The sequence below is a fragment of the Pseudomonas sp. PDM14 genome, assembly GCF_014851905.1.
In the GTDB taxonomy this organism is placed as follows: Bacteria; Pseudomonadota; Gammaproteobacteria; order Pseudomonadales; family Pseudomonadaceae; genus Aquipseudomonas.
Genome location: NZ_JACVAQ010000001.1, coordinates 2,525,187 through 2,582,150, shown reverse-complemented (window position 1 = coordinate 2,582,150; position 56,964 = coordinate 2,525,187). Strand labels below are relative to the sequence as shown.

Annotated in this window: 54 protein-coding genes (2 of these 54 running past the window's edge); 34 read left to right on the top strand and 20 right to left on the bottom strand. The window is 63.3% G+C overall.

What is annotated here, in order from left to right:
• The 7 genes from arsH to IB229_RS12125 all read right to left on the bottom strand — a co-directional run.
• On the bottom strand, positions 1–89 hold the 5' end (the start) of the coding sequence (gene arsH, locus IB229_RS12155) for an arsenical resistance protein ArsH (protein ID WP_061337727.1). Its footprint begins 628 nt before the window's first position; 89 of the gene's 717 nt are visible here — the first part of the coding sequence; its start codon is at positions 87–89; its stop codon lies beyond the left edge, outside the window.
• A 2-nt stretch (positions 90–91) separates the two neighbouring features.
• Positions 92–1,150, bottom strand: a complete 1,059-nt coding sequence (arsB, locus tag IB229_RS12150) for an ACR3 family arsenite efflux transporter (RefSeq protein WP_192328967.1) — start codon at positions 1,148–1,150, stop codon at positions 92–94.
• Between the two features lie 2 nt (positions 1,151–1,152).
• Complete coding sequence (locus tag IB229_RS12145; RefSeq protein ID WP_192328965.1) at positions 1,153–1,629, bottom strand: arsenate reductase ArsC; 477 nt, start codon at positions 1,627–1,629, stop codon at positions 1,153–1,155.
• A 21-nt stretch (positions 1,630–1,650) separates the two neighbouring features.
• Entirely contained in the window at positions 1,651–2,007 is a 357-nt protein-coding gene (locus IB229_RS12140; protein WP_192328963.1) for a metalloregulator ArsR/SmtB family transcription factor, read from the bottom strand.
• Positions 2,008–2,014: 7 nt separating this feature from the next.
• On the bottom strand, positions 2,015–2,428 hold the full coding sequence (locus tag IB229_RS12135) for an arsenate reductase ArsC (RefSeq protein WP_192328962.1): 414 nt from the start codon (positions 2,426–2,428) through the stop codon (positions 2,015–2,017).
• Positions 2,429–2,589: 161 nt separating this feature from the next.
• Entirely contained in the window at positions 2,590–3,051 is a 462-nt protein-coding gene (locus IB229_RS12130) for a methyltransferase family protein (protein WP_192328960.1), read from the bottom strand.
• A gap of 67 nt (positions 3,052–3,118) precedes the next feature.
• Positions 3,119–4,012 (bottom strand): cation diffusion facilitator family transporter, encoded by an 894-nt coding sequence (locus IB229_RS12125; RefSeq protein WP_192328958.1) that lies wholly within the window; start codon positions 4,010–4,012, stop codon positions 3,119–3,121.
• 154 nt (positions 4,013–4,166) lie between these two features.
• On the opposite strand from IB229_RS12125, the gene IB229_RS12120 reads away from it, so the two are divergent.
• From IB229_RS12120 to IB229_RS12085, 8 genes are all read left to right on the top strand, one after another.
• Complete coding sequence (locus tag IB229_RS12120; protein ID WP_192328956.1) at positions 4,167–4,508, top strand: hypothetical protein; 342 nt, start codon at positions 4,167–4,169, stop codon at positions 4,506–4,508.
• A 97-nt stretch (positions 4,509–4,605) separates the two neighbouring features.
• Positions 4,606–5,862 (top strand): TolC family protein, encoded by a 1,257-nt coding sequence (locus tag IB229_RS12115; protein ID WP_192328954.1) that lies wholly within the window; start codon positions 4,606–4,608, stop codon positions 5,860–5,862.
• Positions 5,859–7,343 carry an efflux RND transporter periplasmic adaptor subunit gene (locus IB229_RS12110; protein WP_192328952.1) on the top strand — a complete coding sequence of 495 codons (1,485 nt, stop codon included), beginning with the start codon at positions 5,859–5,861 and terminating at the stop codon, positions 7,341–7,343. The genes IB229_RS12115 and IB229_RS12110 overlap by 4 nt, the downstream gene beginning before the upstream one ends.
• On the top strand, positions 7,340–10,498 hold the full coding sequence (locus IB229_RS12105; protein WP_192328950.1) for an efflux RND transporter permease subunit: 3,159 nt from the start codon (positions 7,340–7,342) through the stop codon (positions 10,496–10,498). The genes IB229_RS12110 and IB229_RS12105 overlap by 4 nt, the downstream gene beginning before the upstream one ends.
• Complete coding sequence (locus IB229_RS12100; protein WP_192328947.1) at positions 10,495–10,857, top strand: copper-binding protein; 363 nt, start codon at positions 10,495–10,497, stop codon at positions 10,855–10,857. The genes IB229_RS12105 and IB229_RS12100 overlap by 4 nt, the downstream gene beginning before the upstream one ends.
• 141 nt (positions 10,858–10,998) lie before the next feature.
• Entirely contained in the window at positions 10,999–11,349 is a 351-nt protein-coding gene (locus IB229_RS12095; RefSeq protein ID WP_192329396.1) for an ArsR/SmtB family transcription factor, read from the top strand.
• Positions 11,350–11,387: 38 nt separating this feature from the next.
• Positions 11,388–12,476, top strand: a complete 1,089-nt coding sequence (locus IB229_RS12090; RefSeq protein ID WP_192328945.1) for a flavin-containing monooxygenase — start codon at positions 11,388–11,390, stop codon at positions 12,474–12,476.
• 17 nt (positions 12,477–12,493) lie between these two features.
• The gene (locus IB229_RS12085; protein ID WP_192328944.1) at positions 12,494–13,699 is read left to right on the top strand and encodes an MFS transporter; all 1,206 of its coding nucleotides are present in this window, start codon (positions 12,494–12,496) and stop codon (positions 13,697–13,699) included.
• 138 nt (positions 13,700–13,837) lie between these two features.
• On the opposite strand, the gene IB229_RS12080 is transcribed toward IB229_RS12085, so the two are convergent.
• Positions 13,838–14,011, bottom strand: coding sequence for a helix-turn-helix transcriptional regulator (locus tag IB229_RS12080; protein ID WP_225579131.1), 174 nt, complete (start codon positions 14,009–14,011; stop codon positions 13,838–13,840).
• A 269-nt stretch (positions 14,012–14,280) separates the two neighbouring features.
• Positions 14,281–15,768 (bottom strand): site-specific integrase, encoded by a 1,488-nt coding sequence (locus tag IB229_RS12075; protein ID WP_192328940.1) that lies wholly within the window; start codon positions 15,766–15,768, stop codon positions 14,281–14,283.
• Positions 15,769–16,643: 875 nt separating this feature from the next.
• Between IB229_RS12075 and IB229_RS12070 the strand changes: the two genes are divergently transcribed.
• The 8 genes from IB229_RS12070 to IB229_RS12035 all read left to right on the top strand — a co-directional run bounded on the left by IB229_RS12070 (position 16,644) and on the right by IB229_RS12035 (position 25,779).
• Positions 16,644–16,904, top strand: a complete 261-nt coding sequence (locus IB229_RS12070; protein ID WP_192328938.1) for a helix-turn-helix domain-containing protein — start codon at positions 16,644–16,646, stop codon at positions 16,902–16,904.
• Positions 16,905–16,906: 2 nt separating this feature from the next.
• On the top strand, positions 16,907–18,241 hold the full coding sequence (locus IB229_RS12065; protein ID WP_192328937.1) for a type II toxin-antitoxin system HipA family toxin: 1,335 nt from the start codon (positions 16,907–16,909) through the stop codon (positions 18,239–18,241).
• A gap of 242 nt (positions 18,242–18,483) precedes the next feature.
• Entirely contained in the window at positions 18,484–19,254 is a 771-nt protein-coding gene (locus IB229_RS12060; protein ID WP_192328936.1) for a nuclease-related domain-containing protein, read from the top strand.
• A 68-nt stretch (positions 19,255–19,322) separates the two neighbouring features.
• The gene (locus IB229_RS12055; protein ID WP_192328935.1) at positions 19,323–20,156 is read left to right on the top strand and encodes a hypothetical protein; all 834 of its coding nucleotides are present in this window, start codon (positions 19,323–19,325) and stop codon (positions 20,154–20,156) included.
• Entirely contained in the window at positions 20,153–22,372 is a 2,220-nt protein-coding gene (locus tag IB229_RS12050; RefSeq protein WP_192328934.1) for a UvrD-helicase domain-containing protein, read from the top strand. The genes IB229_RS12055 and IB229_RS12050 overlap by 4 nt, the downstream gene beginning before the upstream one ends.
• A gap of 548 nt (positions 22,373–22,920) precedes the next feature.
• Complete coding sequence (locus IB229_RS12045) at positions 22,921–23,748, top strand: MaoC family dehydratase N-terminal domain-containing protein (RefSeq protein ID WP_192328932.1); 828 nt, start codon at positions 22,921–22,923, stop codon at positions 23,746–23,748.
• A 62-nt stretch (positions 23,749–23,810) separates the two neighbouring features.
• On the top strand, positions 23,811–24,971 hold the full coding sequence (locus tag IB229_RS12040; protein WP_192329394.1) for an acyl-CoA dehydrogenase family protein: 1,161 nt from the start codon (positions 23,811–23,813) through the stop codon (positions 24,969–24,971).
• Position 24,972: 1 nt separating this feature from the next.
• A complete protein-coding gene (locus IB229_RS12035; protein WP_192328930.1) occupies positions 24,973–25,779 on the top strand; it encodes an HpcH/HpaI aldolase/citrate lyase family protein in 807 nt (268 codons plus the stop codon).
• Between the two features lie 377 nt (positions 25,780–26,156).
• Here IB229_RS12035 and IB229_RS12030 read toward each other — a convergent pair whose 3' ends face one another.
• Positions 26,157–27,398 carry an OprD family porin gene (locus tag IB229_RS12030; protein ID WP_192328928.1) on the bottom strand — a complete coding sequence of 414 codons (1,242 nt, stop codon included), beginning with the start codon at positions 27,396–27,398 and terminating at the stop codon, positions 26,157–26,159.
• Positions 27,399–27,658: 260 nt separating this feature from the next.
• On the opposite strand from IB229_RS12030, the gene IB229_RS12025 reads away from it, so the two are divergent.
• The 12 genes from IB229_RS12025 to IB229_RS11970 all read left to right on the top strand — a co-directional run bounded on the left by IB229_RS12025 (position 27,659) and on the right by IB229_RS11970 (position 39,560).
• On the top strand, positions 27,659–28,855 hold the full coding sequence (locus IB229_RS12025) for an acetyl-CoA C-acetyltransferase (protein ID WP_192328927.1): 1,197 nt from the start codon (positions 27,659–27,661) through the stop codon (positions 28,853–28,855).
• 10 nt (positions 28,856–28,865) lie between these two features.
• A complete protein-coding gene (locus IB229_RS12020; RefSeq protein WP_192328926.1) occupies positions 28,866–29,732 on the top strand; it encodes an alpha/beta fold hydrolase in 867 nt (288 codons plus the stop codon).
• Positions 29,733–29,878: 146 nt separating this feature from the next.
• Entirely contained in the window at positions 29,879–30,769 is an 891-nt protein-coding gene (locus IB229_RS12015; RefSeq protein WP_192328924.1) for an MBL fold metallo-hydrolase, read from the top strand.
• Between the two features lie 120 nt (positions 30,770–30,889).
• Positions 30,890–31,813 (top strand): LysR substrate-binding domain-containing protein, encoded by a 924-nt coding sequence (locus IB229_RS12010; protein ID WP_192328921.1) that lies wholly within the window; start codon positions 30,890–30,892, stop codon positions 31,811–31,813.
• Between the two features lie 125 nt (positions 31,814–31,938).
• Entirely contained in the window at positions 31,939–32,991 is a 1,053-nt protein-coding gene (locus IB229_RS12005; RefSeq protein ID WP_192328919.1) for a cyclase family protein, read from the top strand.
• A gap of 16 nt (positions 32,992–33,007) precedes the next feature.
• Entirely contained in the window at positions 33,008–33,709 is a 702-nt protein-coding gene (locus IB229_RS12000; protein ID WP_192328918.1) for an SDR family oxidoreductase, read from the top strand.
• Between the two features lie 229 nt (positions 33,710–33,938).
• Positions 33,939–34,631, top strand: coding sequence for a 3-oxoacid CoA-transferase subunit A (locus IB229_RS11995; RefSeq protein ID WP_192328916.1), 693 nt, complete (start codon positions 33,939–33,941; stop codon positions 34,629–34,631).
• A 6-nt stretch (positions 34,632–34,637) separates the two neighbouring features.
• Positions 34,638–35,339 (top strand): 3-oxoacid CoA-transferase subunit B, encoded by a 702-nt coding sequence (locus tag IB229_RS11990; RefSeq protein WP_192328914.1) that lies wholly within the window; start codon positions 34,638–34,640, stop codon positions 35,337–35,339.
• 9 nt (positions 35,340–35,348) lie between these two features.
• Positions 35,349–36,239 carry an acyl-CoA thioesterase gene (locus IB229_RS11985; RefSeq protein ID WP_192328912.1) on the top strand — a complete coding sequence of 297 codons (891 nt, stop codon included), beginning with the start codon at positions 35,349–35,351 and terminating at the stop codon, positions 36,237–36,239.
• A 243-nt stretch (positions 36,240–36,482) separates the two neighbouring features.
• Positions 36,483–37,781, top strand: a complete 1,299-nt coding sequence (locus tag IB229_RS11980) for an MFS transporter (protein ID WP_192328909.1) — start codon at positions 36,483–36,485, stop codon at positions 37,779–37,781.
• A gap of 20 nt (positions 37,782–37,801) precedes the next feature.
• Positions 37,802–38,080, top strand: coding sequence for a muconolactone Delta-isomerase (catC, locus tag IB229_RS11975; protein WP_192328906.1), 279 nt, complete (start codon positions 37,802–37,804; stop codon positions 38,078–38,080).
• Positions 38,081–38,303: 223 nt separating this feature from the next.
• Positions 38,304–39,560, top strand: a complete 1,257-nt coding sequence (locus tag IB229_RS11970) for an acetyl-CoA hydrolase/transferase family protein (RefSeq protein ID WP_192328903.1) — start codon at positions 38,304–38,306, stop codon at positions 39,558–39,560.
• A 64-nt stretch (positions 39,561–39,624) separates the two neighbouring features.
• On the opposite strand, the gene IB229_RS11965 is transcribed toward IB229_RS11970, so the two are convergent.
• Complete coding sequence (locus IB229_RS11965) at positions 39,625–39,783, bottom strand: YqaE/Pmp3 family membrane protein (RefSeq protein ID WP_192314933.1); 159 nt, start codon at positions 39,781–39,783, stop codon at positions 39,625–39,627.
• 210 nt (positions 39,784–39,993) lie between these two features.
• The gene (locus tag IB229_RS11960) at positions 39,994–41,781 is read right to left on the bottom strand and encodes an alkyl/aryl-sulfatase (protein ID WP_192328900.1); all 1,788 of its coding nucleotides are present in this window, start codon (positions 41,779–41,781) and stop codon (positions 39,994–39,996) included.
• A gap of 101 nt (positions 41,782–41,882) precedes the next feature.
• On the opposite strand from IB229_RS11960, the gene IB229_RS11955 reads away from it, so the two are divergent.
• On the top strand, positions 41,883–42,797 hold the full coding sequence (locus tag IB229_RS11955) for a LysR family transcriptional regulator (RefSeq protein WP_192328897.1): 915 nt from the start codon (positions 41,883–41,885) through the stop codon (positions 42,795–42,797).
• A 51-nt stretch (positions 42,798–42,848) separates the two neighbouring features.
• Here the strand turns inward: IB229_RS11955 and speB are convergent, their stop codons facing one another.
• Together speB and IB229_RS11945 are read right to left on the bottom strand one after the other, a co-directional pair.
• Positions 42,849–43,802: an agmatinase gene (gene speB, locus IB229_RS11950; protein WP_192328894.1), complete on the bottom strand. Its 954-nt coding sequence runs from the start codon at positions 43,800–43,802 to the stop codon at positions 42,849–42,851.
• Positions 43,803–43,862: 60 nt separating this feature from the next.
• Complete coding sequence (locus IB229_RS11945) at positions 43,863–44,936, bottom strand: polyamine ABC transporter substrate-binding protein (RefSeq protein ID WP_192328891.1); 1,074 nt, start codon at positions 44,934–44,936, stop codon at positions 43,863–43,865.
• 140 nt (positions 44,937–45,076) lie between these two features.
• On the opposite strand from IB229_RS11945, the gene IB229_RS11940 reads away from it, so the two are divergent.
• The gene (locus IB229_RS11940; RefSeq protein WP_192329392.1) at positions 45,077–45,973 is read left to right on the top strand and encodes a LysR family transcriptional regulator; all 897 of its coding nucleotides are present in this window, start codon (positions 45,077–45,079) and stop codon (positions 45,971–45,973) included.
• 11 nt (positions 45,974–45,984) lie between these two features.
• Here IB229_RS11940 and IB229_RS11935 read toward each other — a convergent pair whose 3' ends face one another.
• Positions 45,985–46,170, bottom strand: coding sequence for a hypothetical protein (locus IB229_RS11935; RefSeq protein ID WP_192328888.1), 186 nt, complete (start codon positions 46,168–46,170; stop codon positions 45,985–45,987).
• Positions 46,171–46,474: 304 nt separating this feature from the next.
• Between IB229_RS11935 and IB229_RS11930 the strand changes: the two genes are divergently transcribed.
• Entirely contained in the window at positions 46,475–47,035 is a 561-nt protein-coding gene (locus IB229_RS11930; RefSeq protein WP_192328885.1) for an NADPH-dependent FMN reductase, read from the top strand.
• An 83-nt stretch (positions 47,036–47,118) separates the two neighbouring features.
• On the opposite strand, the gene IB229_RS11925 is transcribed toward IB229_RS11930, so the two are convergent.
• Complete coding sequence (locus tag IB229_RS11925) at positions 47,119–49,029, bottom strand: M48 family metallopeptidase (RefSeq protein WP_192328882.1); 1,911 nt, start codon at positions 49,027–49,029, stop codon at positions 47,119–47,121.
• Between the two features lie 15 nt (positions 49,030–49,044).
• Complete coding sequence (locus IB229_RS11920; protein WP_192328879.1) at positions 49,045–49,641, bottom strand: LemA family protein; 597 nt, start codon at positions 49,639–49,641, stop codon at positions 49,045–49,047.
• 329 nt (positions 49,642–49,970) lie between these two features.
• On the opposite strand from IB229_RS11920, the gene egtB reads away from it, so the two are divergent.
• From egtB to IB229_RS11905, 3 genes are all read left to right on the top strand, one after another.
• Complete coding sequence (gene egtB / locus IB229_RS11915; RefSeq protein ID WP_192328876.1) at positions 49,971–51,260, top strand: ergothioneine biosynthesis protein EgtB; 1,290 nt, start codon at positions 49,971–49,973, stop codon at positions 51,258–51,260.
• Positions 51,261–51,262: 2 nt separating this feature from the next.
• The gene (gene egtD / locus IB229_RS11910) at positions 51,263–52,225 is read left to right on the top strand and encodes an L-histidine N(alpha)-methyltransferase (protein ID WP_192328873.1); all 963 of its coding nucleotides are present in this window, start codon (positions 51,263–51,265) and stop codon (positions 52,223–52,225) included.
• Between the two features lie 132 nt (positions 52,226–52,357).
• Positions 52,358–54,127: a S8/S53 family peptidase gene (locus IB229_RS11905; protein WP_412547777.1), complete on the top strand. Its 1,770-nt coding sequence runs from the start codon at positions 52,358–52,360 to the stop codon at positions 54,125–54,127.
• A gap of 248 nt (positions 54,128–54,375) precedes the next feature.
• On the opposite strand, the gene IB229_RS11900 is transcribed toward IB229_RS11905, so the two are convergent.
• The 3 genes from IB229_RS11900 to IB229_RS11890 form a co-directional block, all read right to left on the bottom strand.
• On the bottom strand, positions 54,376–54,558 hold the full coding sequence (locus IB229_RS11900; RefSeq protein ID WP_192328870.1) for a hypothetical protein: 183 nt from the start codon (positions 54,556–54,558) through the stop codon (positions 54,376–54,378).
• Positions 54,559–54,857: 299 nt separating this feature from the next.
• Complete coding sequence (locus tag IB229_RS11895; RefSeq protein WP_192328867.1) at positions 54,858–56,813, bottom strand: PhoX family protein; 1,956 nt, start codon at positions 56,811–56,813, stop codon at positions 54,858–54,860.
• Between the two features lie 118 nt (positions 56,814–56,931).
• Positions 56,932–56,964 carry the 3' portion of an energy transducer TonB gene (locus IB229_RS11890; protein WP_192329388.1) on the bottom strand. It continues 741 nt past the right edge of the window, so only the last 33 of its 774 coding nucleotides appear in the window; its start codon lies off the right edge, out of view — the gene reads right to left on this strand; its stop codon occupies positions 56,932–56,934.

Sequence of the window (56,964 nt, the reverse complement as noted above, 5' to 3'; positions counted from 1 at the left end):
TGGGTTGAGGCCGACTCGATACCGAGCTTGTCTGGACTCGGCAGGTCAGCCAGTTCGACATCCAGGTTGGGTAGCAGATCGTCTTGCATGGTTACTCCTGGGGAACAGTGGCGGTGCCGTCGAACCAGCGGCGTTTGAGCCACCAGGCGACACCGACCAGCGAGATCAAGACAGGCACTTCCACCAGCGGGCCGATCACCGTAGCGAAGGCTACCGGCGAGGCCAGGCCGAAGGTGGCGATGGCCACTGCGATGGCCAGCTCGAAGTTGTTGCTGGCGGCGGTGAACGCCAGTGCCGTGGTGCGCGGGTAGTCGGCTTCCAGCAGCTTGCCCATCCAGAAGCTGATGAAGAACATCACCACGAAGTAGATGGCCAGCGGGATAGCGATACGCAGCACGTCCAACGGCAGCTGCAGCACCATGTCGCCCTTGAGGCTGAACATCGCGACGATGGTCAGCAGCAGCGCCACCAGGGTCAGCGGGCTAATGCGTGGGATGAAGTGCTCGCTGTACCAAGCTTCACCCTTGCGAGCGATCAGCAGCTTGCGAGTGAGGAAGCCTGCCAGGAAGGGAATGCCCAGGTAGATCAGCACCGACTCGGCGATATCGAGGAAGCTGGTCTCGATCACGCTGCCCTGCAGGCCGAACAGTGGCGGCAGAAGACCGAGGAAGATCCAGGCGTACACGCTGAAGAACAGGATCTGGAAGATGCTGTTGAAGGCCACCAGACCGGCGACATACTGGTTGTTGCCACCGGCGACCTGGTTCCACACCAGCACCATGGCGATGCAGCGGGCCAGGCCAATCAGGATCAGGCCGGTCATGTACTCGGGCTGGTCGCGCAGGAAGATCACCGCCAGGGCGAACATCAGCACCGGGCCGATCACCCAGTTCTGAATCAGCGACAGAGCCAAGATGCGCTTGTCGCTGAATACCTGAGGCAGCTCCTCGTATTTCACCTTGGCCAGCGGCGGATACATCATCACGATTAGGCCAATGGCGATAGGGATGTTAGTCGAGCCCACGGACAGGCTGTTCAGCCAGACCGGAAAGCTCTCGAACAGGCTGCCCAGGCCCACGCCCAGTGCCATGGCGAGGAAGATCCACAGGGTCAGGTAGCGATCCAGGAAGGACAAACGACTCTTGCTCATGCTCAAGCTCCCAGGGTGCCGATCAGTGCCAGCTCGGCCTTGAGCTGCTCAGGGCTCAGGCGCTCGAACGGCAATGCGAGAAAGGCCTGAATGCGTGTGCGGATGATTGCCAGGGTGTGATCGAAAGCAGCCTCAATTTGCTCTGCGTTACCGTCCATCTCGGACGGATCTACCAGCCCCCAGTGCGACTTGATCGCCGGGCCAAAGTACACCGGGCAGGCCTCTCCGGCTGCCTTGTCGCAGACCGTAATGACGAAGTCTGGGGACAGCTCCGCATGCACATCGCTGGATTTGCTGAAGAGCCCGTCGGTGGCGATGTCAGCCCGGTGCAGAGCCTGCAGGCTCAGTGGATTCACTTCACCCTTGGGCTGGCTGCCGGCACTGAATGCCTGCATGCCCGCCGGCGCGAGGTGGTTGAACAGCGCCTCCGACAAGATGCTGCGGCAGCTGTTGGCGGTGCAAAGAAACAGAACTTTCATCACTCATCCCATCATCAGGGCTTAGCAGCAGCTTGCTGCACGCTCTGGGCGATCACCCATTTGCTGCAAACGTTGAGCGTCGCCACCCAGCAGGTTGCGGTTCGCCGCGTGCGTGGTCTGGAGGATCTGCACGACCCACTCAGGCAGCTCAGGGTGTAGGCGGTAGTACACCCATTGGCCTTGGCGGCGATCCTCAAGCAGCCCGCAGGTACGCAGCTGGGCTAGATGGCGAGAAATTTTGGGCTGACTCTCATCGAGCGCGCAGGTCAGCTCGCACACGCAAAGCTCGCCCTCTTGCACGATCAGCATCATGGCGCGGACACGCGTCTCGTCAGCCAAGCATTTGAAAACAGTGGTGGGAGTTAGGGACTCAGCCATAGCGACCTCAGCGTTTGGTTTTCACTAGGACGAACATCTTGATGCGCTCATGGATCTCATGGAGCGTGTGGCGGAATGCTTCCGGCTTGGTGCTCGTAACCGGGTCTTCAAAGTTCCACGCGAGAACCTCACCAGCACCGGGAAGCGCTTGGCACTCCAGCGCCGACTTGTCGCACAGGGTGATGACGTAGTCGAAGCGCTTACCCTCGAACTCATCGATGGACTTGCTGCGCAGGCCCACAGTACTCACACCCAAGTGCTCCAATGCCTCGATGGTCCGCTGATCGACGCCACCTGGTTCGGTGCCCGCACTGAATGCCTCGAAATGCTCAGAATCGGTGTGCCGCAGGAGCGCCTCGGCCAGCTGAGACCGGGCGGCATTTGCCACACACACGAACAGCACGCTGCTTTTGTAGGCCATTGCTCAAACCTCACTATATTCGCTTAATCGAATATATGGATTTCCGTATTATCTGTAAAGCGTGAGGTGACGAATTGGTTCGCAGGGCTAAAGATGCGGTATCCGTGGGAGCGGCTGATCTAAAAACCAGATCTTGGGTCAGCCTCGCTCTAGGCGATGGCTCAGAGCCAGCGTCGCACCCGCATGCGGTAGCGGTAAAACTCTTCGCCAAACAGCGTCGCCAGGGCTCGCTCCTCGGGAGCGATCTGGAAGCGGTTCATATACAGCACGAAGGCAACCACACCGAACATTGCTAGCGGTGAAGCAAGTGCTAGAGACCAAGCCGCTAGAACGGTAGCGAAGCCGAGATACATGGGGTTGCGGGTGTATCGGTAGATACCGCCATCGACCAGGGCTGAGGCCTTCTCCGGGCGTAGCGGGTTGACCGTGGTGCGAGCACGATGGAACGACAATACGCCGGAGAGGCATAGACCAAGCCCGAGTAACAGCACCGGTAGAGCCGAGGCCAGACGCCATCCAAGGCTCAGCTCGAAGCCAGGTAGATAGCGAATGCTTACCCCCATCAATATTCCGATGAGGGTAGCGACCAAGGGCGGCGGAACTCGGTTTTCCAATGCACCCATACTGCCACTCTTCCTTATTTGTAATTTCCTTATGACGCCGCGGGCGCTACCGCGGCGAAGTTGCTGATCAGCCTTTCAAAGCCAGTATGCGGCGCGCACCGTTCAGTACGAAGAGCCCTACGACAGTACCAATGACCAAGTCGGGGTAGGGAGAACCTGTCCAGGCAACCAATGCCCCAGCAGCGATCACACCGATATTCGCGAGCACATCGTTGGCTGAGAAGATCCAGCTCGCTTTCATGTGGGCACCACCTTCGCGGTGGCCATAGATCAGCAAGAGGCAGCTGACGTTTGCCACTAGTGCGACTAGGCCCACCCCTAACATCAGCATCGACTCTGGTTCACTGCCGTAGAAGAAGCGCCGAACCACTTCCCCGAGTACGCCCAGAGCCAATACGATTTGAAGGAGGCCTGCCAGATGGGCTGCGCGTACTTGCAACTGCACGCTGCGGCCGACCGCGTAGAGAGCTAGTCCATACACGGCCGCATCGGCAAACATGTCGAGAGAGTCGGCAACCAAGCCAGCCGACTGAGCGATTAACCCGGCGGTCATTTCGGTGACAAACATCGCACCATTGATGCCGAGCAGGATTTTCAGCGTGCTGGCCTCTTTCGAAGCAGTTAGCTCTTCACTGGCACTATTGGCCGAAGCGGACTCCCGGCTGGCCGGTTGAGTACCTAGCAGCGTTGCGCCCAGGCCAAGCGACTCCAGCTTGCTGGCAATCTGCTCCACCGATCCTTCATGAAACGCGCGGACCTGCCTGTTAGCCAGGTCAAAGGACAACGAATTGAGTTCAGGCAAGCCATTTAGTGCGAGCCGAATCATTCGCTCTTCGGAAGGGCAATCCATCTTGGGCACAGAAAAATTACTGACCCAGCCTCCTTCAGTCGAAGACATGGCTGCTGTTTCAGTGGCTGCCGAAGCAGAACTACAGCCACAGGACTTCTCACAAGAGCTCATGACCTACATCTCCTTTTGAACTTAAACCTGCCGAATTAGAAACCCTGTAGCAGCTACAGGGTCAAGCATGGATATATCCAGCACGCTGAAGCTGCTCCAATTCACCCTACTCATTTCGTTGTTGGGCGCAGTATCCCCGGCTAGACTGGCGAACATGAAACGCTACCTGCGCTTTTGCCTCATTGTCCTGCTTAGCTTGGCGCTTCCCCTGAGTGGGATGGCGGGCCTCGCCGTAGCGGCAGAACCTTGCCCGATGAAAGCGGCGGGCATGGAAATGATGGGAGATATGGACCAGGACTGTTGCGAAGATATGGGCAATCCTTCCGATCACGGCAAACCCTGCAAGTCCGGCCAAGAGTGCAAGACCTCTAGCATTCTGCAAGTGTCGACCGTGAAGCCGCCTGCCACGATGGCCAGTCCTATTGTGGCTCCTTCCTTCAGCGAAACTCCGCTTGCCCAGGCCCCTTCCGGGGTATGGCGACCTCCCCGCGCCTGATTCCTGTACCTAACTGAGGTCCATCTCGCCACCTGCGGGATGGTTGGCCTGCGCGCTCGCTTGAGCGGCGCGCAGGGTCATTACAGGAATTACGAACATGCACTCCAAACGCTATTGCGCAGGTTGGCCCGTCGCGGCTGCCCTGGCGGCAACCGTGCTGGCATTGCCGAGCCTGGCCGCCCCCCTGACGCTCGGTGAGGCCTTGCGTCTGAGCGAGGACAATGCCCCTTCGCTCATCGCTCAGGCCGCCAAGCTGCAAGCCGCAAACAGTGCCGCCATTCCGGCTGGCGAATTACCCGATCCGAAATTACTGCTGGGCGTACAGAACTACCCCGTTGGTGGTCCCGACCGCTGGAGCATCGACCAGGACTTCATGACCATGCAGATGGTCGGGGTCATGCAGGAGGTGCCCAGCCGCGACAAGCGCCAGGCACGCATCGAAGTGGCCGAAGCCGCCATTGAGCGAGCCTCGGCCGAAAGCCAGGTCGAGCGCCTCAACGTCCGTCAGGCGACCGCTCTGGCCTGGATCAGCAGCTACTCGGTGGAACGTAAACAGGAACTGTTCCAGGATTTCTTTCGCGAGAATCGCCTGCTGGTAGATACCGTTCGCGCACAGATCGCCGGCGGTCGAGCGCAGGCTGCCGATGCGGTGACACCGAGACAGGAAGCAGCCCTGCTGGATGAACAGCAGGATGAGCTGATCCGCCTGCGAGCGCAGGCTCGTGCCGCGCTGCGGCGCTGGATCGGCCCAGCCGCCGATCAGCCGCTAGCCGGCGGCTTGCCGGAGTGGCCCATCGATGCCTCGGGTTATGCCCAAAAGCTGCAACATCACCCTGCACTGACGGCCTTCGAGCCGATGACCCGCGAGGCACAAGCCAAGGTGCGCGAGGCCGTAGCGGAGAAAACCTCAGACTGGAGCTGGGAAGTCGATTACCAACACCGTGGCCGAGAGTTCGGCGACATGGTCAGTGTGCAGTTCAGCGTCGATCTACCGCTATTCCCCGATTCCCGGCAGAACCCCCAGATAGCCGCCAAACACGCCGAACTGAACCAGCTGGAAGCCGAGCGCGAAGTCCTCTCCCGTGAGCATGCCCAGCAGTTGGAAGAGGATCTTGCCGAATACCAACGGCTGAACCGTGCAGTGCGCCGCAGTCAGGAGCAACTACTGCCCCTGGCTCAGGAAAAGGTGGAGCTGAGCATGGCCAGCTACCGCGCTGGCAAAGGCGACCTAGCCGCCGTCATCGGCGCCCGTCGCGAACTGATCGAGGCACGCCTCAAACATATCGACTTTGAGGAGCAGCGAGCCCTAACCAGTGCCCGCCTGTATTTCACCTACGGGGAGAAACACCCATGACCTCGCGAATCTGGAAAGGACCGGCGTTGGTCGGCTTGTCGCTGGCCCTCGGCGTTGCCGGCGGTTACTGGTTCGCTCAGCCGCGCATGAGTGGGATGTCCAGCGCTCCCACCGAGCCGGCAGCCGCCACGCAAGACGAACGCAAGGTGCTCTATTGGTACGACCCGATGGTTCCGCAGCAACGGTTCGACAAGCCGGGCAAGTCGCCCTTTATGGACATGCAACTGGTGCCCCAGTACGCCGATGCGGAGGCGGACAGTGCCGTTGTCAGCATCGATCCGAGCCTGACCCAGAACTTCGGCCTGCGCCTGGCCAAAGTCACCCGCGGCTCCCTCGCCAGCAGTCTGGAGGCGGTCGGTGTTCTGGCGCTCAACGAACGCGATATTGCCGTGGTGCAGGCGCGGGCCGCGGGCTTTGTCGAGCGGGTCTATGCCCGCGCGCCAGGAGATGTGCTCAAGGCCAATGCAGCACTGGCCGACCTGTTGATCCCGGAATGGGCCGCCGCCCAAGAGGAATTCCTGGCACTTAGGCGCAGTGGCGACAGCGAGCTGCTGGCGGCGGTACGCCAACGCTTGCGCCTCACCGGTATGCCGGCGGGATTGATTGCCCAGGTGGAGCGCAGTGGTAAGGCCCAGCCGATCCTGACCCTCACCAGCCCCATTGGCGGAGTGCTGCAGGAACTGAATGCACGTGCGGGCATGACCGTGGCAGTCGGCGACACCCTGGCCCGAGTTAACGGCCTGAGTAGCGTCTGGCTCGCAGTGGCCGTTCCGGAGGTCGAAGCTGGGGCGATTACCGTTGGCCAACCCGTCGAGGCTCGCCTGCCAGCCCTCCCGGGGGAATTGCTCAGTGGCACGATCAGCGCCATTCTGCCCGAGACGAATCCGGACAGTCGCACCGTGCGCGTGCGTGTCGAACTGCCCAACCCAGACGGCCGCCTCAGGCCGGGATTGACGGCGCAGGTGCGCTTGAACCGGTCGACTGAGCAAAGCCTGTTGTGGGTGCCGAGCGAGGCAGTCATCCGCACCGGCCGGCGTGTCCTGGTGATGCTGGCCGAAGACGCTGGGCGCTACCGTCCGGTTGAGGTGCAGCTGGGGCAAGAGCACGATGGCCAAACGGTGGTACTGAAGGGACTTGAAGAAGGCCAGCAGGTGGTCGCCTCCGGGCAGTTCCTGCTCGATTCCGAGGCCAGCCTCAAGGGCATAGTCGCGAGTACTGAGCCAATGCCGGAGCCGGCCGCCGTCACTCCTGCCTTGCATGAGGCCGAGGGGCAAATCGTCGAGATCAGTCACGAAGGAGTGACCCTCGCCCATGGTCCGTTCAAGACCCTGGGCATGCCCGGCATGACCATGAGCTTCCCACTGGCCGACCACGCCCTGGCGCAGGGCCTCAAAGTGGGTGACAAAGTCCGTGTGGCGGTGCGCCAAACCGAGGATGGGCTGCTAGTTGAGCGCCTGCAGAAGCTCGGGAGCCAGCCATGATCGCAGCCCTTATCCGCTGGTCGGTCGCCAACCGCTTTCTGGTGCTGCTGGCCACCCTGTTCGCCACGGCCTGGGGTGTCTGGTCGGTGCAAAGCACGCCCATCGATGCGCTACCGGATCTCTCCGACGTGCAGGTGATCATCCGCACCCCCTATCCGGGTCAGGCGCCACAGATCGTCGAGAATCAGGTTACCTATCCACTGGCCACCACCATGCTCTCGGTGCCGGGAGCGAAGACGGTACGCGGCTACTCCTTCTTCGGCGACAGCTTCGTCTATGTGATTTTCGAGGACGGTACCGACCTGTACTGGGCACGCTCGCGGGTACTGGAGTACCTCAGCCAGATCCAGAGTCGCCTACCAGCCAGCGCCAAGCCAGCTCTGGGGCCGGACGCCACCGGGGTCGGCTGGATCTACCAGTACGCCCTGGTGGATCGCAGCGGAGGGCACGACCTGGCGCAATTGCGCGCGCTGCAAGACTGGTTCCTCAAGTTCGAGCTGAAGACCCTGGCGAACGTCGCGGAAGTAGCAACCGTCGGCGGCATGGTCAAGCAGTACCAGGTGGTCCTCGATCCGCTCCGACTGGCCAGCCTGGGCATCACCCAGGCCGAAGTGATCGAGGCCATAGGCCGGGCCAACCAGGAAACCGGTGGAGCCGTGCTGGAGATGGCCGAAGCCGAGTTCATGGTGCGCGCTTCCGGCTACCTGAAAACACTGAATGACTTCCGCGCGATTCCACTTAGGCTCGGCGCCGGCGGCGTGCCGGTGACACTCGGCGATGTGGCGACTATCCAGCTGGGCCCGGAGATGCGTCGAGGCATCAGCGAGCTCGACGGTGAAGGTGAGACAGTCGGCGGCGTGGTGATCCTGCGTAGCGGCAAGAACGCCCGCGAGACCATTGCCGCGGTCAAGGCCAAGCTGGATGAGCTGAAGGGCAGCTTGCCGGCCGGGGTGGAAGTCGTCACCACCTACGACCGTAGCAAGCTGATCGACCGTGCCGTGGAAAACCTCAGCCACAAGCTGCTCGAGGAATTCATCGTCGTCGCCCTGGTCTGCGCGGTCTTCCTCTGGCACCTGCGTTCATCTTTGGTGGCGATAATCTCGCTGCCGATTGGCATCCTCATCGCGTTCATCGTCATGCGTTACCAAGGGCTCAACGCCAACATCATGTCCCTCGGTGGGATCGCCATCGCCATCGGCGCCATGGTCGATGCCGCCGTGGTGATGATCGAGAACGCCCACAAGAAGGTCGAGGCCTGGCACGCGGCGCATCCGGGGGAAGAGTTGCAAGGCGAGCATCACTGGCAGGTGATGACCGAAGCCGCGACTGAGGTCGGCCCAGCGCTATTCTTCTGCCTGCTAATCATCACCCTGTCGTTCATTCCGGTGTTCACCCTGGAGGCGCAAGAAGGCCGATTGTTCGGGCCGCTGGCCTTTACCAAGACCTATGCCATGGCGGCTGCCGCCGGGCTGTCGGTGACTCTGGTGCCGGTGCTGATGGGCTACTGGATTCGCGGACGAATTCCTACTGAGCAACAAAACCCGCTGAACCGCTGGTTGATCAGGCTCTATCAACCGGCCCTGGATGCGGTGCTGCGCCGCCCCAAAGTCACCCTGCTGGTGGCGTTGCTGGTGTTCCTCAGTGCGCTGTGGCCAATCTCGCGGCTGGGCGGCGAGTTCCTACCGCCGCTGGATGAGGGCGACCTGCTCTACATGCCTTCGGCCCTGCCAGGGCTGTCGGCGCAGAAGGCATCCCAGCTGCTGCAGCTGACCGATCGACTGATCAAGACGGTGCCGGAAGTCGAGCACGTGTTCGGTAAGGCTGGTCGTGCCGAAACTGCCACCGACCCTGCGCCACTGGAGATGTTCGAGACCACTATCCAGTTCAAGCCGCGCGAGCAGTGGCGGCCAGGGATGACTCAGGAGCAGCTGGTGGCGGAATTGGATCGGGTGGTACGGGTGCCGGGGTTGACCAATATCTGGATACCGCCGATCCGCAATCGCATCGACATGCTTGCCACTGGGATCAAAAGCCCAATCGGAGTGAAGGTCGCCGGCAGCAATCTGACGGAGATCGACCAGGTCACTCAAGCAATCGAGCGGGCGGCCAAGAGCGTTGAGGGCGTCAGTTCGGCCTTGGCCGAGCGCCTGACTGGCGGGCGCTATATCGATGTGGATATCGACCGTCAGGCTGCCGCGCGCTATGAGCTGAATATCTCCGATGTGCAGGCGATTGTGGCCAGCGCTATCGGTGGTGAAAACGTTGGGGAGACCATCGAGGGGCTAGCACGCTTCCCGATCAACGTGCGCTATCCGCGGGAGTGGCGCGACTCGCTCAGTGCGCTGGAGCAGCTACCGATCTACACCCCACTGGGGAACCAAATCACTCTGGGCACGGTGGCGAAGATCAAGGTCAACGACGGGCCGCCTATGCTCAAGAGTGAGAACGCCAGGCCTTCCGGCTGGGTGTATATCGACGTACGCGGCCGGGATATCGCCTCGGTGGTCGCCGACCTGCGCCAGGTCGTCGGCGAGCAGGTCAAGCTGCAGCCGGGGATGAGCCTGAGCTACTCGGGACAGTTTGAGTTCCTCGAACGAGCCAACGCACGGCTCAAGCTGGTGGTGCCAGCCACCCTGCTGATCATCTTCGTACTGCTCTATCTGACCTTCGCCCGCTTCGACGAGGCCTTGCTGATCATGGCCACGCTGCCGTTCGCCCTCACCGGCGGGGTGTGGTTCCTCTACCTGCTGGGTTTCAACCTATCGGTGGCCACCGGCGTCGGCTTTATTGCTCTGGCCGGAGTAGCAGCGGAGTTCGGCGTGATCATGCTGCTCTACCTGAAGAACGCCTGGGCCGAACGCGAAGACGCCGGTGACCGCACTGAGCACGGGCTGCTCGCCGCGATTCGCGAAGGTGCCGTGCAGCGCGTGCGCCCGAAGATCATGACCGTCGCGGTGATCGTCGCCGGCCTGCTGCCGATCCTTTGGGGCAGTGGCACCGGCAGCGAGGTGATGAGCCGCATCGCCGCGCCCATGGTCGGCGGCATGGTCACTGCCCCCCTGCTTTCCCTATTCGTCATTCCGGCGGCCTACCGCTTGCTGCGCCGCCGACACCTCCCCGCTGTATCCCTCGTTCACCAAGGAGAAGTTGTATGAAGAAAGCTCTGATCACCGTCGCCAGCACCATCGCCGTGCTGTCCCTTCCCGTCGCTGCCGAGGACATGCCGGGCATGAAAATGGACGACATGCCTATGGAAGGCACGCCGATGGCACAGGAAGCGCAGCAGACCCCAACGGCCAAAGCCAGTGGCACGGTCAAGGCGATCGACATGCAGAAAGGCACCGTCATCATTGCTCATGGCGCCGTTCCGACCTTGAAGTGGCCACCCATGACCATGGGCTTCAAGGCGACACCAGAGCAGCTTGGTCAGGTGAAAGCCGGGGATCAGGTGGAGTTCGAGTTCAAAGCAGAGGGTATGGCGGCCACCATCATCTCGATCAAGACGATGAAGTAACGGCTACCACAGAGGCAGCGCTGAGCTGCCTCTGACTTGCCACTGTCGTTTAAATGCATTTCCGTATCAGCTGTGAAGCTTGAGATGAAAGCAGGCCGCAAGGCTTTACATGTGCGCAAGCATGCACATATATTGCTCTGCATGCACAGCCCACTTACGCATCGAACCCAAGCCATTGAAGCCGCCATCGACTCGCTCGACAGCGCGTTCTTCAAGGCCCTCTGCGAGCCCCCGCGAGTGGCCGTGTTGAAGCGCGTGATGCAGCTAGGGCGTGCTGACGTAACCGAGATCGCAGCGGAGCTACCACAAGAGCGTTCCGTGGTTTCCCGTCACCTGCAGGTACTGCTTGAGGTCGGCATCGTCCGCTCGGCCAAGTCAGGCCGCCAAGTGTTCTACGAGGTCGATGGGCCGGCCATCATCAAGAAGCTGGAAGACATCCTGCAGCACACCAAGGCCATCGCTCCCTTCTGCTGCCCAGGCAGCCAACCCTGAGTTTTCATTTCCCCAGATACGTGCATAGGTGCGCATAAATGAACGCAAGTAGTCGGGTTATCGATGTCATCGTCATTGGCGCCGGCCAAGCCGGCTTGGCGGCAGGCTGGCATCTGCGCCAACAGGGACTGGATTTCGTCATCCTGGATGAGCAGCAGCGTCCGGGCGGTAACTGGCACAACTACTACGACAGCCTGAAGCTGTTCTCGCCGGCGGCGTACTCTTCTCTACCTGGCATGGCGTTCCCTGGAGAAGCGAAGCACTACCCGTTGCGGCACCAGGTGGTGAGCTATCTCGAAAAGTATGCCGAGCGCTTCCAGCTGCCGATTCGTCCTAACACGCGGGTGGCTGCAGTGAGTCGCGAAGAAACTGTGGTTCGCGTCGACTCGGCCGATGGCCAGCAATTTCTCGCCAAGGCGCTGATAGTGGCCTCGGGAGCCTTCAGTCGACCGTACACGCCAGAGATTCCGGGGCTCGACAGCTTCGGCGGCACGCGTCTGCATAGCGCGCAATATCGCAACTCTGCCGGGTTCGAAGGGCAACGCATCGTGGTTATTGGCGCGGCCAACTCAGCGGTGCAGATTGCTCACGAGCTGGCACAGGTCGCTGAGGTCACCCTGGCTACACGCGAGGCCATCCGCTTCATGCCCCAACGCATACTTGGTGCCGACGTCCATGATTGGCTGAAGTGGACTGGCTTGGGTAAAACCCGCTGGCTCAGCGACCAGAGCACGCCGGTACTGGACGATGGGACTTATCGGAGGGCATTGAAGGCCGGCCGCTACAGCCAGCGCCCTATGTTCCAGCAGGTCACGCCCACTGGGGTCGTATGGGCTGATGGGCAAGAAGAGCGAATTGATAGCCTGATATTCGCAACAGGCTTCCGCCCCAATCTGCCCTTTCTCGAAGGCCTGTCGGTGACAGATGATCGAGGCAACGTAGTACAACAGCATGGCGTCGCTACTCGTGTTCCCGGCCTGTATTTCGTTGGCCTGCCGAAGCAACGCAACTTTGCCTCGGCCACGCTGCGCGGGGTTGGTCCAGACATCGAGCACAATCTGAAGCACCTGCTGCGTTACTTGCAGACTGCCCCTGCCAGCCTGATCAGTACCGCATTGCAGCCATAACAACTAGAGCCCTTTACGTGACCCAACCCGAAAGCCACCAGCCAACGATCAATCGAGTCAAACTCGTCTGGGCCCTGGGTATCGCCCAGATCCTGGCCTGGAGCACGACGTACTACTTGCCGGCCGTGCTGGCGACACCAATCTCCAAGGCCATGGGATGGTCGCTGACCAGCGTCGTCGCCGGACTGTCCTGGGGGCTGCTGGTAGCCGGCATCTGCTCACCACTGGCAGGCCGCCAGATTGATCGCCACGGTGGGCGGCCCGTCCTGGCCAGCAGTTCGCTGCTGATGGCGGCGGGGCTGCTTCTGATGGGTGTAGCCAGCAACCTGCTTGTCTACTACCTGGCTTGGACATGCATCGGTGCAGCAATGGCCGCGGGCCTATACGACGCAGCATTTTCCACCTTGGGTCGTTTGCTCGGCGATAGTGCGCGCACCTCGATGACCGGCCTAACCCTACTTGGCGGCTTCGCCAGCACGCTGGGCTGGCCCCTGATTGCGGGCCTGGAACACGAGCTTGGCTGGCGATACAGCTGCTTCGTGCTAGCTGGGGCTCACCTGTTCATTGGGTTGCCGATCCATCTCCTGCTAGTGCCCAAAGAAGCTGAAACGCCCATCCAGAGCAGCCACGCTCATGCGACAAGCGCTCCCTCGCCGTCACCAGATTACCGCCAGCTTTTTCTTTTGCTGGCACTTCTCCTGACTCTCCAATCACTGGTGATTTCCGCCGTTTCCGTTCATCTGCTTGATGTGCTGAAACTGCTTGGAATCGCCTCCGTCACTGCACTCGCGATTGGCATGGTGATCGGGCCCGCACAGGTGGCGGGGCGTCTCGCGGAGTTCTCGATAGGGCGCAGCCTGCACCCGACTTGGTCAGCACGAGGCGCGATACTGCTGTGTGGGATCGGCATCGTCCTGCTGATACCTGGACTGCCATGGCTAGCCTTTGTGGCCATGGCGTTGTACGGAGCGGGTAACGGGATTCTGACCATCGCCCGCGGGACGCTGCCTTTGGTGCTCTTCGGCGCGGAAGGATATGGCGCGCGAATGGGGCTCTTGGCTCGGCCCATGCTGATCGCACAAGCCACTGGGCCAATAGCTGCCGCAATAGCTGTGGACAAGCTCGGGGCACAAGTCTTACTGGCGGTAATGACCGCGTTGGTTGCTACCAGCCTGCTGGCAAGCTTCGGGCTCCCATCTAAGTCACCACCAATCGAGAACTGAAGGCCTGCCCCTTTGGAACGGGAGGTCGGGAGTGGTTGCTATTGGCCGGAAGCTGCCTCTCGAAAGCGGGACTCTAGGACTGGAAATCCTATGTTCCTTGCAGGCAAAAAAATGCCGGTCATCTGACCGGCCTCTTTACTACCTCGCAGCAGCTGCGCTTGCTATCCAATCATCGATTTCGTGCTGCAACCAGCGACTTGCTCGTCCTATTTTCACTTGTTTCGGGAAGTCACCCTCCCGAATGCGACAGTAGATGGTCTTACGGCTCAACCCCACCTTGCGGCTGACGGCGCTGAAGTCTAAGAGGATCATCTCAGGCATGGGTCACCTCCCAGATCGAGAGGTCAGAAAATAGATACAGATGCAGCGGTACTGACAGTTTCCTCATAATTTTTGCTCGGCCGGATCAAGCCTTCCAGGCGTTAGTTCTACTTTTCCTATTCCAGCTGCGCATCAAGCAGACAACGTCGCAGTGGTGATCCTGGCGGCTCCGGCAACCGCACCACTGTATATTTACACACATCAAAAAAAGCATCAATAACCATCTTGACTTCTGTGAAATTAACCATTTTCGAACAAATCTAGGCTACCGCCTCGATCTTGGCCTCAGCGCGGGCGCCCTCGGAGCCATCAAGAAGTCGGTCTAGCGCAGCATCGAATGACTCCATAATGAGCCGCATCTCAGGTAGCTTGGCTTCAGGGTTGTTGCGGTAGTGTTTTCCTACAACGCCCGTCTGGCCGTGCGATTGCAATGCGTCACTGTCAAAGTCCTTGATGCCATTACGCTGCATGAACTGCGTGCATGTGCGGCGAATATCGCGCGGTGTAAATCTAGGGATGGGCTGACCTCCCAGCTTGGCATGCGCAGTCACGCGCCATTCTGAAACAGCATGCGGCAAGCTGGACGGATGAATTGGCCGATGCCCATCAATACTCCAAGGGTAAATCGCCCCCTGCGGCTGCATAGCACGTACCTCAGCCAAAATATTCAGAGCCCGCTCACTCAAGGGAACAATGTGGACACGCTTTTTTCCTCCGCGCCCTTTGCTGTCGATGATCTTCACGAACTTCTTGTCTAGCTTGTAGCTAGTCCATGGTTCACGAATGAACTGGAATGGGCGTTGCCCTGCTGTGGCAATAGCAAAGAGGAAGACGCGCGCCATGACAGGGCCTACCGCCTCAACCTGAGTGATGGTCGTCCAAAACTGCTTCATCTCCTCATCAGTTAGAGCACGTTCACCCGGTGTTGACGTATCCGGCACCGTCACAGGATCAGCGGGATTCATCATGAGTCCGTAGCTTTTATTGCTGCTCCTGTCGATATGGTGCTCAGCACGTAAACCAAAGTTGAAAGCCGCAACCAGAAAGGAACGTACCTTGCCTGCCTGCCGCTTCGAGTTTCGGTCCCATATGGGCTTCAGCAGCAACATCACATGCTCCGGCCTGACATCTTTTGCCTTCATCCCCATTACATCGATTTTCACTCCGTCAGTCCCCTCCTTCTCCCCCTCCAGATCACGGATCAAAACACGCTCGAACTCGCGAATCTGCTCGGCAGAGACTTGATTCCGCTTACGATCTTCGATGTAGTCACGAAACAGCTCTGAGAGCGACCCTTTCGAAGCCTCAATCGCGGCAAGACGCTGCTGTTCGTGTAGATGACGCTTTCTCTCTGCCTCTCGCGCCTCATCCTCTGCGGCACATCTGGCCTGATAAGCTTTGATATCGCCGTGCTCTGCAGCGACTTTAGATAAGCCAGCCGCCTGCTCACGGAGCTCAGTAAGAGTCAGCCCTGGACTCTTGGGCGTCTTCTTGAAAACACCAAGCTTGATCTTCTGCTCCCGTCCCTCATCGCGGCGGCGGTAGTAAGCCTCAACAGCCCCTGAGTCTCGGCAGGCGAACAAGATAGACCCACTGCCGCGCCCTGGTAGCGAGTCCGTCGCAGTCTGCCCAGGCCGCAAAGCCCTCAGCTCCACATCCGTCAGAAATTTACGCCCATTTGCCTTGCTCGAAGCCGCTGCCATCTGAGTACCGTTTTGCGTACCGTTTCTTTGGGCATGACAGGCCATCCCCAGAACCAAGAGGAAACAAGTAACCCCTTGGAAAAAGGGTAACGCGCAAAATTAGGCTTTTAAGGGAGACGGCGGGAAACGAGCAGAAACGTGGTTTTTACTGCCTCATAATCCTTTGGTCCACGGTTCGAGTCCGTGTGGGCCCACCACCTTCAAAGCCGTGCACTGCGCGGCTTTTTGCTTTTCCTGGCAGTAGCTTCTGGATCAGTCGCATGGTCCAACGGCACAAGTCGGTACAGTTCGATCTCTGGCCTTTGGGTGAACCGCTTTTGCACGCGGCTTAAGGGCGTAGCTGGCTGGATGTGAAGCCGTCATATCCGGAGACGTGGCCGCTAGTCGCGCTAATGCGACTTAAAACGACTCCACTGCCTGAGACCTCACCGGCCGCCAAAGTCGGAGCGCCGCACCACGTACATCTCAGCGCGGCCAATACTTCCTCACCTGTTCACGGAATCTATGTCAGTGACGGCCTCGCTTACCCGATGGATTGAGGATCGACCGCCAAGACCGCGAACCGAGTGGACTCGCCAGCGGCACTCCGATCAAGACTGGCACTCATGAGATGCACATAGGCGCCGGAATCCCAAAGCGCGTGGGCCGGCGCACGCCGCGTTTACACGTCGACGTTACGGAGGTAGCCCTGGCTTTTTCTGAGGCTGAATGACCTCTCGAAAGACGGAGCCTGACGTGGCGGCCCTAGGCATGAACCTAGCCATGCCTGCCAACTGCAGCCCCTGAGCCACAAAACATGAGTAATGCATTAATTTAGTAGCCCACAAGCTACAATTCAGTGCGGAGTGAGCTTGCGAGAATGTAGCCCACGAGCTACATTTTTCTGCATACCCGCATTTTTTGAGGCCCGAGGGCTACAAATGACCTCCCTATACGATGTATCCGAGATGCTGAAACAGGCGCGTGGTAACGCGAAGCTGAGCCAGGAAGCATTGGCCAGCAATGCCGGCGTATCACGCTCGACGGTGGCTAGAATGGAAACACTGGCCAAAGGCGATATGAGCGTCTCGGTACTGGTTCGGTTGCTGGAAGCGGCAGGCTATGACCTGAAGCTGGTTAAGGCCGGGCACGAACGCACGGTTGAAGACATCCTCAACGAGCAGCGCTCAGGGAGCGCTTGAGCATGATCCTCGACGTGCACGTCAGCTCAAGGCTGGTGGCCAAGCTCTATCGGGAACGCGATGAATACGTGCTGAAATACCTGCCAGGCACAGCACCTGAAGACTTTGTCAGCCTGACGATGCCGGTTCGCGAAGAAGCATGGCGCTGGCCCCGCGATCTGTTCCCGTTTTTCCGGCAGAACCTGCCCGAAGGCTATTTGCTGGGTGTGATCCGCGAAGAGTTTGGCCCACTGCTCGATGGCACCGACCTGTCGCTGCTGGGCGTGGTGGGCGGCACCGGCATCGGCAGAGTCTCCGTCACGCCTGAAGGCGTTCCGCCGGGCGTCGACATGGCGCCTCTTGAGATAAGCCATCTGCTCAAGGCGGAAAACACCACCGACCGATTCGCCGCACTGGTACGGCAATACGCTCGGGTAGCCGTGTCAGGGGTCGTGCCAAAGTTCATTGCCACCGACGCGGCCGAACCTCGGGCGCCGCTAGGCAAACCAACCCTGCGCACCGGCCTGCACATCATCAAAGGCTCCGACGACACGACCCCCTTTCTGGGCTTCAACGAGTTCTACACCATGCGCGTGCTGGAACGGCTCAATGTCGTGCCGGTCGCGGCCTGTCGCATGTCTAAGGACGGCAAAATCCTGGTAGTGGATCGCTTCGATGTCGACGAGCACGGTCTCCCCCACTGCGGCGTAGAAGACGCCTGTGGGCTACTGGGTTTGCCGCCCCATGAAAAGTACACCCCCACCACCGAGCGGGTATGGAATGCCACGCGGGCCTACATCCCCGCTGACCGTCTGCAAGCACAACGCGAGCACCTGGGCTGGCAACTGCTGAGCAACTACGTAGTGCGCAATGCCGACTGCCACGCGAAGAACATCGCGCTGTTTTACACCTCGCGCGCTGACGTGGCCTTTACCCCGGTCTATGACCTGGTGACCACCCAAGCCTACCCGCGCTTCGCCAGCAACCCGCCTGGCCTGTCCGTAGGCGGCAGGCAAACCTGGACACCGGGCCGTTCGCTGGAAACCTTTTTCAAAGCCGTCCTGGGCATTCCACCGCGCCAGTATGCCGCCATGGTCGAACAGCTTTGTGAGTCCGCCGTAGAGGTCGGCAAAGAGGTAATCGAAGCCGCGAAAAACGAGCCTGCCTGGCGTGATGTGGCCAAACACATGGTGCATGCCTGGAACGAAGGCATGGAAACAGTGCGTAGCCCCAAAGCCGCGCCGCATTTTCGCGGTCTGGATAGCGCCATCGAAGAAGCCGGCTTCTCAGGGCCGCGTAAAGCCGAGCGCAGCCGAGAGGTGATCGGTCGCTCCGAGTTGCTGGCAACGAAACGCTGAACCCATATCGCCTATCCCAACAACCCTGCACTGCGGCGCCCCAGTGAGCCGAATAGGCTCGCTCGGGCCAATCCACCAGCAGGCCGGCAACTGATCTGCATCAGTAATTAGTCGCGGGGCTATTGAGCTAACGCAGGCGATTGGCCACTATCCCTACCAGTGCCGGAGATCTGGAGTTCAGGCACGCCTGCTCGCGCGCTCACACCGCGCCACTCATAGCGGCTTTGTTCAAGGAAGAATGCATGGATTACCGCGTCATCCTCGCCCCGCTGTTCGACACCATCACCTGGCTGATCCCGGCCATGCTGTTGATCGGCCTGCTCAAGTCGCGCTGGGCCAAGGGGCATATCGGCGAACTTCTGGTGCGCCTGTTCGCCCACTGGCAGCTGGACAAACAGACCTACCGCCGCCTGCACAACGTCACCCTGAACACACCAGACGGCACCACGCAGATCGACCACGTCTTCCTCTCGCCCTACGGCATCTTCGTGCTGGAAACGAAGAACATGAGCGGCTGGATCTTCGGCAGCGAAAAGCAGGCGCAGTGGACGCAGAAGCTCTACAAACGCACGTTCAAATTCCAGAACCCGCTGCGGCAGAACTACAAGCACCTCAAAGCCCTGGAAGCCACCCTTGGCGTCAAACCAGAACACCTGCACTCGGTCATCACCTTTGTCGGTGGCAGCACGTTCAAAACCGATATGCCGGCCAATGTCACCGAAGGCATCGGTTTCATTCACTACATCAAGTCATTCCAGCAACCGGTGTTCAGCGCAGCTGAAGTCGACGCCATGTTCAAAGCCCTGCAAACCGGTCGCCGTGCACCGACGTTCGCCACCCACCGCGAGCACGTGCAAAACCTTAAACGCAGAAGCGATCCCACAGCCGAACGGCAATGCCCGAAATGTGGCAGTGCTTTGTTGATTCGTACTGTGAAATCAGGGGCGAAAGCAGGACAGCAGTTCTGGGGTTGCTCGACTTTCCCCAAGTGCAGAACCATGCAGCATGCTTAATAAATTAAGCACCCAAGAAAACAAGAACCCCCTGCATTAAAAACACCATAAAGCCTAAGAGAATCATAATGAATGGACTATACACCACTCCCTCGGAAAGCCAAGATATCAGGCAAGGGGATATTATCTTCAGAAAAACCAGAACAGAACAAACTTACGGACTAGTAATAACAGCAGATTGTGACATTGCTAGAGGAAAACATGGAAATCATTACACTTGGATAAAAGTGATACCGACAGCAGAGTACCTAGAGAAAAACTGGGCACCAACTGAAATTAAAAAAATACAAAGCAAACAATCTAAAACAGTACTAGATTACGTAAATAAAAAATTAAGGGAGCAGGATCTAAATACGCTCTCAGAAGAAACAATGATCAGTTGGCTAACTGAAACTGGCGTGAATCAATTCGCAGCCAAGCTCGGTATACAAGAGTGTCCGCCAGAAATATTAAATATAATTACTGGACTTTACAAAATATCAGAACCCTCTGAAACATCCTCCATAGATAAAATTCGTGCAGCGGCGGCCTTTTTTAAATTGAAAATTGAAAATATAGCGCTGAACGCCCAACAAAATTTAGAAAAAGGCGACGACGGATTCCCCGATTTTTTTTGCCTGCCTGGCCTTTGCGGTGAACTTGAGAACGGCTGCGTGGCACTATTAAGGCATATCTACTCAACTCAAGATGAAACTATATACACCTGCGAAGCCAATGCAAAAATAGACGGAAACCCAAACTCTTTTTATAGAATGTGCAGGCTGAACGACCGGGTAAAATATTCAATTGTTCAAAAAACAACTTTCCTCTTTTCTCGAATTGGCATGACTACCGAATTTGAAGAACATACTAAAAATATCGTCAAACAGAACTCCGACAAAATATTCGAGGAAGTAGCATGACTCCAGACTCCATTGTTATTGAACAATCTGCTTTGTCGATATTGGATTCCGCAGTAATTGAAGAGGACTGGTTTAGCGATTACGAAATACCAGCCAATAATACAGAATTAAAAAGAGTAATCCTCAACAACACTATATATATATTCACCCCGGACGCAGATGAGTCCCGCGGACTGCTTATAATAAACGCCAAAGAGAATGGGGTGTTTCGTTCCAACCTTAACCCAGTGCAAATATTTGAGAGGATCATTCGAGTAGCTTTACGGCAATTTGATCGAGGAATTTCTATACCCGTACAATGGTCACCCTTTAACGACGGAGCTTTGCTAAGTATCTACGCCACAAACTTATCAAGAAAAAGTAGCGTACGGATTTGCTTCAACAGATCGCCTGACGACTCAAGCAACGTATATGCATATGACATTACAGACACTCCCGGAACATTAAACTACACCGAAGAAAACTTATATGCCTACAAAAAAGCAGCCGATGGGTATATTGACGCCATTTTGGCGGAAGACACTCCTGCACAGCAACTCACGGCAGGAAACTACGGGCTGGTTCTAAGTAAACCTTTAGGTACCTTTCTCGCGCGCCCAGGAAATCTGTCAGATTGGATAAATCAAATCCTCACAGACGAGCAGCTAGCATTTATAAATAGTGATACACAATCGCCAATTCGACTACGTGGTGCTGCCGGCACTGGCAAAACCCAAGCCATGGTTATCAAATGCCTAAAAGAGCTTTATCACGACGCAGATAACGGTGGTGATAAATCCTTTTTATTCTTGACTCATAGCTCTGCACTTGCGCATCAAGTTGTGCGCGGAATGCTATATGCACTTGACCCAACCGCAAGATGGAGCGAACTAACCAACTCTAATGGAGACAAAAAGCTCTTGATCGGCACTCTATATGAAGTCGCCGAATCCAAGTTAGACTACCAAAAAAAAGGGCTTAGACCGATCTCCATAGACGGAGTCGAAGGTCGCGAGCTTCAAAAAGACATTATTAAGGAGATCATATCCCTTGCGAAACGTGACCCTTACATAAACCTAGAGCTACTAAATACCTGCCCAAATTTAAGAAATCGAATTCATGATGAAAAATTACACCCAGAATTAATCGATGAAATAATAAACGAATTTGCCTGCACACTTGACGCCGAGAATATCAGGAAGGGTACAAAAGAGGCCAGCCAATATATAAATTCACAACGAGACCGCTGGCAAATGCAATTAGACACGCCAGATGAGCGCCGGGTAATCCTTGAACTCTATGAGCTGTACCGAATAAAATTAAAAAAAGAACAATTTTTCAGCCTCGACCAAATGATCGCAGACTTTGGCAGATACCTGAACACTTACGAATGGGAACAACTTAGAGACCGAGATGGTTTCGATCAGATATACGTAGATGAGTATCATTTTTTTACAAAGATAGAGGCCATGGCTTTTCAGCCTCTATTTAAGACAAACGCATCAACTGAGGGGCGATGGCCCATAATAATGGCCTACGACCTAAAACAGAGCACAACAGACGCTCCCTTTTCTGGAGGAATTAGCCGGTTCGTCAACCCTGGGATTGGTGCATCCATTGCGATGGAGCTGAACCAGGTATTTAGATATACCCCGCAGATCACCAGCTTCCTAGCCGATATAGACGGGGCGTTCCCTGCAATGGACTTGGAAGGTGAGTTTATTAATTACACTGCCACATCAAGCAAGGATCAGGGCCCCATACCAACCCTGCAAAATTTTAGTACTGACATAGAGCTTATTGACACTATATTTGAGTCCGCCCAGCGTTTGGCGGCTAGCATCCCAGACGGCGGCCAACAAGTCGCTGTACTATGTTTAAACAGTGAACTTTATGAGCAATACCTTGAGGTCGGAAGAATAAAAAAATATCACATTCCGATTAAATCTCGTGAAGATTTAAAGGGCCTCCGCTACGCTAAGAAGAAATGCATTTTCAGTATGCCGGAGTACGTTTCAGGGCTGCAATTCGAACATGTTTTCTTAATTCATGCTGACGAGGCTGATTTGACAAGCGAATACTTGAGCGAAGGTGCTAAGAGAAGATATATATCAAGAATATATGTTGGAGCCAGCAGAGCCATAGAGCATCTTAAAATTGCCACATCCTCACAACGAGGCGGAGTAAGCTCCGTACTTTCTACTCCTTTAAAAAACGGAACACTACTTTGCATTTAATTTAGCAATTGGATGCTTAGACCATAAGGACATACAGCAGGTTCTATAAGTGCCAAGCTCCCGTACTTAGCACCTTCAGAAACTGCTGTCAGCCTGCGCTTTCTCGCTAGCTGTATAAATCAAGTAACACTCACTGTCTGATGGGACAAAAAGTACACTAGCAATACAGCACCCAGCTCCTACCCGTTTCGCCAAATTACGCTCAACACCAGTAACCACGCTACTTTCAGCTAACTGTACCTGCGCTAAGCTACGTCCGATTTCACTGGGCTTGCAGCGTTTCTAGGCAACTCATAATCCTTTGGTCCACGGTTCGAGTCCGTGTGGGCCCACCACCGAACCGAAAAATCCGCGCACATGTGCGGATTTTTTATGCTTGCAGGAAGGCCATTCGATTAAGCACCAATCCGAGCGGCCATACTCATCGCTACCAATAACCTCGCCCAGTGTTAGCCATTCCTTGACCCCCACTTCCACAAAAGCGAATTCCTCCCCTTTTCCGCCCCCCTGCATCATGTCCACCATCGCAATGAGAGTGGATGCACGGCATGGCAGATTTCGACCCGGCGCAGTGGCTGGCGCGTACCCAGGAGGTGCATGACCAGTTGAGCCGCAACCTGGTCCGGCGCATTGCCGCGACCTTCGATGTGCAGGCGCCGGCCCATGGCGAGGAGCTGCCGTGGTTGTGGCACTGGTGCTTTTTCAATGAGCCGGTGGATTGCAATGGCCTGGGCCCGGATGGGCACCCGGCGCTGGGCGGGTTCATGCCCCCGGCGCATGGGCGCAATCGCATGTGGGCCGGCGGGCGGCTGGAGTTCATCGAGCCGTTACGCGTGGGCAGCGAGGCCTGTCGTACCACCACCATCAAGCAGATCGAGGAGAAGCACGGGCGGACCGGCTCGCTGCTGTTCGTCACCCTGCAGCATGAGTACGTGCAGAACGGCGTGCTGTGCATCCGCGAGGAGCAGGACATCGTCTACCGCGAGCCGACACCGCCCAAGCTCGGCGCTGGCGAGCCGGTGGCCGAGGCGGACTGGCAGGCCTGCGTAACGCCCGATCCGGTGCTGCTGTTCCGCTACTCCGCTGTGACCTTCAACGCCCATCGCATCCATTTCGACTGGCCCTACGTGACCGAGGCCGAGGGCTATCCCGGCCTGGTGGTACATGGCCCGCTGACCGCCACCCTGAGCCTGAATGCCTTCGTGCAGGCCAACCCGCTGGCGCGCTTGCGCCGCTTCGCCTTCCGCGGCGTGCGCCCGTTGATCGCGCCCGACGCCTTCGAGGTGGGCGGCCGCCACACCCAGCCCGGCCATGCCGAGCTGTGGGCGAGCAACACCAGCGGCCTGTGCCAGCGCGCCGACGTGCAGTTCGACTGACTCCATCCCCATAAAAAACCGCTCGCCATCGGCGGGCGCCTGTTTCCGAGGAAAGCCCCATGATCGACCGCAACAGTGAAGAGTTGAATGCCATCCGCGACGGCGTGCGCGCCCTGTGTGCCGAGTTTCCCGCCGAGTACTGGCGCAAGATCGACGAGGAAAAGGGCTTCCCCGAGGCCTTCGTCAAGGCCCTGACCGACGCTGGCTGGCTGTCGGCGATGATCCCCGAAGAATACGGCGGCTCGGGCCTGGGCCTGGCCGAGGCGTCGGTGATTCTCGAGGAAGTGAACCGCTGCGGCGGCAACTCCGGCACCGTGCACGGGCAGATGTACAACATGTTCACCCTGCTGCGTAACGGCACGGCTGCGCAGAAGCAGTACTACCTGCCGAAGCTGGCCAGCGGCGAGCTGCGCCTGCAGTCCATGGCCGTGACCGAGCCGACCACCGGCACCGACACCACCAAGATCAAGACCACCGCCGTGCGCAAGGGCGACAAGTACGTGGTCAACGGGCAGAAGGTGTGGATATCGCGGGTGCAGCACTCCGACCTGATGATCCTGCTGGCGCGCACCACGCCGCTGGCCGAGGTGACGAAGAAGGTCGACGGCATGTCGATCTTCCTGGTCGACCTGCGCGAGGCCATCGGCAACGGCTTGACCGTGCAACCCATCGCCAACATGGTCAACCACGAGACCAACGAGCTGTTCTTCGACAACCTGGAAATCCCTGCCGACAGCCTGATCGGCGAAGAGGGCAAGGGCTTCCGCTACATCCTCGACGGCCTCAACGCCGAGCGCACGCTGATCGCCGCCGAGTGCATCGGCGACGGCCGCTGGTTCATCGAGAAGGCCAGCAGCTACGCCCGCGACCGCAGCGTGTTCGGCCGCCCGATCGGGCAGAACCAGGGCGTGCAGTTCCCCATCGCCAAGGCGCACATCGAAGTGGAGGCCGCCGACCTGATGCGCTGGCGCGCCTGCGCCGAATACGACGCCGGGCTCAATGCCGGCGCCGCGGCGAACATGGCCAAGTACCTGGCCGCCGAAGCCTCGTGGGCCGCGGCCAACGCCTGCATGCAGACCCACGGCGGTTTCGGCTTCGCCTGCGAGTACGACGTCGAACGCAAATTCCGCGAGACGCGCCTGTACCAGGTGGCACCGATCTCCACCAACCTGATCATGTCCTACGTGGCCGAGCACCTGCTCGACCTGCCACGGTCGTTCTGAGATGAGCGCCGTGCTGCGCAGCGCGCTGTTCGTTCCCGGCAGCCGCCCCGAGCGTTTCGCCAAGGCCCTGGCCACGGGCGCCGATGCGGTGATTGTCGACTTCGAGGATGCCGTCGAAGCGCCGCTCAAGGCCCAGGCGCGGGATAACCTGCGCGCCTTTCTCGACAGTAATGCCGAGGCGCGTGTGTGGGTGCGGGTGAACATGGCCGGCCACGCCGAACATGCCGCCGACCTGGAGCTGTGCCGACACGCCGGCGTGCTCGGCGTGCTGCTGCCCAAGGCGGAAAGCGCCGAGCAGGTGGCGCAGGTTGCCGCGCTCGGCAAGCCGGTGATGCCGATTGTCGAGAGCGCACGTGGGCTGGCCGAGGTGGCGCAGATCGCGCGTGTCGCCGGGGTCGAGCGTCTGACCTTTGGCGGCCTCGATCTGAGCCTGGACCTGGGCCTGGTGGCCGGGACCACGGCGGCCGAACGGCTGCTCGATCAGGCGCGCTTCGTGCTGCTGGTGCATTCGCGCCTGGCCGAATTGGCACCGCCGCTGGACACGGTATTCCCCAACATCGACGACCTGGCCGGCCTCGCCCGCTTCGCCCGTGATGCCGGCGACATGGGTTTTGCCGGGATGCTGTGCATCCATCCGAAGCAGGTCGCCGCCGTGCATGCGGCGCTGGCGCCCAGCGCTGCCGAGCTGGACTGGGCGCGCCGGGTCATCGCGGCGGCGGGGGGTAGCGGTGCCTATCAACTCGACGGACAGATGATCGATGCACCGGTGATCGCCCGTGCCCAGCGGCTGCTCGCCAGCGCCGGGTGACATAAAGCGTTCTTCCTCGGCCCGGCTCTGCCGGGTCTTTTTTTGCCTGCGATAAACATCGAGGAACCGAGGCGCCTGGACGGTGCGCGCGGCGCACCCTACGACGCAGCCCTAGCGTGGGATAACGATGCCTACAACGACATGACGCCGCCGTTGTAGGGTGCGCCGTGCGCACCACCAAGCCTGCACATCGCCAACGGCACACATGGCGAAAACACCACAAACAGAAACGCCCAACCCCTCGTGAGGGTCGGGCGTCTGTGTTCAGCGCGAGGAACGTGCCGCAGCAGGGCGGGCTGCGGGTCACCGAGGCGCGGGCCCATCCCGGTGCCTCGGGTGCGGGTGGCCGGCCTCTTGTGGAGGCCGGCGCCCGTGACTCATTTCAGCGGGATGGTGTACGACAGGATCAGGCGGTTTTCATCCAGCTCGCCGGCGCCGTCGGAGCGCACCATGGCGTTGCGCCAGCGGATGCCGAGGTTCTTCAGCGGGCCGTCCTGCACCACGTAGCTGAGGTCCAGGTTGCGTTCCCATTCCTTGCCGTTCTCACCGGCGATCTCGTAGCCGTCACCGCGCAGGTAGCGGGCGAAGAAGGTCAGGCCGGGCACGCCGAAGGTGGCGAAGTCGATGTCGTAGCGCACCTGCCAGGAGGTTTCCTCGGCACGGGTGAAGTCGAGGATCTGCACCACGTTGGCGACGTTGGCGTCGGCGTCCTGCAGGTAGGGGAAGGGGTTGTCGCCACTGTTGTCCTGGTAGCCGACGCGGAAGGTATGTGCACCGTGGTTGGCCGAGAGCAGTATCGAGGTCAGACCGTTGTCGATGTCGCCGCCGCGCGCCGCGCCGTTTTCGGACGAGTCGAAATAGCCCAGGTTGGCGCCGAGAATCCAGCCGGCCATTGGCTTGCTGGTGGCCTGCAGGCCGAAGTAATTCTGCTGATAGACGTCTTCCAGCTCGGCGCGCCAGTAGGAGGCGTTGAGCGTCGGGCTGAACGCGTAGACGGCGCCGAAGTAGTCGAAGTGATCGCCACCCACGCCGTAGTTGCCGGCGAGGATTTCGTCGTGGTTGCCGCTGGAGTTGCGGAAGTTGACCTTGTTGAACCGGCCCATGTCGAGCGCCAGGTTCTTGATGTCGGTGGAGGTCAGCGTCGCGCCATTGAAGATCGGCGGCAGCAGGCGCGCGTCACTCGACAGCAGCACCGGCGACTTGGGCATGAAGCCACCGACCTTGAGCTCGGACTTGGAGATTTTCATCTTGGCCACGCCGGAGAGGTCGCTGTAGGTGTCCGGGCCTTCATCACCAAAGGCGTTGGGTAGCAGGCCGGTGCCGGCACGCGCGTCGGAGGAATCCAGCTTCACACCGAGGGCGGCGTAGAGGTCGACACCGAAGCCGACCGTGCCTTCGGTGTAGCCGGACTTGGCGTTGAACATGAAGCCCTGCGCCCACTCCTCGCGCTTGGATTGCGCGGCGTTGTCCTGGCGGAAGTCGCGGTTGAAGTAGAAGTTGCGCATGGCCAGGTTGACCGTGCTGTCTTCGATGAAGTCTGCGCTGGCCTGCGTGGGCAGCGCCAGGATCGGGGGAAGTGCGAGCAGACCGCAGAGCTGCGCGAGCGAGCTTTTAGACATCGTGTTGGGTTCCGTCTTGATTGTTTTTGTAGGTCTTCCGGGCAAACACCGGTGCGAGCAAGCATGCGCAGGCGGCTCGCGCCTCAGGTATTGGGTTTTCCTTAAGTGGCCGTTCGGCGCAGGCAAACATGCGCGGCACACCCCGGCACGCTGCAGCGCTTAAGCAATGCGAAAGGCCGGCTTTCGCGATGCGAAATTGTCCGCCCCTGGCGAGTTGCCCATGCTGGCCCGAACTCGCCACTGCCCAAGGTTTCGCTGCTATGAAAGACGCGCTGATCGTTTCGCCCCTGCGCACGCCCATCGGCAAGTTCGGCGGCGCCCTCGCCCCGCTGACCGCCGACCAGCTCGCCGCCACGCTGATCCAGACCCTGATGGCGCGTCTCGACGTGCCGCCTGCTTCGCTCGACGAGGTGATCGTCGCGCAGTCCTATGCCTCCAGCGAGGCGCCGTGCATGGGCCGCTACGCCGCCCTCGCCGCCGGCCTGCCGATCGAAGTGCCGGGCTACACCCTCGACCGCCGCTGCGGCTCCGGCCTGCAGGCGCTGGCCGATGCCGCCATGCACGTGCAGACCGGCCACGCCCAGGCGGTGCTGGTGGTTGGTGTGGAGAGCATGAGCAACATCGAGTACTACAGCACCGATATGCGCTGGGGCGCGCGCGCCGGCAGCGTGAAATTCCACGACCGCCTGGAGCGCGGCCGCGAACGTTCGCAGCCGGTGGAGCGCTTCGGGCGCATTTCCGGCATGCCCGAGACCGCCGAGAACCTGGCCCGCGACTACGCCATTAGCCGCGAGGACGCCGACCGTTTCGCCGTGCGCAGCCACCTCAACGCCGCTGCCGCCTGGCGTGACGGGCGCTTCGCCGATGAAGTGGTGGCGCTGAACGTGCCGGGCAAGCGCGGCACCAGCACCACGGTGGCGATGGACGAAGGCATCCGCGCCGACGCCAGCCTGGAGAGCATGAGCGGCCTGCGCGTGCTGCTGCCCGATGGCGTGTGCACCGCCGGCAACTCCAGCCAGCAGAACGACGCCGCCGCCGCTTGCCTGGTGGTGTCACCGGAGTACGCCCAGCGCTACAACCTGCAACCGCTGGCGCGCCTGGTCGACTGGGCCGCGGCCGGTTGCGAGCCCTCGCGCATGGGCATCGGCCCGGTGCCGGCGGTGGCCAAGCTGCTCGAGCGCACCGGGCGTAGCCTGGCCGAGATGGACCTGATCGAGGTCAACGAGGCCTTCGCCGCCCAGGCCCTGGCCGTGCTGCGCGCCTGGCGCCTGGACGACATCGAGCGGGTCAACGTCAACGGCTCGGGCATTTCCCTCGGCCATCCGATTGGCGCCACCGGCATCCGCATCATGACCACCCTGCTCCACGAGATGCAGCGCCGCGACGCCCGTTACGGCCTGGAAACCATGTGCATCGGCGGTGGCCAGGGCATGGCCGCGCTGTTCGAACGGGTCTGAGGAGCGCGTGATGAACTGGATCGAAATCAACGGCAGCGCCCTGCGCTACCAACTGCGCCGTGTGGCCAAGCCGCGCGCGACCCTGGTGCTGATTCACGAGATGGGCGGCAGCCTGGAAAGCTGGGACCGGCACTTCGCCGAGCTGCCCGCCGATGTGCAGGTGCTGCGCTACGACACCCGCGGCGCCGGGCTCTCGGAAAAGGTGCTGGGCGCGCTGCACATCGACAGCCATGTTGCCGACCTCGCCGCGCTGCTCGATGCCCTGGAGATTCCCGGCCCGGTGGCGCTGGCCGGGGTTGCCGTGGGGGCCGCCATCGCCATCCGCTTCGCCGCCTGCCATCCGCAGCGCAGCAGCCACCTGATCGGCATGGCCCCGGCCTGCGGCGTGGCCGATGCCGCGCGCGAAGCGACCCGTTCACGCGCTGCGGCGCTGCGCCACGAAGGCCTGCGCGAGCTGGTCCCGGCGCTGCTGGAAAAGACCTGGCCGGCGCCGCTGCGCAGCGATGCCGCGGTGTTCGCCACCTTCCGCCTACGCTGGCTGGCCGCCGACCCCGAGGGCTTCGCCGCGACCTTCGCCATGCTCGCCGACCTGAACCTGGAGAATGACCTGCCGCGCCTACCGGCGCGCACGCTGCTGGTCGCCGGCGAATACGACGGCCTGCGCCCGCCGCAGGAGATCGACCGCCTGGCCGGTTTCGCCGCGCACATCGAGGCATTGCCGGTAGCCTCCGGGCATTTCATGCCGCTGCAGAGCCCGCGCCTGGTGCTGGCCCTGCTCAGCCAGTATGTGCTCGACGGGCGCAGCGGCGCCGAAATCTACCGCGCCTTCATGGCCGAGCCCGCACACCGCATCGGCGCCAGCCAGCATGCAGCCTGAGTGGCCGGTGAGAACCGGCATTAGCCGCGCCCTAAGACGCGCTTAAGCAGATCGCAACAGCCGCCGCGCCCGCGCCGCGACATAATCCGTACACGCCAGGCGGCCAGCAAGCCGCCGCTTACAAGAACAAGATGAGGACAACCGCCATGATGCAATCGCGCATGATCGGAGACATCAAGGTCACCCGCATTCTCGAATACGCCGGCCCCACCCACGACCCGGCCTTCCTGTTTCCCGAGATGGACAACAGCGTGCTCGATGAGCACCGCGACCTGATGGCGCCCAACCACTGGGTGCCGCACATGAACAAGCTGATCGTCACCATCCAGTTCTGGATCGTCCACGTAGGCAGCAACATCATCGTGGTCGACACCGGCGTGGGCAACTTCAAGCCGCGTGCCGCCATCCCGCGGATGAACATGCTCAACACCCTGGTGCGCGAGTGGATGATCGCCGCTGGCGCGCCGCCGGAGAAGGTCACCCACGTGGTCATCACCCACCTGCACTCGGACCATGTCGGCTGGAACACCACCTGGCAGGATGGCCGCTGGGTGCCGACCTTCCCCAACGCCACCTACTACCTGCCCAAGGACGACTTCGACTTCTGCGCCCAGGGCAAGAACAAGGAAGCCGGGGTGATCGACGTGTTCGGCGACTCGTTCTTCGACAGCGTGATGCCGATCATCAACGAAGGCCTGGCGCAGATGGCCGTGCCCGGCCAGGAGATCGCCGACTGCCTGGTGGTGGAACCGGCGCCAGGCCACAGCCCGGGCCAGGTGGTGTTCCGCGTGCGCTCCAACGGCGAGGAAGGCATCTTCTGCGGCGACATCCTGCACAGCCCGGTGCAGATCGTGCGGCCCGACATCAACTCCGGCTACTGCATCTGGGAAGACATCGCGCGCAAGACCCGCCTCGACTTCCTCAACCGCGCGGCCGACCGCGAAGCGCTGATCATGCCGGTGCATTTCGGCGAGCCGCACTGCGGTTTCATCCGCCGCCAGGGCGACGGTTTCCGCTTCGAGCCCTCGGGCTGGTAAGCCCGCCGACCAGCGGCCCTGCACCGCAGACAGCTGCAGCGCCCTGCCGACGAACGTCGCCTAGGCAGGGCCGCCAGCAGCCAGTACCGTGAATCATCACTTGGCAGGACGTACTCGACCATGGCGATGCATTTCGATATCACCGATTTCCGCTTGTTCATCAACATCGCGGAGACCAGCAGCCTCACCCGCGGCGCCGAGCGCTCATTCCTCTCGGTGCCGGCCACCAGCAACCGCATCAAGAACCTCGAAGACAACCTCGGCATGCGCCTGCTGGAACGTTCGCCCCAGGGCGTGACGCTGACCAACGCCGGCAAGACCTACCTGCAGCATGCGCGGGTGATCCTCTCGCAACTGGAGCTGCTCACCGGCGACCTGCAACAGTTCACCGAAGGCCTCAAGGGCCAGCTGCGCCTGCTGGCCAACACCACGGCCATCACCGAATACCTGCCGCCGGTGGTCGGCGACTACCTGCGCAGCCACCCGGACGTGCACATCGACATGCGCGAGCGCCTCAGCGACGACATCGTCCGCGCCATCCGCGAGGGCAGCGCCGACCTCGGCATCGTCTCCGGCAGCGTGGTCACCGACGGCCTGCAGAGCGTGCCGTTCGTCTACAGCCGGCTGATGATCATCGCCCCGCAGGATCACCCGATCCTTCAGCAGGAAGAGGTGTTCTTCAAGGACGCCCTGGCCTACGAGTTCGTTTCCCTGCTCGAAGGCAGCGCGCTGCACGTGTTCCTCAACCGCGCCGCCTCGGCGCTGCACATCCCGTGGAACATCCGCGTGCAGGTCGCCAGCTCCGACGCCATCTTCCGCATGGTCGAAGCCGGTGCCGGCATCGCCATCGTGCCCCAGGCCGGTTTCGAGCGGCTCAAGGGCCGGCAGAACCTCGGCTCGTGCAAGCTGCTCGACCCCTGGGCGGTGCGCACCTTCCAGCTCTGCGCCCAGGACTTCGACGGCCTGTCGACCTTCGCCCGCGATTTCGCCGACAGCCTGATCGACTGGTACCGCACCCCGGACACCCCCGCCATCCAGGCTTAAGCCGCGGTTAAGCGGGGCTTTCGCAGAGTGAAATTGTCTGCCCCGCACGGGTCTGGGAGCCTTGTCGACCAGACCCGCACGCGCGCCTGCCTGCATCACCGGCGCCTGCCAACAAGGAACCTGCCATGCCTGCACACCGCTGGAAGCACCGTCCCGACGGCTCCAACTGGGGCGACTTCGGCCCCGACGACCAGATCGGCCGGCTCAATCTGCTGACCCCGGAGAAAGTCCGCCAGGGCATCGCCGAGGCTCGCGAGGGCCTGGCCTTCTGCCTCAGCCTGCCGCTCGACTACCCCGGCGGCAACGCGATGAACGTCAACCGCCTGCCGCCGATCCTGCGCCCGCTGCTGCGCAAGGGTGGGGTCAACATGAACTACGCCTACGAGCGCATCGAAGCCGGCCGCCCGGACGTGCTCAGCGACGACCTGGCGATTCTCCACCTGCAGTACTCGACCCAGTGGGACGCGCTGTCCCACGTCGGCGCGCTGTTCGATGCCGACGGCGACGGCGTGGCCGAGCCGCTGTACTACAACGGCTTCAGCGCCGGCGGTGACGTCGAGGGGCCGGATGACCTGGCCGACTGCGGCATCGCCGGGGCGATCAAACCGCACAGCACCTCCTGCGCCCACGCCCTGGGCATCGAGCGCATGGCCGAGACCTGCGTGCAGGGCCGCGGCGTGATGATCGACCTGCACCACCACTACGGCCTGGGCCGTACCCACGTCGGCTACGACCAACTGATGCGCGTACTCGAGGCCGACAAGGTCGAGGTCGAGGCTGGCGACCTGGTCTGCCTGCACACTGGCTACGCCGAGGCGCTGCTGGGGATGAACAAGAACCCCGACCCCAAGGAACTGGAGCGCCTGGCTGCGGTGCTCGATGGCAACGACGGGCGTCTGCTCAACTGGATCACCGACAGCAACCTGGTGGCCATCGCCGCCGACAACTACTCGGTGGAAATCTTCCCCTCCGGCGAGCCGGGCAGCTGCTGCTCGGTGATGCCGCTGCACCACCACTGCCTGTTCAAGCTCGGCGTGCACCTGGGCGAGCTGTGGCACCTCACGCCACTGGCCACCTGGCTGCGCGCCAATGGTCGCAACCGCTTCCTGCTCACCGCCCCGCCGCTGCGCCTGCCGGGTGCCGTCGGTGCGCCGCTGAACCCTGTCGCCACTGTCTGAAGTCGAGGAAATTTCCGTGTCCCAACAACGCGTACTGATCACCGGCGGTGCCTCCGGCATCGGCGCCGCCATCGCCGAACGCTGCCGCCAGGACGGCTACGAGCCGGTCATCATCGACCGCATCGGCAACGGCCTGATCGCCGACCTGAGCGACACCGCCGCCACCGCTGCCGCCCTGCAGGAAGCCCTGGCCGGCGGGCCGATCACCCGCCTGGTCAACAACGTCGGCATGGTCTGCCCGGCCAGCGCCGAGGAGCAGAGTTTCGAGGAGCTGGAGCGGGTCTGGGCGCTCAACCTGCGCTGCTCGCTGCAGTGCATGCAGGCACTGTTGCCGGGCATGAAGGAGGCCGGTTTCGGGCGCATTCTCAACATGTCCTCGCGCGCCGCCCTGGGCAAGGAACTGCGTAGCGCCTACGCCGCGACCAAGGCCGGGCTGCTCGGCATGACCCGCGTCTGGTCGCTGGAGCTGGGCCGCCACGGCATCACCGCCAACGCCATCGGTCCGGGGCCGATCCGCACCGAACTGTTCGAGCGCGCCAACCCGCCGGACAGCCCGCGCACCCAGGCGATCATCGACTCGGTGCCGGTCAAGCGCCTCGGCGTGCCGGAGGATATCGCCCAGGCGTCGTCGTTCTTCCTCGATCAACGCAGCGGCTTCGTCACCGGCCAGGTGCTGTACGTCTGCGGCGGCATGACCGTCGGTGTCGCCGGCGTCTGAAGCCATCCGTTCGGCGGGCGCACGGAGCGCCCGCCACCTCTCTCGTCCACGCCCGCAGCACGCCTTAACCGCCGGTTAAGCAGCCCTTCCGCAGACTGAAATTGTGGACCCCGGAGCACGCTGGCAAGCTGATTTTCATGCGGGGAAACCCCGTTGCAGCCGCTCTGCAACGCCCACACACGCTCATCTGGGCGGTCCCCGACATCACAAGAAGAGAAAGGACAACCGCATGATCGACAAGCTATCCCCCAGCGCCGCCGCCGCGCTGGCCGACATCCCCGACGGCGCCACCATCGCCGTCGGCGGCTTCGGCGGCGCCGGCATGCCCGAAGACCTGATCGACGCGCTGATCGCCCAGGGCGCCCGCGACCTGACCCTGGTCAGCAACAACGCCGGCCAGGGCGATACCGGCCTCGCCGCGCTGCTCAAGGCCGGCCAGGTGCGGCGCATCCTCTGCTCCTACCCGCGCATGAGCGGCTCGCACGTGTTCGAGGAGCTGTACCGCGCCGGCAAGCTGGAACTGGAGATCATCCCCCAGGGCAACCTGGCCGAGCGCCTGCGCGCCGCCGGCTGCGGCATCGGCGGTTTCTTCACCCCGACCGGCTACGGCACCCTGCTCGCCGAGGGCAAGGAAACCCGCGAGATCGACGGCCGCCACTACGTGCTGGAATCGCCGATCCACGTCGACTACGCGCTGATCAACGCCGAGGCCGGCGACCGCTGGGGCAACCTGGTGTACCGCAAGACCGCGCGCAACTTCAGCCCGGTGATGGCCATGGCCGCGCGCCACACCATCGCCTCGGTCGGGCGCATCTGCGAACTCGGCGAGCTGGACCCGGAGCACGTGGTCACGCCCGGCATCTTCGTCAAACGGATCGTCCAGCGCAGCGTGCCGGCATCCCTTCAGCAACAGGCGGGGTAAGCCGAGATGGACAAAGACACACGCAATGCCATGGCCGCCCGCGTGGCCCGCGACATTCCCGAGGGCGCCTACGTCAACCTGGGCATCGGCCTGCCGACGATGGTGGCCAACCACCTGCCGGCGGACAAGGACATCTTCCTGCACAGCGAGAACGGCGTGCTCGGCCGCTGGACCGGCGCACCGGTGGGCGAGGAAGACTGGGACATGATCAACGCCGGCAAGGAGCCAATCAAACTGGAGCCCGGCGCGGCGTTTTTCCACCACGCCGACTCCTTCGGCATGATGCGCGGCGGCCACCTCGACATCTGCGTGCTCGGCGCCTTCCAGGTCTCCGCCAAGGGCGACCTGGCCAACTGGCACACCGGCGCACCGGACGCGATCCCGGCAGTCGGCGGGGCAATGGACCTGGCCATCGGCGCCAAGCGCATCTACGTGATGATGGAGCACCTCGACAAGCAGGGCCGCAGCAAGGTGCTGCCGCAGTGCAGCTACCCGCTGACCGGCCTCGGTTGCGTCAGCCGGGTGTACACCGACCTGGCCACCCTGGAGATCACCGCCGAGGGGGTGAAGGTCATCGAACTGGTCGGCGACATCGACACCGCCGCGCTGCAGGCCGCCACTTCGGTGCCGCTGGATTTTTCCGCCGTCGCCGCGCAACCGCGCGAACTCAGCCGCAGCGCCAGCGCCGCGCTGAGCCCGGTGCAGTGAGGCGCTGAGATGGCCACCACCGCCGCCAATGCGCGCGCCTGGGACCAGCGCGACCTCACCGAACTGCTCTGCCTCGAACACAACGGGCAGAACAGCTACCGCAGTGAGGTCTGCGACACCAACGCCAACGGCCGCGTGTACGGCGGCCAGCTGCTCGGCCAGGCCCTGTGGGCGGCGGCGCAGACCGCAGCGGGACGCAGCCCGAGCATGCTGCAGATGACCTTCCTGCAGGGCGCCCGCCCGCAGGATGGCATCGAGTACAGCATCGAACCGTTGCAGGAGGGCCGGCGCTTTTCCACCCGCCACCTGTACGGCGTGCAGGGCACCGGCCTGGTGTTCAGCGCCAACGCCTCGTTCCAGGTGGCCCAGGCCCACCCCGGCGATCCCCACCGCCTGCAACGCGCGGTGCCTGATCCGCAAAGCCTGCCGACCCTGCGCGAGCTGGCCACGCGCTACCCGCAGCACAGCGAGGCGGTGCAGCTGCGCTTCTCCGCGCGGCCGGTGCTGGACGTGCGGCCGATCCACCCGGAAGGCTACTTCGAGCACCCGGCCGAGCAGCGCGAGATCGCCTACTGGATTCGCCTCAACCAGCCGCTGGTCGGCGAGGGCTGCCTGCACCATGCGGCGCTGGCCTACATGTCCGACAGCTGGCTCAACGGCAGCCTGGCGCCGCCGCTGGGCATGCTCGACCTGTGGCAGCACTACTACATCAGCAACCTCAACCACACGCTGTGGTTCCACAGCCTCGAACTCAACGCCAACGACTGGCTGCTGTTCGTCAACGATGCGGTGCGCAGCCTCTCCGGCCGCGGTCTGGCGATGACGCACATCTACCAGCGCGACGGTCGGCTGGTCGCGAGCATGGCCCAGGACATCCTGGTTTCACCGCGCAACGCCTGATTCCACAGGCACTTAGGAGAGGCGGAAGACAGGCTTTCGTAAAGGCAAATGGGCGGCAGGAACAATCTGCCGCATGCTCCGAATCGTAGAAAAGACACCGCGTACGTGCGCCTCGATGTGCACCACGCCAGTGGCACCCTCGGCCAGGACGGCTACCGCGCTCGGCTCAGGCCGGGTTCGAAACAGACGTCATGGTTGCTGAGCGCCATGAGCCGACATCCAATAACAAGAAGGACGGTCAACATGTTCGAATGGTACAAAACCGGCTCCTCACGGGAGCGCAAGACTTTCTGGGCCTGCTTCTCCGGCTGGGCCCTGGATACCTACGACGCGCAGATGTTCAGCTTCCTGCTGCCGGCGCTGATGGCGGTCTGGCAGATCTCCAAGGGCGAGGCCGGCGTGCTCGGCACCGCGGCGTTGCTGTCCGCCTCCATCGGTGGCTGGGTCGCCGGCATCCTTGCCGACCGCTACGGCCGCGTGCGCATCCTGATCTTCACCATCTGCTGGTTCACCTTCTTCGGTGCGCTGGCCGGCTTCACCACCTCCTACGAGCAGATGCTGGTCGTGCGTACCCTGCAGGGCCTCGGCTTCGGCGGTGAATGGGCGGTTGGCGCGGCGCTGATGGCCGAGGTGATCCGTCCGCAGCACCGCGGCAAGGCCCTCGGTTTCGTGCAGAGCGGCTTCGCCCTGGGCTGGGCCCTGGCCGCCGTGATCATGACCGCCCTGCTGGCCTGGCTGCCGCAGGAACTGGCCTGGCGCGTGGCGTTCTGGGTCGGCGTGATTCCGGCCGGTTTCGTGCTGTTCATCCGCCGTCACGTCAAGGACCCGGAGATCTACAAGCAGGCCACCGCCAAGGTGCAGGAAAAAGCCTCGTTCCTCTCCGCCTTCCGTCCGGGCGTGGTACGCCTGACCCTGCTCGGCGCGATGCTGGTTACCGGCCTGCAAGCCGCTGCCTACACCATCATGGCCTGGCTGCCGACGCTGATGGTGTCCGAGCGCGGCCTCAAGCCGGGCCCGGTGATCTTCACCATGCTGATCATGTGCGCAGGGGCCTTCGCCGGCTTCGTCGTCACCTCCTGGCTGGCCGACCGCTACGGCCGCCGCCCGGCGCTGCTGCTGTTCAGCGTGGGGGCGTGGATCTTCACCGTGGTCTACATGATGGTGCCGATGAGCACCACCCTGCTGATGCTCATGGCCTTCCCGGTCGGCGCCTTCGCCACCGGCATCTTCGCGGTGCTTGGCCCGTTCCTCAGCGAGCTGTTCCCGACCCATGTGCGCACCACCTGCATGGGCTTCTCCTACAACCTCGGCAAGTCCCTCGGCGCGCTGTCCATCGCCGGCGTCGGTGTGCTCTCCGAGCGCATCGGCCTGGCCCAGTCGATCGGCACCTTCTGCCTGGTCGCCTACGCCCTGTCGGTCACCGCCGTCCTGCTGCTGCCGGAAACCCGCGGCGTGCGCCTGGAAGACGTCGACGCCAAGGTTCTCGGTGATGCCGACGAGGATGCCCCGCTCAACGGCCAACTCAGCCAGAGCAAGATCTGACCCCTGAACAGGAGAGCGTCATGCTGTATTGCGTAAAGATGGATGTGAACATTCCGCGGGACATTCCGGCGGACGAGATCGACGCCATCAAGGCCGCGGAAAAGGCCCTGGCCATCAAGCTGCAACAGGCCGGCAAGTGGCCGCACCTGTGGCGCGTGGTGGGCCAGTACTCGAACATCAGCATCTTCGATGTGGAGAGCAACGATGAGCTGCACACGCTGCTGTCGAGCCTGCCGCTGTTCCCGTTCATGACCATCCAGGTCACGCCGCTGGCCAAGCATCCGTCGTCCATCGTTTGAGCCCGAAGCGGCGGCCAAACGGCCGCCGCGTTTGCCGTTGTAGCGTTGCGGCGAAGCGCGTTTTGCCAGACGATTTTGGCCGTGCTTGCGGTGCGCACGACGCAGCCTACGCGCGGCACCTACCTGCCGAGTGCTCAGCTGAAGCACCAGCAGACACCGCGTTCTTTCCTCCGCATTTTTCGCGGCTGGCCGCTGCCGGCCGCGTCTTCGTCACGAGTTCGCCATGCCCACGTTGCTGCAACCCGATAGCGTCGACCTGTCCGCCCTGATCCGTCCCGGTGACACGGTGCTGTGGGGCCAGGCCAACGCCGAGCCGCTGCCGCTGACCGCCGCGCTGATGGTACAGCGGCAACGCATCGGCCGCTTCCGGGTGATGCTCGGCATCGCCAACAGCGCCACCTGCCGACCCGAGCACGCCGACTGCATCGACTTCCTCGCCTACTGCGGCGCCGGCGCCAACCGCGAACTGGCCAACGCCGGGGTGCTCGACATCCTGCCCTGCCACTACTCGCAACTGCCGGAGATGATTCGCAGCGGCGCCCTGCGCATCGACGTGCTACTGCTGCAACTGGCCCCGGCAGACGGCAATGGCCGCTACAGCCTGAGCCTGGCCCACGAGTACCTGCTGCCGGCGCTGGACAGCGCCCGTGTGGTGATCGCCGAGGTCAACCAGCAGGCGCCGCGCACCTACGGCGAACGTACCCTCGGTGCCGACGACATCGACTTCATCCTGCACAGCGACCGTGCGCCGCTGGAGAACCCGCCCAGCCGCATCCGCGAAGCCGACGCACAGATCGCCTGGCACATCGCCGGGCTGGTCGAGGACGGCGCCACCCTGCAGATGGGCATCGGCGCGATCCCCGATGCGGTGCTCGGCGCCCTCGCCGATCACCACGACCTCGGCGTGCACTCCGGCAGCCTCGGCGACGGTGTCGCCCGGCTGATGCAGAGCGGCGCCATCACCAACGCGCGCAAGTCGCTGGACCGCGGCGTCAGCGTCGGCGGCATCCTCCTCGGCAGTCGCCTGCTGCACGATTTCGCCCACGACAACCCGGCGATCCTGCTGCGTTCCACCGCCTACACCCACGACCCGGATGTGCTCGCCAGCCAGGAGCGGCTGGTGGCGATCAACTCGGCGGTAGAGGTCGACCTCAGCGGCCAGGTCAATTCGGAAGTGGCGGCCGGCGGCTACATCGGCGCAGTCGGTGGCGCCCTGGATTTCCTGCGTGGCGCGCGGCGCTCGCACGGCGGCCTGCCGATCATCGCCCTGCCCTCCACGGCCGGCAGCGCCAGCCGCATCGTCGCCCGCCTCAGCGGCCCGGTGACCATCCCGCGCAGCGAAGCCGGGCTGATCGTCACCGAGCACGGCGTCGCCGACCTGCGCGGCCTGAGCCTGCGCCAGCGCCTGCGCGCGATGCTCGACATCGCGCATCCAACGCACCGCGCCTCGCTCGAGGAGCAGTTCGCCCGGCATGGCTGAGTGATTGGCAGACACAAAAAAGCCGCGCATCCGCGCGGCTTTTTCATACCAGCCAGTGGGCCGGTTACTTCTTGGCGATGATGTACACCGCATGCACGATGCCCGGGATGTAGCCGAGCAGGGTGAGCAGGATGTTCAGCCAGAAGGCGCCACCGAAGCCGACCTGGAGAAACACGCCCAGCGGCGGCAGCAGGATGGCAATGAGAATGCGGATAAGGTCCATGCGGTACTCCTTGGGGTCCATGGGGCGAGGTCGCCGTACTAGCACAGACCCGTCGCAGCGAAGCGCGGTTCCGCCTGAATTTCAGCCGCGCCGGCCGCGCACGGGCTGCACGCCCATGCTCGCCGCGTGGATCACCAGCAGCGCCCCTCTTCAACCTCACGGGGCGCTACAGCAGTTACGACGCGCACGGCAGGCACGCCGTCCTACGACTCAGCGCACGGTCAGGGCAATCGGCGCATCGCTGAAGTCGAAGCAGCCAAGGAAGGTCTTGATGTCGAGCAGGCTGCCATCGACGTCCACATCGCCCAGTACTGCGCCTTTGAGCAGGCTGTTTTCGCCGCTGATGACGGTGTTCAGGTAGGTCTTGTCGAGGGTCAGCTTCAGCGTCGTGCCCGCGGGGATGCCCTCGTGCAGTTGCACCACGCCACGGCGTACTTCCAGGGCCCACTGCTGGTCGATATCGGGGAAGCTGAAGCCCAGGGTCAGGTTCACCTCGTTGGCTTTGTCCGGGTCGACGCGGGTGATCCAGTTCTGCAGGAACACCTTCACCGGCAGATTCTTCAACATGTCCGGCGAGAGGAAGATGCCGCGCAGCTGCTGGGCCATTTCCACCCGTTGTGCCTCACCCAGCGTGCCTTCCAGCTCCATGGCGCTCATCAGGTACCAGTTGCGCCAGTTGATGTTCATCTGTGCGTAGCCCAGCTTGCGGAAGCTGCGCGCCTTGATGTCGCGGGCCAGCTTGTCCTCGCGATCAATGCGGATCACCAGGCTGGCCAGCTCCGCCGCCCACTGGTAGTCGCCCTTGAGGTAGGCATCGCCGGCGGCCAGCAGCACCTTGTCGTGGCCGCCCATCAGCGCCACCGTGCGCGTGGCTTTTTCCACCGGCGGGATCGGGTCGAGGTCGACCGGGTCGCCCTTGAACCAGCCGAGGTAGCCCTGATAGATCTGCCGCACGCTGTGTTTGACGGTGCCGTAGTACTCGCGCAGATAGGGGGTGTAACCGGCCAGGTGCGGCGGCAGTTTGACCTTTTCCACCAGTTCGTCGGGGGTCAGGCCCTTGTTCATCCAGCGTACGGTCTGGTCGTGGACGTAAGCGATGCCGTCGCGGGTCATGCGCAGCACGTCTTCCACATTGTCGGCGCCGCTCACCGGACGGCCGTGGGACGGCACCAGGTACTCGGCGTTGTAGCTGCGCAGCAGGTCGAGGCTGTTGACCCAGGCCACCGGGTCGCGGAACTTGGCGCCGCGCAGGGTGTGGATGTTGGGCAGGGTCGGGCCCTGGTCGACCTCGGCGCTGAGCAGCACGCGGTTGTCGGGCAGGTACATGACGATCTCGTCCGGTGCTTCGCTGGGCGCCCAGCGCAACTGCACCGGCAAGCCGGCGATGGTGGTGTCGAGACGGTCCTTGAAGGTGATGGTCGGCGCGATGAAAGTGCTCTGCCCACCGACGGCAATCGGGCCGATGCCACCGTTCATGCCCTTGCGATCTGCTGCGTTGAGCGCGACGCCAAAGGTGTAGGCCGAGCGCATCGCCAGGATCGGCCCGACCAGCGCGCCCTGGGTGACGACGTTGTCGAGCAGGGTCTCGTGGGCATAGATCTGCACCTCGCCGCTCTGCACCTGCTCTTCGGACACGAACGCCTTCACGCCGTTGATGTGATCGGGGTGGAAGTGGCTGTAGACGATGGCCTTGACCGGTTTGTCGCTGATCTTGCGGAACTCGGCGAAGACCTTGGCCGACTCTTCCGGCGACTCACCGGCATCGAAGATGATCAGGCCTTCGGGGGCGATCACCATCACGCTGTTGGCGATGCTCCAGCCCACCGCCGAGTAGACGTTGTCGGTGACCTTGTAGACCTGCTTGTTAAACACCTTGGTGTGCTCGGCCAATTCGGCGTTGATCGACGGTTCGATCTTTTCCACGGGCAAGTCGGCACTGGCAGTGAACGGCAGGGCAGCGGCTAGCAGCAGGCCACTGAATCGGGACAGGGTGCGCATCAGGCGACCTCGTTTTTTATGGTTATCGAGGCTTGGCAGACTGCCGAGGTGCGCCTAATAATTCCAATGCATTTCAAATCAAAGAACGATGCATATTGCGCATGAACGACCTTCGCCAGCTTCGCCACTTCGTCGCCCTTGCCGACCACGGCCATTTCGCCCGCGCCGCCGAAGCCGTGCACCTCAGCCAGCCGGCACTGAGCCGCAGCATCCAGGCGCTGGAAGCCGGCCTCGGCTGCAACCTGGTCGACCGCCACAGCCGCGGCATCAGCCTCACCGCCCACGGCCGCCTGGTGCTGGAGCACGCCCGCCGCCTCCTCGCCGGCAGCCATGCGCTGAGCAACGCGGTGAGCCAGTTGGGTAACCTGGCCAGCGGCGAGCTGCGCCTGGGCAGCGGCCCCTACCCGGCGGCGCGCCTGGTGCCGCAAGCCATCGGCCAGTTCGCCCAGCGCTACCCGCAGGTGCGCGTGGAGCTACTGCTCGACAACTGGCAGCAGCTGCGCACACGGCTGCTGAATGACGAGCTGGAGCTGTTCATCGCCGATACCCGCGAGCTGCACGATGACCCGCAGCTGCGGGTGGAAGCCCTGCGCCGTCACCCCGGCGTGCTGTTCTGCCGACCGCAGCATCCCTTGCGCGAACGGCAGATGCCGCTGCACCCCAGCGACCTGCATGGCTATGCCCTGGCCGGCACGCAACTGCCGCAGACGGTGGCCGAACACCTCGAACACCTCGGTGGCAGCCAGGGCCTGAGCATCCAGTGCGACAGCTTCATGGTGCTCAAGCAACTGGTGTCGAGCAGCGACGTGCTGAGCATGGCGCCCTGGGACGTGATCGCCCACGACGTGCAGGCCGGGCGCCTGGCGCTGCTGCCCTTGCGCGGGCTGCGGCCGCTGGCCAGCTCGGCCTACGGCATCGTCAGCCGCAGCGGGCACAGCCTGTCACCAGCCGCGGAACAGCTGCTGCAGATCCTCCGCGAGCAGGACCGCGACAGCGAAATCCCCGAGCTGCCGTAGGGCGGATGGCGCACGCGGCGTCACCCGGCATAAGCGCCCCCTACGGCCCCCTCAGCGTTTATGCCGCGCGGCGTACAGGCAGATCATCTCCATCGCCAGGGTGGCGCCGGCCAGGGCGGTGATTTCCGAGTTGTCGTAGGGCGGCGCCACCTCGACCACGTCCATGCCGACCAGGTTGATGCCGCGCAGGCCACGCAGGATTTCCAGCGCCTGATGGCTGGACAGCCCGCCACACACCGGCGTGCCGGTACCCGGAGCGAAGGCCGGGTCGAGGCAGTCGATGTCGAAGGTCAGGTACACCGGGTGGTCACCAACGCGGGCGCAGATCAGCTCGGCGATCTGCTCCGGCGTGCTGCGATTGACCTGCCGCGCATCCAGTACCTGAAAGCCCATCACGTCGTCGTTGGTGGTGCGCAGGCCGACCTGCACCGAGCGCGCCGGGTCGACCAGGCCGTCCCTGGCGGCGTGGTAGAACATGGTGCCGTGGTCGATGCGCGCGCCCTCCTCGTCCGGCCAGGTGTCGCTGTGCGCGTCGAAGTGGATCAGCGACAGGGGGCCGTGCTTCTTCGCATGGGCCTTGAGCAACGGGTAGCTGATGAAGTGATCGCCGCCCAGGGTGAGCATGGCGCAGCCGGCGGCGAGGATCTTGTCGGCATGCGCCTCGATGGCCGCCGGGGTGTCCTGCGGCGTGCCGTGGTCGAAATAGCAATCGCCGTAGTCGATGCAGGCGAGCAGGTCGAAGGGGTCGAACTCCCACGGATAGTGCCGGGCCCAGGCCGACTGGATCGAGGCGGCACGAATGGCGCGCGGGCCGAAGCGGCTGCCCGGACGGTTGGTGGTGGCGGTGTCGAACGGCACGCCGCTGACCACCAGGTCGACGCCGCGCAGGTCGCGGGTATAGCGGCGGCGCATGAAGCTGGTGATGCCGGCATAGGTCGGCTCGGCCGCGGTGCCGTAGAGGCTGTCACGGGTCATCGCCTGGTCGTTATCGAAGGCTTGATCCATGGTCGAATGCTCACTGCTGTCAGAACGAGCCGCTCAATGCCGGAGCGGCCATACGGCGGGTCAGTACTGGCTGCGGAAGGCCGTCCACAGGCGGGTGCGCTGGCGCATCTCGCGCAGTGGCAGGGTCTGTTCGGCGAACAGTTTTTCGCGGGTGGCGGCAGCCGGGTAGATGTCCGGGTCACCGCTCACCGCCGCATCCAGCAGCGGCGTGGCGGCGCGGTTGGCATTGGCGAAGAACAGCGAGTTGGTCAGCTCGGCAATGGCCTCGGGCTGCAGCATGAAATCGATGAACGCCCGCGCGGCTTGCGGGTGCGGCGCGCCCACCGGGATGGCCAGGGTGTCGAACCAGATCAGTGTGCCTTCGCGGGGAATCCGGTAGACCACCGAGAACGGCTGCTCGGCCTCGACGGCGCGGGCGGCGGCCATGCCGGCGTCGCCGGTGTAGGTCAGCGCCAGGCAGATCTCGCCCTTGGCCAGGTCGTCGATCTGCCGACTCTGGCCGATGTAGCGCAGGTTCGGCTGCAGCTGCACCAGCAGCGCCTTGGCCGCTTCACGATCGGCTTCGGCGGTGCTGTAGGGGTTCTTGCCCAGGTAGTTGAGGGCAACGGCGATCACCTCCTGCGGCGAGTCGAGCACGCTGATCCCGCAGTCCTTGAGCTTGCTCGCGTACTCGGGTTTGAACAGCAGGTCGAGGCTGTCCAGCGCTACGCCGGGCAGGCGCTTTTCCACCGCTTCCTTGTTCAGCCCCAGGCCAACGGTGCCCCAGGTGTAGGGCACACCGTGGACGTTGCCGGGGTCGACGCCAGCCAGCTTGGCCAGCAGCTCGGGGTCGAGGTTATTACGGTTGCCCAGCTCACCCAGCGGCTGCAACGCCTTGGCCTCGATGGCCCGGGCCAGCACGCTGGACGAGGGAAACACCACGTCGTAGCCGCTGTCGCCGGTGAGCAGCTTGCTCTCCAGCACCTCGACGCTGTCGAAGGTGTCGTACTTGACCCGGATGCCGGTCTCGGCCTGGAAGCGCTTGAGCGCCTCCACCGGCACGTAATCGGCCCAGTTGTAGAGGTTGAGGACTTTCTCTTCGGCCTGCAGCGGCAGGGCGAACGCGAAGACCAACAAGCTTGCAGCAAGACGCATGGTGCGGCTCCTCGGCAGTACGGTTGACCGTGCCTCTCTGGCGGAGGCTGGGAATGGCGTCATCCTGCGCCGGCCGTTGCTTCGGATAAATACGAAGTGATCTACTCTGGCATCGATATTCATCAATGTTTGGAGCCAAGATGCTCAGCCAGGTGCGCGACCTCGATCTGCAATTGCTGCGCCTGTTCGTCTGCGTGGTGGAGAGCGGCGGCTTCAGTGCCGCCCAGGGCGAGCTGGGCATCGGCCAGTCGACCATCAGCACGCAGATGGCCAAGCTGGAGACGCGCCTGGGCTTTCGCCTGTGCGAGCGCGGCAAGGCCGGCTTCAGCCTGACGCCCAAGGGCGAGCAGGTGCTGGCCGCCACGCGCAAGCTGTTCGGTGCCATCGAGACCTTCAAGGGCGAGGCCCAGGGCATGGCCGACAAGCTGCTCGGCGAGCTCAGCATCGGCCTCTCCGAATCCCTCGACGCCGGCGTGCTGCAGCGAGTCGCCGCCGCCATCGGGCGCTTTCGCCAACGCAACCAGGCGGTGCAGATCGAACTGATCAGCGCCACCCCGGCCGAGCTGGAGCGGCGTCTGCTGCAGGACCAGCTGCACCTGGCCATCGGCTATTTTTCCGGCAATCAGACGGCGCTGGAACATCAGCCGCTATTCGACGAACAGCAGTCGCTGTACTGCGCCCAGGGTCATCCCCTGTTCACACGGGCACGGGTGAGCCGCGCCGACCTCGATGCCTGCGACCGGGTGCTGCATCCGTACCGTTTCATCAGCCTCGACGAGCCCTACCAGGGCTGCCCGAGCAGCGCCCGCTGCGAGCAGGTGGAAGGCAGCCTGGCGTTCATCCTCTCGGGCGCACACATCGGCTACCTGCCGCAGCACGTCGCCGCGCCGTGGGTCGCCAACGGGCTGTTACGCGCCCTGCTGCCGGACGAGGTCAGTTTCGCCGTGCAGTTCCGCCTCACCCGCCACCGCGGACGCCAGCCCAGTGAGGCGCAGCAGGCCCTACAAGCGGACCTGCTGGCGAGTTTTGCCGACTAGCCAAGCGAGGCTCAGTGGCGCGGGCGCTGCTCGCCACGGCCACGCTGACGCAGGCGCGAAGCCAGCGCATCGAGGGCATGCAGGGCGTGGTGGATGTCGTCGTGAATCGAACGCGGCGCGATGGCTGCGGCGGATGAAGCGCCGAGGTCCTCGGCTTCGAGCTGGTAACGCGGGTCGAACGGGTTGAACCTATCCATGACCAATTCCTCACGAATCGTGGCCGGTGCGGTGTGCACAGGCGCAGTCGGGCAGTGACGGGCATCGGGGGATTGTTCTTGTTCGGCCAGCGTGCCGCCGGTTGATGACACTCGTGCAGGCACGTCGCTGCGCGAGGTCGGCGGGTCGCGCCGCCTGTGGTCAATTTCTGCGCAATCGCCGCAGCGGTCAACCCGGCGAAATGTCGCAGGTCGGCAAAGTGGCGCGGTAGAGCGGCGGGCGTATTCGGCAGGGCGCACTATAGTGTTCCAACCAGCCCATTCACCCAGCCATTCAGGAGTCACCATGAGCAAGGTTTACAACGTCGCGGTTCTCGTCGGCAGCCTGCGCAAGGCCTCGATCAACCGCAAGCTGGCCGAGGCCCTGGCGCAACTGGCACCGCCCTCGCTGAAGCTGCAGATCGTCGAGATCGGCGACCTGCCGCTGTACAACGAGGATATCGACGCCGGCTCACCGCCCGCGGCCTACAGTGCCTTCCGTGACCAACTGAAAGCCGCCGACGCGGTGCTGTTCGTCACCCCCGAATACAACCGCTCGGTGCCCGGCGCCCTGAAGAACGCCATCGATGTCGGTTCGCGCCCCTATGGCCAGAGCGCCTTCGGCAGCAAGCCCGGGGCGGTGCTCAGTGCCTCGCCCGGCGCCATCGGCGGGTTCGGCGCCAACCACCACCTGCGTCAGTCGCTGGTGTTCCTCGACATCCCCGTGCTGCAGCAGCCGGAAGCCTACCTCGGCGGCGCCGGCAACTTCTTCGACGACGGCGGCAAGCTCAATGACGGCATCAAGGGCTTCCTGCAGAAATTCATCGACGCCTACGCCGCCTGGGTCGAGCAGCACGCCAAGGGCTGATCGCCTCCCGCTTCAACGAAAAGGCCGGGATCATCCCGGCCTTTGCGTTCCCCGTTGCAACGACAGCCTAAAGCACGCGCCCGTCACGCCATCAGCAGGGGCGGCATCGGGCAATCGATGATGTCCGCCACCGCGCGCATCAACTCGGCCTCGGTGACGCGGATCTGCCCGTCGTGCACCACGCAGGCCGCCATCGCCGCGAGCAGCAGCGGCTTCTGCAGCGGCGCGATAGCGGCGAGGCGGGTCAGGGCCGCATCCAGTCCGCGTGCGCCGCGATTGCCGTCATCGAGCAGTTCCAAGCCCTCGAAAGGCAGCGCCGCGCAAGCCCGGGCAAACGCCTCGCGCGCCTGCTGCGCATCGTCATGCCCGGCACGCGCCAGCGCCGAGAGCAGCAGCGCAACATCGTCCATCAGCTCGACCAGGTGGTACTTGCTCGGCACCCGCTTCGGCCCTTCGACATTGCGCTCGACGATGCGCAGCAGGGTCCACTCCAGCAGCTCGACCTTGTTGTCAGCCTTGATCAGCAACAGCAGCCGGCGCTTCATCGCCGCGAACTCGTCACGGCTCAGCTGCTTGAGTGCCGGCATGGCCAGTTCCAGCAGCGGCAGGCGCAGGTCCGGGGCGAGGCCGACCAGTGTGCCGCGCAGCGATTCGAGCACACCGAATAGCGCCGGCTCGACGTCCGGGCGCAGTAGCGAGAGCTGGTGCGCCTGGGCGTCCTCGGCACGCGCCAGCAGCAGGCCGTAGACCAGCGCCTGGGCACCGATGGCGCTGTGCGCGGCACTGCGCAGGGCAGCTGGCAACTTGTGCAGGGTCTGCTGCGCCTGACGCAGGTGCGCCGGCTGCGGATCGCCGATGGCGGCAATGGCGTGTTCGGCGTCAATGGCCGCGAAGTTCGCCACCACCGTAATGCCTGGTGTGCCGCGCAGCGGGTCGAGGGTGACCGGCTCCGAGTTCTCGAACAGCGAGGCGACACTGACCTGCGGGTACTCGCCGTCCCAGCCCGGCTCGATGCGGCGGATACGCTCCGCCAGCGGCGGATGCGTGGCCATCATCCCCGACACCGCGCGGCTGACGCCCGCGCCGAAGTACAGGTGGCTGAATTCGGCGGCGTGGCTGGCGCGCAGCTGCGAGCCGAGGCTGTGGCCGCCGATCTTCTTCAGCGCGCCGGCGATGCTGTCCGGGTTGCGGGTGAACTGCACTGCCGAGGCGTCGGCGAGGAACTCGCGCTGACGGCTGACCGCGGCCTTGATCAGGCCGCCGAAGAAGGTCCCGGCGTAGCCGACCACCAGCAGCACCAGGCCGATCAGGATGGTCGCGCTGACACCGCTGCTGTCGCGGCTGGAACGCGAACTGCTGCGGCTGCTCCCTCCAGTGTGGCGCAGCAGCACCTCGCCGATCAGGCCGAGCAGGAGAATGCCGTGCAACACCGAGACCAGGCGGATGTTGAGGCGCATGTCGCCGTTGAAGATGTGGCTGAACTCGTGGGCGATCACCCCCTGCAGCTCTTCGCGCGACAAGGTGGTGATGGCGCCGCGGGTGATGCCGATCACCGCGTCTTGCGGCGTCAGGCCGGCGGCGAAGGCGTTGATCGACAGGTCATCGAGCACGTACACCGGCGGCACCGGCGTGCCCGAGGCGATGGCCATTTCCTCGACCACGTTGAGCAGACGGCGCTCCTCCAGGCTCTGCGCATCGAGGTTGATCAGCCGTCCGCCGAGGCGCTCGGCCACCGTCTTGCCACCGCCGCCGAGCTGGGCACTCTTGAACAGGCTGCCGAGGATCACCACAGCAATCACGCCCAGCGCCACGTACAGCACCAGCCGTATCTGTGCGTGCTCAGGGTCGACGAAAACCGACAGGCCGGTGAAGTTGAGCACCACGATCAGTGCCACGCAGGTGATGGTGATCAGGCTGAGCACCGCCAGCGCCATCAGCAGCACCAGGCGGCCGGAGATGCGTTTGGCGCGGTCCTGTTGTTCGAAGAAGTTCATTGCGCGATCCGGCGGTTAGAACGAAACCTTGGGCACGTCCTGAATCTGCGCGGTGTCGGCGAATTCCAGCAGGCTGGCGTCCTGGCTGTGGCCGAAGAAGTTGGCCAGCGCCACCGGCGGGAAGCTCTGCTTGTAAGTGTTGTAGGCCATCACCGCATCGTTGAACGCCTGGCGGGCAAAGGCCACCTTGTTCTCGGTGCTGGTCAGCTCCTCGCTGAGCTGCTGCATGTTCTGCGAGGCCTTGAGGTCCGGGTAGGCCTCCATGGTCACGTTGAGGCGGCCCATGGCCGAGGCCAGCACGCCTTCGGCACCGGCCAGCTGGGCCATGCTCTGCGGGTTGCCCGGCTGCGCGGCAGCGGCCTTGAGGCCGGCGGCGGCGCCGTTGCGCGCGGCGATCACCGCTTCCAGGGTGTCGCGCTCGTGGGCCATGTAGGCCTTCGCGGTTTCCACCAGGTTGGGGATCAGGTCATAGCGGCGCTTGAGCTGCACCTCGATCTGCGCGAAGGCGTTCTGGAAGCGGTTACGCAGGCTCACCAGCTTGTTGTAGATGCCGATGACATAGACCACCAGCAGCGCGAGGATGACCAGAATGACGATGGAGGAAACAGCCATGACGATGTCCTTATCGGAATGCGAAGGGAGCGCCGATGGTAACGGAAAATCGCCACTCGGAGCGTGACCGGCACACGCCCGTTCAAGCCGACCTGGAATCGCCACGCCGGCCTCTGACGGAAGGCCACGGCGAGCGAAGCGCCCGCGCAGACGCCTGCCCGCAATGCAACGCCAGGGCCGCCGGGATCTGACACCTAATTACCGTTGAACCTTTGCTTATTCCATCCGGTCGGTTCTACAGGCTTGTCGACATCCCTCGCCTCAGGTGAAGCGGTTATCGGCAGGCACGTCACGCGCCCACCACGCCACCCTACACAGGAGCGAGCGCCATGCCGAACCTGGCCCGCATCCATGAGCCGTCCCTCGCCGACCTGGAGCGGCTGCTGAGCCGTTTCCGCCAGGTCCGCGCGGCTTCGGAACGGCTCTGCGAACCGCTGGAAACCGAGGACTACGGCATCCAGAGCATGCCCGACGTGAGCCCGCCGAAATGGCACCTGGCACACGTCAGCTGGTTCTTCGAGGCGTTCCTCCTGCAGCCCTACCTGCGCGGCTACCGCCCGCTGGATACGCGCTACGACCACCTGTTCAACTCCTACTACCAGACCCACGGCACGCCCTTTCCACGCGCCCAGCGCGGCCTGCTCTCGCGCCCGACCGTGGCCGAGGTGTACAGCTACCGCGCGCATGTCGACCTGGCCATGGAAACCCTGCTGCAGCGACCGCCCGTCGAGCATGCAACGGAGATCGCCCGGCGCGTCGAACTCGGCCTGCATCACGAGCAGCAGCACCAGGAACTGCTGTTGATGGACATCAAGCACATCCTCGCGCAGAACCCGCTGCACCCGGTGTACCGCGCCGATCTGCGCCAGGCGCCAGCCCAGGCGGCGACGCCCTTGCGCTGGCACCGCTACCCCGGCGGCATGCGCCATGTCGGCCACAGTGGCGGCGAGTTCGCCTTCGATTGCGAGCAGCCGCGCCACCGTGTGTTCGTCGATGACTTCCAGCTGGCCAGCCGCCCGGTGAGCAACGCCGAGTACCGCGACTTCATCGCCGACGGCGGCTACCGCAACAGCGCGCTGTGGCTGGCCGATGGCTGGAGCCTGATCCAGCAGCTCGGCTGGCAGGCGCCGCTGTACTGGCAGCGTGACGGTGCCGAGTGGCAGGAATTCACCCTCGGCGGCCTGCGCGAACTGGACCCGCAGGCACCGGTCTGCCACCTCAGCCACTTCGAGGCCGACGCCTTCGCCGCCTGGGCCGGCGCACGCCTGCCCACCGAACAGGAGTGGGAAGTGGCAGCGCAGGACGAGCCGCTGTGGGGCAACTTCGTCGAAGCCGACCACCTGCAGCCAATGGCTGCCGAGACCGGCAGCGAAGGCCCGGCGCAGCTGTTCGGCGATGTCTGGGAATGGACCGGCAGCGCCTACCGCCCCTACCCCGGCTTCAAGACCCTCGACGGCAGCCTGGGCGAGTACAACGGCAAGTTCATGTCCGGGCAGATGGTCTTGCGCGGCGGCTGTTGCGCGACCCCGGAAGAGCACATCCGCAGCACCTACCGCAATTTCTTCTACCCCTCCATGCGCTGGCAGTTCGCTGGTGTGCGCCTGGCCAAGGAGCTCTGAACATGGCGTTGGCAATCCGTTTCCACGAGCAGTATCAGCCCGACCACAGCGCCTCGCTGCGCAGCGAAAGCCTGGCCGGTTTCGCCGCCGAGCAGAAGTCCATCTCGCCGAAGTTCTTCTACGACCGGCGCGGCTCCGAGCTGTTCGAGCAGATCTGCCAGCAGCCCGAGTACTACCCCACGCGCACCGAGGAGATGATCCTGCGCCTGGCCCGCCAGCAGATCGCCGAACTGGCCGGGCGCGACGCCAGCCTGGTCGAACTCGGCAGCGGCGCCAGCCGCAAGGTGCGCCTGCTGCTCGAAGCGCTGCACCCGAGCAGCTACCTGGGCATCGACATCTCCCGCGACTTCCTGCTCAGCAGCACCCATCGCCTGGCCGCCGACTACCCGTGGCTCGACGTGCATGCCGCCTGCGCCGATTTCAGCCAGCCGATGCAGCTGCCCGAGGAGGCCCTGGGCGAACACCCGCTGGCGTTCTTCCCCGGTTCCAGCATCGGCAACTTCGACCCGCAGCAGGCCCTGGCCTTCCTGCGCAACCTGCATGAGGCGCTGCCCAGCGGTGCCGGCCTGCTGATCGGCGTCGACCTGGTCAAGGACAGCGACGTGCTGGAGCGCGCCTACAACGACCAGGCCGGGGTCACCGCGGCGTTCAACCTCAACCTGATCGAGCGCATCCGCAACGAACTGGACAGCGACATCGACCCGGCCCGCTTCAGCCATCGTGCCTTCTTCAACAAGGCCGAGTCGCGCATCGAGATGCACCTGGTCAGCCGTGAGGCACAGCAGGTGCGGATCGAGGACCAGTACTTCGATTTCGATGCCGGCGAGAGCCTGCACACCGAGAACTCCTACAAGTACACCCCGGCCAGTTTCCGCGACCTGGCCGGCCAGGCCGGCTTCGGCGCGGTGGCCATGTGGATGGACCCGGCGCGGCTGTTCAGCGTGCACTACCTGCAGCGCGAATAGCCTGAACGAAGCAAAACCAGCGGCGGTCACAGCCCTCACAACCTGTTCGCACCGCCAGGTTCGCAACAGGCCGAACTGAGCCCGCCGCGACCCACAGCGTCGTGCCCGCATTCATCGCCAAGGAGGCCGCACGTGCTGTCGCGCATCGTCCTGACCACCCTGTTCATCGTCGCCAGCTCCCTCGCCCAGGGCGAGACCGCCCCGCCCAGCGACGCCCTGCGCATCACCCAGCTGCAACGCTGTGGCGACCTGCTGCAACAGCACGCTCAGGACTTCTGCCTGAAAGCCCAGGGCGTGCAGGACGGCGACCTGCGGGTGCTGCTCGGCGGCACGCCGCTGGCCGCCGAACAGATCCGCCGCGACGGCCAGAGCCTGTTCCTGCACATCGAGGCGCAGCAGGCCAAGAGCGCGCCGCTGTGGCTGGAACAGGGCGAGCAGGCGAGCAATCCGGTGTGGTTGTCACTCAACCGCAGCCAGGTGCTGGCCGCCGGCCCCGATGAAGTGGCGAAGAACATGGACGGCCTGACCACCTACGTCGACCTGATCAGCCTGCTGATCGAGGAAAGCCACGACGGCCTCGAGGAGTCCCGGCGCCTGGCCGAGCGCTACGGTGCCCAGGTGGTTGGCGCGATTCCGCCGCTGAACATCTACCAGCTGCGCATCCCGGCGAAGAACCTGGTCGAGCGCGACGCGCTGATCCTGCGCCTGGGCAGCGAGGTCAGCGTCGACGCGGTGATCGTCGAGGAGTCGGCACCGGAGAAAGGTGAGGAAAGCGAGCGCGACAAGGTGCCGAGCAAGCCGAGCGAAGACGAGTGGGCGGCCAACCGCTTCATCGACGCAGTGAATTTCTACCAGCGGCGTATCCCGGCCAAGCAGTCGCCGATCGAGACCAAGCCGGTGCGCATCGGCGTGATCGAGCGCAACGTCGACTTCGACGCCCCCGACTTCGCCGACTACCTCGGCGCCTGCAACGGCGAACAACGCACCTGCCTCTACGCCCGCGATTCGGACAAGCCGGACAACCACGGCAGCACCGTCGCCGGCATCCTCGCCGCGCGCTGGGGCAAGGGCGGCAACACCGGTTTCCTGCGCGGCCTGGACAAGGCCGGGCCGGGCTTCGAGGTGATCGTCGAGCGCAACTCCGACGCTGGTATCACCGCCAACATCGCCGCCTCGGTGAACCTGGTCGAGGACGGCGTGCGGGTGCTCAACTGGAGCTGGGGCATCCACCGCGTCGGCGCCAAGAACATCGAGGGCGACGAGGTCGACTCGCTGGTGCGTTCGGGCATCGCCATGAGCGGCTACGAGGAGCTGCTCGAGGAATTCTTCCTCTGGCTGCGCCGCGAGCACCCGGACGTGGTGGTGGTGAATTCCGCCGGCAATGGTTCGTCGTTTTCCGGCAGCGACGAGTACCGCCTGCCCTCCTCGTTCATCACCGATCAGCTGTTCGTCGTCGGCGGCCACCAGCGCAGCCAGGAAGCCGGCGTCGGCATCGACGACCCGGACTACGTGATCAAACGCAGCTCGTCGAACATCGACATGCGCGTCGACATCACCGCCTCGGCCTGCGCCCGCGCCTCGACGCTCGAGGAGGACGAGGAAGGCGAAAGCCACTGCGGCACGTCGTACGCCACGCCGATGGTCACTGGCGTGATCGCGGCGATGCTGTCGATCAACCCGCGCCTGCAACCGGACCAACTGCGCATGCTGCTGCGGCGCAGCGCGATGACCATCGGCGGCGACTACGATTTCGAGCCGATGGACGCCGAAGATCTCACCGCGCCGATCCTGCCGTCGGAGCGCAACTACGAGCTGAACAACAAGGACGTCGGCCGCTCGGCACGCCTGGACATGCAGAAGGCCATCGACCTGGCCGTGCAGAGCCGCGACCGGGTGCGCTAGCAGGTTGCGTCGGGCGCCTGCTGAACGCCCCTGACAGGGAGCCTCGCGTCGGCTGCGCCCTGCGCACCGCCGCCCGTGTAGCGCCCGCATGTCAGCACCCAGCGCCGCTCGCTCTCCAGAAAATCAGCACAAAAAAGAAACCCGCCACATGGGCGGGTAAAGGGAGCATCACTGAATAAAACAGGCAGCGGGGGCTGCCAAAGTGCGCCATGTGGCGCGGAGCATTCGTGGCGCGGTGCGCCGGTGCTTCAGCCGCGGCCGAAGCGTTGTTGCCAGATCGACTTGCTGGCCGTGGCCACGTCGAGCGAGGTGTAGGGCCCGGAGCGCTGTACGCCCTCGACCACCACATACCAGCAGGCCAGATAGCCATCGGCGCGAAGCGGCGCGGGGACTGCGCTTCCGACCAGGGACATGATGTCGATTCGTGGCATGAGTCAGTACCTCCTGAAGGTGTGACCACTCTATGGCCGAGGCCGTTCGGGCGGAAATCAGGACGGCTGATAGTCGGTATGCCGGGTAGCGATGGCGGATACGCCGCGCGGTTTCGCGACTCGCCGGGCCGGGCAAAGCCGTGCCCAGTCGCTGGTATGACCGTAGGGTGCGCCGTGCGCACCAGCAACCCGCAGGTGGCCTCGGGTGCGCACGGCACACCCTACGTAGAGCACGAGGCGGCTTTCGCAAGGCGGATCCACGCGGGTTTCGCCCGCCATTACAACGCCGCTGCAGGTGCTCAGCTGCCGATCACGCCGCCGTCGTTCTTGGTGATCAGCACCGTGGTCGAGCGCGGGCGCGAGATGCCGTCGCTGGCCGGGAAGCTGATACCCGGGTGCTGGATGTTGGCCCACATCGCCTTGCCGTCCGGGCTCCAGGCCAGGCCGGTGACTTCGCAGCCGCGCGGGCCGACCAGGAAGCGGCGCACCTCGCGGGTCTGTGTGTCGGCGCAGAGCAGCTGGTTGCAGCCCATCGCCTGCATCGGCGCCTCGATGTCGTCGTAGTCGGTCTGGATCCACAGGCGCCCCGCTGCGTCGAACGCCAAGCCATCGGGCGAGGAGAACAGATCACCGTTGATGGTGCCGGTGAGGTGCGCCGGCACGGCTTGCCCCGCCGCATCGCGGGCGCCCTTGGCTTCACCGGCGAGCAGGAACAGCTCCCAGGTGAAGGCCGTCGCCGTGGGGTCAGCCTCTCGTTCGTTGAAGCGCAGGATCTGCCCGTGCAGGTTCTGCGGACGCGGGTTGGCCTTGTCCAGCGCCTGCTTGCTGCCGCGGCCGTCGTTGTTGGTCAGCGCCACGTAGACCTCGCGGGTCTGCGGGTTGACCGCCGCCCACTCCGGGCGGTCCATCGGCGTGGCGCCAGCCTGGTCGGCAGCGGCGCGGGCGTTGAGCAGCACCTCTTCCTGGTTGGCGAAACCGTTGGCCGCGGTCAGGCCGTTCTCGCCATGCACCAGCGCCAGCCACCGGCCGGCGCCGTCGGCATCGAAGCGCGCGACGTACAACGTGCCGTTGTCGAGCAAATCGCGGCTGGCCCTGGGGTTGGCCGCGTCGAAACGCCCGGCCGGGACGAACTTGTAGACGTACTCGCCCTTGGCGTCGTCGCCCGAGTAGAACGCCATGCGCCCGTCCTCGCCCAGCGCCAGTGCCGCGCATTCACGGCTGAAACGGCCGAAGGCGGTGCGTTTGATCGGCTGCGCCTGCGGGTCGAAGGGATCGATCTCGACCACCCAGCCGAAGCGATGCGGCTCGTTGACGTAGCCGCCGTGGGCCTGCGCCGCATCGGGGGTGGCGTCGAAGCGCGGGTCGGCGGTTTCCCAGGCGTAGTTCTTGCTCGTACCGCTGCTGGCCAGGCCGTAGCGCTTGTGCGACACACGCTGGGCATAGTCCGCCGTATCGCGGTTGATGAAGTAGTTGTGCCAGTTCTCCTCGCAGGTGAGGAAGGTGCCCCAGGGCGTGATGCCGGTGGCGCAGTTGTTCAGGGTGCCGAGCACTTCCAGGCCCTGCGGGTCGGCCACGGTCTGCATCGCCGCATGCCCGGCCAGCGGCCCGGCGATGCGCATGGCAGTGAACATGCTGATGCGCCGGTTGTAGGGCGAGTCCAGCACCCGCTGCCACTGGCCGTCGGCGCCCTGCTTCACCTCGATCACCGATACGCCATGCGCCGCCTGTTCCTTGCGCACTTCGTCGAGTGGCCGCGGACGGCTCTGGTCGATCTGCCCGGAGGGGTGCAGCGGCGGGTTGACGTACTCGTGGTTCATCACCAGCAAGCCACGATCGCGCTCACCGGGGAAGGCGAAGAAATCCATGCCGTCATGGTTGTCGCCGGCCTGCTTGAGCTGCGCCTGCCAATCATCGCTGGCGTCCGGGTTCCATGCGGGGGCGCCACCTTCCACCGGGTCGCCCCAGGAGAAGAACGGCGTGGCGCGATAACCCTCGGCGACCAGCACGCGGTCGAACTGCGGGTCGATCTGCACCGGCACGCCCTTGAAGCCGAGCAGCGGGCTGGCCGTGGCGCGGCTGCAGGCGCCGATGCCACCGGCGAAGAAGCCCAGTGCGGCGAGGGTCAGGCCGCCCTTGAGCACGTTGCGCCGCGCCGGGTCGACCAGCTGGTCCAGGGCACGGTTGGCGCTGGGGTTGATGGCGATGTCGTCGTGGGCTTCCAGGCTGCGGTGAAAACGGCTGTGGTCGTTGCTCATCACGGGGTCTCGGTTTGGCGGATCTTGGTGCCCGAAGTACGTCCGGGTCGTGTCGTCATGGCGCTGCCTGCCCCTCACCCCGGCCTCTCCCGGCGGGAGAGCAAGTGGGCGGGCGCGATCATTCGATGCGGTAGTGGAAGGTGTTCTTCAC

Bases quoted from the DNA above. Each gene is read 5' to 3' on its own strand.
- arsB (WP_192328967.1), bottom strand. From the start codon at position 1,150: ATGAGCAAGAGTCGTTTGTCCTTCCTGGATCGCTACCTGACCCTGTGG.
- IB229_RS12145 (WP_192328965.1), bottom strand. From the start codon at position 1,629: ATGAAAGTTCTGTTTCTTTGCACCGCCAACAGCTGCCGCAGCATCTTG.
- IB229_RS12140 (WP_192328963.1), bottom strand. From the start codon at position 2,007: ATGGCTGAGTCCCTAACTCCCACCACTGTTTTCAAATGCTTGGCTGAC.
- IB229_RS12135 (WP_192328962.1), bottom strand. From the start codon at position 2,428: ATGGCCTACAAAAGCAGCGTGCTGTTCGTGTGTGTGGCAAATGCCGCC.
- IB229_RS12130 (WP_192328960.1), bottom strand. From the start codon at position 3,051: ATGGGTGCATTGGAAAACCGAGTTCCGCCGCCCTTGGTCGCTACCCTC.
- IB229_RS12125 (WP_192328958.1), bottom strand. From the start codon at position 4,012: ATGAGCTCTTGTGAGAAGTCCTGTGGCTGTAGTTCTGCTTCGGCAGCC.
- IB229_RS12120 (WP_192328956.1), top strand. From the start codon at position 4,167: ATGAAACGCTACCTGCGCTTTTGCCTCATTGTCCTGCTTAGCTTGGCG.
- IB229_RS12115 (WP_192328954.1), top strand. From the start codon at position 4,606: ATGCACTCCAAACGCTATTGCGCAGGTTGGCCCGTCGCGGCTGCCCTG.
- IB229_RS12110 (WP_192328952.1), top strand. From the start codon at position 5,859: ATGACCTCGCGAATCTGGAAAGGACCGGCGTTGGTCGGCTTGTCGCTG.
- IB229_RS12105 (WP_192328950.1), top strand. From the start codon at position 7,340: ATGATCGCAGCCCTTATCCGCTGGTCGGTCGCCAACCGCTTTCTGGTG.
- IB229_RS12100 (WP_192328947.1), top strand. From the start codon at position 10,495: ATGAAGAAAGCTCTGATCACCGTCGCCAGCACCATCGCCGTGCTGTCC.
- IB229_RS12095 (WP_192329396.1), top strand. From the start codon at position 10,999: ATGCACAGCCCACTTACGCATCGAACCCAAGCCATTGAAGCCGCCATC.
- IB229_RS12090 (WP_192328945.1), top strand. From the start codon at position 11,388: ATGAACGCAAGTAGTCGGGTTATCGATGTCATCGTCATTGGCGCCGGC.
- IB229_RS12080 (WP_225579131.1), bottom strand. From the start codon at position 14,011: ATGATCCTCTTAGACTTCAGCGCCGTCAGCCGCAAGGTGGGGTTGAGC.
- IB229_RS12075 (WP_192328940.1), bottom strand. From the start codon at position 15,768: ATGGCCTGTCATGCCCAAAGAAACGGTACGCAAAACGGTACTCAGATG.
- IB229_RS12070 (WP_192328938.1), top strand. From the start codon at position 16,644: ATGACCTCCCTATACGATGTATCCGAGATGCTGAAACAGGCGCGTGGT.
- IB229_RS12065 (WP_192328937.1), top strand. From the start codon at position 16,907: ATGATCCTCGACGTGCACGTCAGCTCAAGGCTGGTGGCCAAGCTCTAT.
- IB229_RS12060 (WP_192328936.1), top strand. From the start codon at position 18,484: ATGGATTACCGCGTCATCCTCGCCCCGCTGTTCGACACCATCACCTGG.
- IB229_RS12055 (WP_192328935.1), top strand. From the start codon at position 19,323: ATGAATGGACTATACACCACTCCCTCGGAAAGCCAAGATATCAGGCAA.
- IB229_RS12050 (WP_192328934.1), top strand. From the start codon at position 20,153: ATGACTCCAGACTCCATTGTTATTGAACAATCTGCTTTGTCGATATTG.
- IB229_RS12045 (WP_192328932.1), top strand. From the start codon at position 22,921: ATGGCAGATTTCGACCCGGCGCAGTGGCTGGCGCGTACCCAGGAGGTG.
- IB229_RS12035 (WP_192328930.1), top strand. From the start codon at position 24,973: ATGAGCGCCGTGCTGCGCAGCGCGCTGTTCGTTCCCGGCAGCCGCCCC.
- IB229_RS12030 (WP_192328928.1), bottom strand. From the start codon at position 27,398: ATGTCTAAAAGCTCGCTCGCGCAGCTCTGCGGTCTGCTCGCACTTCCC.
- IB229_RS12025 (WP_192328927.1), top strand. From the start codon at position 27,659: ATGAAAGACGCGCTGATCGTTTCGCCCCTGCGCACGCCCATCGGCAAG.
- IB229_RS12020 (WP_192328926.1), top strand. From the start codon at position 28,866: ATGAACTGGATCGAAATCAACGGCAGCGCCCTGCGCTACCAACTGCGC.
- IB229_RS12015 (WP_192328924.1), top strand. From the start codon at position 29,879: ATGATGCAATCGCGCATGATCGGAGACATCAAGGTCACCCGCATTCTC.
- IB229_RS12010 (WP_192328921.1), top strand. From the start codon at position 30,890: ATGGCGATGCATTTCGATATCACCGATTTCCGCTTGTTCATCAACATC.
- IB229_RS12005 (WP_192328919.1), top strand. From the start codon at position 31,939: ATGCCTGCACACCGCTGGAAGCACCGTCCCGACGGCTCCAACTGGGGC.
- IB229_RS11995 (WP_192328916.1), top strand. From the start codon at position 33,939: ATGATCGACAAGCTATCCCCCAGCGCCGCCGCCGCGCTGGCCGACATC.
- IB229_RS11990 (WP_192328914.1), top strand. From the start codon at position 34,638: ATGGACAAAGACACACGCAATGCCATGGCCGCCCGCGTGGCCCGCGAC.
- IB229_RS11985 (WP_192328912.1), top strand. From the start codon at position 35,349: ATGGCCACCACCGCCGCCAATGCGCGCGCCTGGGACCAGCGCGACCTC.
- IB229_RS11980 (WP_192328909.1), top strand. From the start codon at position 36,483: ATGTTCGAATGGTACAAAACCGGCTCCTCACGGGAGCGCAAGACTTTC.
- catC (WP_192328906.1), top strand. From the start codon at position 37,802: ATGCTGTATTGCGTAAAGATGGATGTGAACATTCCGCGGGACATTCCG.
- IB229_RS11970 (WP_192328903.1), top strand. From the start codon at position 38,304: ATGCCCACGTTGCTGCAACCCGATAGCGTCGACCTGTCCGCCCTGATC.
- IB229_RS11965 (WP_192314933.1), bottom strand. From the start codon at position 39,783: ATGGACCTTATCCGCATTCTCATTGCCATCCTGCTGCCGCCGCTGGGC.
- IB229_RS11960 (WP_192328900.1), bottom strand. From the start codon at position 41,781: ATGCGCACCCTGTCCCGATTCAGTGGCCTGCTGCTAGCCGCTGCCCTG.
- IB229_RS11955 (WP_192328897.1), top strand. From the start codon at position 41,883: ATGAACGACCTTCGCCAGCTTCGCCACTTCGTCGCCCTTGCCGACCAC.
- speB (WP_192328894.1), bottom strand. From the start codon at position 43,802: ATGGATCAAGCCTTCGATAACGACCAGGCGATGACCCGTGACAGCCTC.
- IB229_RS11945 (WP_192328891.1), bottom strand. From the start codon at position 44,936: ATGCGTCTTGCTGCAAGCTTGTTGGTCTTCGCGTTCGCCCTGCCGCTG.
- IB229_RS11940 (WP_192329392.1), top strand. From the start codon at position 45,077: ATGCTCAGCCAGGTGCGCGACCTCGATCTGCAATTGCTGCGCCTGTTC.
- IB229_RS11935 (WP_192328888.1), bottom strand. From the start codon at position 46,170: ATGGATAGGTTCAACCCGTTCGACCCGCGTTACCAGCTCGAAGCCGAG.
- IB229_RS11930 (WP_192328885.1), top strand. From the start codon at position 46,475: ATGAGCAAGGTTTACAACGTCGCGGTTCTCGTCGGCAGCCTGCGCAAG.
- IB229_RS11925 (WP_192328882.1), bottom strand. From the start codon at position 49,029: ATGAACTTCTTCGAACAACAGGACCGCGCCAAACGCATCTCCGGCCGC.
- IB229_RS11920 (WP_192328879.1), bottom strand. From the start codon at position 49,641: ATGGCTGTTTCCTCCATCGTCATTCTGGTCATCCTCGCGCTGCTGGTG.
- egtB (WP_192328876.1), top strand. From the start codon at position 49,971: ATGCCGAACCTGGCCCGCATCCATGAGCCGTCCCTCGCCGACCTGGAG.
- egtD (WP_192328873.1), top strand. From the start codon at position 51,263: ATGGCGTTGGCAATCCGTTTCCACGAGCAGTATCAGCCCGACCACAGC.
- IB229_RS11900 (WP_192328870.1), bottom strand. From the start codon at position 54,558: ATGCCACGAATCGACATCATGTCCCTGGTCGGAAGCGCAGTCCCCGCG.
- IB229_RS11895 (WP_192328867.1), bottom strand. From the start codon at position 56,813: ATGAGCAACGACCACAGCCGTTTTCACCGCAGCCTGGAAGCCCACGAC.